This window comes from Acidithiobacillus sp. (genome assembly GCF_027322205.1).
Taxonomy (GTDB): Bacteria; Pseudomonadota; Gammaproteobacteria; order Acidithiobacillales; family Acidithiobacillaceae; genus Acidithiobacillus.
In genome coordinates this window covers 1-44777 of the sequence record NZ_DAHVHY010000010.1, presented here as the reverse complement: position 1 = coordinate 44777, position 44777 = coordinate 1, and the positions used below count along the sequence as shown (strand labels likewise).

Annotated in this window: 53 protein-coding genes; 20 read left to right on the top strand and 33 right to left on the bottom strand. The window is 56.1% G+C overall.

The window, feature by feature from the left end; genetic code table 11:
* Positions 1 to 100: 100 nt before the first annotated feature.
* From M7F93_RS03180 to M7F93_RS03150, 7 genes are all read right to left on the bottom strand, one after another.
* The gene (locus tag M7F93_RS03180; protein WP_298168966.1) at positions 101 to 313 is read right to left on the bottom strand and encodes an SRPBCC family protein; all 213 of its coding nucleotides are present in this window, start codon (positions 311 to 313) and stop codon (positions 101 to 103) included.
* Positions 314 to 364: 51 nt separating this feature from the next.
* Positions 365 to 1108: an SDR family NAD(P)-dependent oxidoreductase gene (locus tag M7F93_RS03175; protein WP_298168963.1), complete on the bottom strand. Its 744-nt coding sequence runs from the start codon at positions 1106 to 1108 to the stop codon at positions 365 to 367.
* 272 nt (positions 1109 to 1380) lie between these two features.
* Complete coding sequence (locus tag M7F93_RS03170; RefSeq protein WP_298168959.1) at positions 1381 to 2586, bottom strand: MFS transporter; 1206 nt, start codon at positions 2584 to 2586, stop codon at positions 1381 to 1383.
* A gap of 9 nt (positions 2587 to 2595) precedes the next feature.
* Positions 2596 to 3177 (bottom strand): YbhB/YbcL family Raf kinase inhibitor-like protein, encoded by a 582-nt coding sequence (locus M7F93_RS03165; protein ID WP_298168956.1) that lies wholly within the window; start codon positions 3175 to 3177, stop codon positions 2596 to 2598.
* 187 nt (positions 3178 to 3364) lie between these two features.
* Positions 3365 to 3580: a hypothetical protein gene (locus tag M7F93_RS03160; RefSeq protein WP_298168969.1), complete on the bottom strand. Its 216-nt coding sequence runs from the start codon at positions 3578 to 3580 to the stop codon at positions 3365 to 3367.
* 86 nt (positions 3581 to 3666) lie between these two features.
* Positions 3667 to 4254 carry a pyridoxamine 5'-phosphate oxidase family protein gene (locus M7F93_RS03155; RefSeq protein WP_298168953.1) on the bottom strand — a complete coding sequence of 196 codons (588 nt, stop codon included), beginning with the start codon at positions 4252 to 4254 and terminating at the stop codon, positions 3667 to 3669.
* Between the two features lie 435 nt (positions 4255 to 4689).
* On the bottom strand, positions 4690 to 5157 hold the full coding sequence (locus tag M7F93_RS03150; RefSeq protein WP_298168950.1) for a nuclear transport factor 2 family protein: 468 nt from the start codon (positions 5155 to 5157) through the stop codon (positions 4690 to 4692).
* A 75-nt stretch (positions 5158 to 5232) separates the two neighbouring features.
* On the opposite strand from M7F93_RS03150, the gene M7F93_RS03145 reads away from it, so the two are divergent.
* Together M7F93_RS03145 and M7F93_RS03140 are read left to right on the top strand one after the other, a co-directional pair.
* Complete coding sequence (locus M7F93_RS03145; protein ID WP_298168947.1) at positions 5233 to 5841, top strand: TetR/AcrR family transcriptional regulator; 609 nt, start codon at positions 5233 to 5235, stop codon at positions 5839 to 5841.
* A gap of 120 nt (positions 5842 to 5961) precedes the next feature.
* Complete coding sequence (locus M7F93_RS03140) at positions 5962 to 6489, top strand: methylated-DNA--[protein]-cysteine S-methyltransferase (protein ID WP_298168944.1); 528 nt, start codon at positions 5962 to 5964, stop codon at positions 6487 to 6489.
* Here M7F93_RS03140 and M7F93_RS03135 read toward each other — a convergent pair.
* A complete protein-coding gene (locus M7F93_RS03135; RefSeq protein WP_298168939.1) occupies positions 6486 to 7955 on the bottom strand; it encodes an AlkA N-terminal domain-containing protein in 1470 nt (489 codons plus the stop codon). The two genes, M7F93_RS03140 and M7F93_RS03135, sit on opposite strands and share 4 nt — an antisense overlap.
* 143 nt (positions 7956 to 8098) lie before the next feature.
* Between M7F93_RS03135 and parS the strand changes: the two genes are divergently transcribed.
* Both parS and M7F93_RS03125 read left to right on the top strand, forming a co-directional pair.
* Positions 8099 to 8539: a type II RES/Xre toxin-antitoxin system antitoxin gene (parS, locus tag M7F93_RS03130; RefSeq protein ID WP_298168936.1), complete on the top strand. Its 441-nt coding sequence runs from the start codon at positions 8099 to 8101 to the stop codon at positions 8537 to 8539.
* Between the two features lie 2 nt (positions 8540 to 8541).
* A complete protein-coding gene (locus M7F93_RS03125) occupies positions 8542 to 9009 on the top strand; it encodes an RES family NAD+ phosphorylase (protein WP_298168933.1) in 468 nt (155 codons plus the stop codon).
* On the opposite strand, the gene M7F93_RS03120 is transcribed toward M7F93_RS03125, so the two are convergent.
* From M7F93_RS03120 to M7F93_RS03105, 4 genes are read right to left on the bottom strand one after another with little or no spacing between them, the layout of a single operon-like run.
* On the bottom strand, positions 9004 to 11385 hold the full coding sequence (locus M7F93_RS03120; RefSeq protein WP_298168930.1) for a sucrose synthase: 2382 nt from the start codon (positions 11383 to 11385) through the stop codon (positions 9004 to 9006). The two genes, M7F93_RS03125 and M7F93_RS03120, sit on opposite strands and share 6 nt — an antisense overlap.
* Complete coding sequence (locus M7F93_RS03115; RefSeq protein ID WP_298168929.1) at positions 11378 to 13522, bottom strand: HAD-IIB family hydrolase; 2145 nt, start codon at positions 13520 to 13522, stop codon at positions 11378 to 11380. The genes M7F93_RS03120 and M7F93_RS03115 overlap by 8 nt, the downstream gene beginning before the upstream one ends.
* Position 13523: 1 nt before the next feature.
* Complete coding sequence (locus M7F93_RS03110; RefSeq protein WP_298168926.1) at positions 13524 to 14426, bottom strand: PfkB family carbohydrate kinase; 903 nt, start codon at positions 14424 to 14426, stop codon at positions 13524 to 13526.
* Positions 14423 to 14992 carry a mechanosensitive ion channel family protein gene (locus M7F93_RS03105; RefSeq protein ID WP_298168923.1) on the bottom strand — a complete coding sequence of 190 codons (570 nt, stop codon included), beginning with the start codon at positions 14990 to 14992 and terminating at the stop codon, positions 14423 to 14425. The genes M7F93_RS03110 and M7F93_RS03105 overlap by 4 nt, the downstream gene beginning before the upstream one ends.
* 291 nt (positions 14993 to 15283) lie before the next feature.
* Between M7F93_RS03105 and M7F93_RS03100 the strand changes: the two genes are divergently transcribed.
* Positions 15284 to 16714, top strand: a complete 1431-nt coding sequence (locus tag M7F93_RS03100; protein WP_298168920.1) for an MFS transporter — start codon at positions 15284 to 15286, stop codon at positions 16712 to 16714.
* Here M7F93_RS03100 and M7F93_RS03095 read toward each other — a convergent pair.
* Positions 16698 to 17087, bottom strand: coding sequence for a group II truncated hemoglobin (locus tag M7F93_RS03095; protein ID WP_298168917.1), 390 nt, complete (start codon positions 17085 to 17087; stop codon positions 16698 to 16700). The genes M7F93_RS03100 and M7F93_RS03095 overlap by 17 nt on opposite strands.
* Positions 17088 to 17278: 191 nt before the next feature.
* Here M7F93_RS03095 and M7F93_RS03090 point away from each other — a divergent pair, with 191 nt between their 5' ends.
* Positions 17279 to 18748: an NAD-dependent succinate-semialdehyde dehydrogenase gene (locus tag M7F93_RS03090; protein ID WP_298168914.1), complete on the top strand. Its 1470-nt coding sequence runs from the start codon at positions 17279 to 17281 to the stop codon at positions 18746 to 18748.
* 95 nt (positions 18749 to 18843) lie between these two features.
* A complete protein-coding gene (modD, locus tag M7F93_RS03085) occupies positions 18844 to 19698 on the top strand; it encodes a ModD protein (protein WP_298168911.1) in 855 nt (284 codons plus the stop codon).
* 52 nt (positions 19699 to 19750) lie between these two features.
* On the opposite strand, the gene M7F93_RS03080 is transcribed toward modD, so the two are convergent.
* The 20 genes from M7F93_RS03080 to M7F93_RS02985 form a co-directional block, all read right to left on the bottom strand.
* Positions 19751 to 20200, bottom strand: coding sequence for an RrF2 family transcriptional regulator (locus M7F93_RS03080; protein WP_298168908.1), 450 nt, complete (start codon positions 20198 to 20200; stop codon positions 19751 to 19753).
* 15 nt (positions 20201 to 20215) lie between these two features.
* Entirely contained in the window at positions 20216 to 21043 is an 828-nt protein-coding gene (locus tag M7F93_RS03075) for an SIR2 family NAD-dependent protein deacylase (RefSeq protein WP_298168905.1), read from the bottom strand.
* A gap of 12 nt (positions 21044 to 21055) precedes the next feature.
* On the bottom strand, positions 21056 to 21280 hold the full coding sequence (locus tag M7F93_RS03070) for a hypothetical protein (protein ID WP_298168902.1): 225 nt from the start codon (positions 21278 to 21280) through the stop codon (positions 21056 to 21058).
* A 10-nt stretch (positions 21281 to 21290) separates the two neighbouring features.
* Positions 21291 to 21596, bottom strand: a complete 306-nt coding sequence (locus M7F93_RS03065; RefSeq protein ID WP_215853351.1) for a 2Fe-2S iron-sulfur cluster-binding protein — start codon at positions 21594 to 21596, stop codon at positions 21291 to 21293.
* Positions 21597 to 21637: 41 nt separating this feature from the next.
* Positions 21638 to 22780: a DegT/DnrJ/EryC1/StrS family aminotransferase gene (locus M7F93_RS03060; RefSeq protein WP_298168900.1), complete on the bottom strand. Its 1143-nt coding sequence runs from the start codon at positions 22778 to 22780 to the stop codon at positions 21638 to 21640.
* A complete protein-coding gene (locus tag M7F93_RS03055; protein ID WP_298168897.1) occupies positions 22777 to 23049 on the bottom strand; it encodes a hypothetical protein in 273 nt (90 codons plus the stop codon). The genes M7F93_RS03060 and M7F93_RS03055 overlap by 4 nt, the downstream gene beginning before the upstream one ends.
* 4 nt (positions 23050 to 23053) lie before the next feature.
* The gene (gene nifT, locus M7F93_RS03050) at positions 23054 to 23263 is read right to left on the bottom strand and encodes a putative nitrogen fixation protein NifT (RefSeq protein ID WP_012536588.1); all 210 of its coding nucleotides are present in this window, start codon (positions 23261 to 23263) and stop codon (positions 23054 to 23056) included.
* Between the two features lie 15 nt (positions 23264 to 23278).
* Positions 23279 to 24460 (bottom strand): cysteine desulfurase family protein, encoded by a 1182-nt coding sequence (locus M7F93_RS03045; protein ID WP_298168891.1) that lies wholly within the window; start codon positions 24458 to 24460, stop codon positions 23279 to 23281.
* Positions 24457 to 24711 carry a nitrogen fixation protein NifZ gene (locus M7F93_RS03040; protein ID WP_298168888.1) on the bottom strand — a complete coding sequence of 85 codons (255 nt, stop codon included), beginning with the start codon at positions 24709 to 24711 and terminating at the stop codon, positions 24457 to 24459. The genes M7F93_RS03045 and M7F93_RS03040 overlap by 4 nt, the downstream gene beginning before the upstream one ends.
* Positions 24708 to 25001, bottom strand: coding sequence for a nitrogen fixation protein NifZ (locus M7F93_RS03035; RefSeq protein WP_298168885.1), 294 nt, complete (start codon positions 24999 to 25001; stop codon positions 24708 to 24710). Before M7F93_RS03035 ends, M7F93_RS03040 begins: the two co-directional genes overlap by 4 nt.
* Complete coding sequence (locus tag M7F93_RS03030) at positions 24998 to 25789, bottom strand: 4Fe4S-binding leucine-rich repeat protein (protein ID WP_298168882.1); 792 nt, start codon at positions 25787 to 25789, stop codon at positions 24998 to 25000. The genes M7F93_RS03035 and M7F93_RS03030 overlap by 4 nt, the downstream gene beginning before the upstream one ends.
* Positions 25782 to 26294, bottom strand: coding sequence for a hypothetical protein (locus tag M7F93_RS03025; RefSeq protein WP_298168879.1), 513 nt, complete (start codon positions 26292 to 26294; stop codon positions 25782 to 25784). The genes M7F93_RS03030 and M7F93_RS03025 overlap by 8 nt, the downstream gene beginning before the upstream one ends.
* The gene (locus M7F93_RS03020; RefSeq protein WP_298168875.1) at positions 26291 to 26521 is read right to left on the bottom strand and encodes a hypothetical protein; all 231 of its coding nucleotides are present in this window, start codon (positions 26519 to 26521) and stop codon (positions 26291 to 26293) included. Before M7F93_RS03020 ends, M7F93_RS03025 begins: the two co-directional genes overlap by 4 nt.
* A gap of 40 nt (positions 26522 to 26561) precedes the next feature.
* Positions 26562 to 26897 carry a HesB/IscA family protein gene (locus tag M7F93_RS03015; RefSeq protein ID WP_215876769.1) on the bottom strand — a complete coding sequence of 112 codons (336 nt, stop codon included), beginning with the start codon at positions 26895 to 26897 and terminating at the stop codon, positions 26562 to 26564.
* A gap of 9 nt (positions 26898 to 26906) precedes the next feature.
* Positions 26907 to 27125, bottom strand: a complete 219-nt coding sequence (locus M7F93_RS03010; RefSeq protein WP_009563004.1) for a 4Fe-4S binding protein — start codon at positions 27123 to 27125, stop codon at positions 26907 to 26909.
* Between the two features lie 50 nt (positions 27126 to 27175).
* Positions 27176 to 28744 (bottom strand): nitrogenase cofactor biosynthesis protein NifB, encoded by a 1569-nt coding sequence (gene nifB / locus M7F93_RS03005; RefSeq protein ID WP_298168850.1) that lies wholly within the window; start codon positions 28742 to 28744, stop codon positions 27176 to 27178.
* A gap of 263 nt (positions 28745 to 29007) precedes the next feature.
* Positions 29008 to 30645: a nif-specific transcriptional activator NifA gene (nifA, locus tag M7F93_RS03000; protein WP_298168847.1), complete on the bottom strand. Its 1638-nt coding sequence runs from the start codon at positions 30643 to 30645 to the stop codon at positions 29008 to 29010.
* Positions 30646 to 30670: 25 nt separating this feature from the next.
* Positions 30671 to 32059: an ADP-ribosyl-[dinitrogen reductase] hydrolase gene (draG, locus tag M7F93_RS02995; protein WP_298168844.1), complete on the bottom strand. Its 1389-nt coding sequence runs from the start codon at positions 32057 to 32059 to the stop codon at positions 30671 to 30673.
* A gap of 9 nt (positions 32060 to 32068) precedes the next feature.
* The gene (locus tag M7F93_RS02990; RefSeq protein ID WP_298168842.1) at positions 32069 to 32896 is read right to left on the bottom strand and encodes an NAD(+)--dinitrogen-reductase ADP-D-ribosyltransferase; all 828 of its coding nucleotides are present in this window, start codon (positions 32894 to 32896) and stop codon (positions 32069 to 32071) included.
* 17 nt (positions 32897 to 32913) lie between these two features.
* Complete coding sequence (locus tag M7F93_RS02985) at positions 32914 to 33300, bottom strand: response regulator (RefSeq protein WP_298168839.1); 387 nt, start codon at positions 33298 to 33300, stop codon at positions 32914 to 32916.
* Positions 33301 to 33760: 460 nt separating this feature from the next.
* On the opposite strand from M7F93_RS02985, the gene nifH reads away from it, so the two are divergent.
* The 13 genes from nifH to nifU form a co-directional block, all read left to right on the top strand.
* On the top strand, positions 33761 to 34651 hold the full coding sequence (gene nifH / locus M7F93_RS02980; RefSeq protein WP_291522654.1) for a nitrogenase iron protein: 891 nt from the start codon (positions 33761 to 33763) through the stop codon (positions 34649 to 34651).
* Positions 34652 to 34714: 63 nt separating this feature from the next.
* Positions 34715 to 36190, top strand: coding sequence for a nitrogenase molybdenum-iron protein alpha chain (nifD, locus tag M7F93_RS02975; RefSeq protein ID WP_298168832.1), 1476 nt, complete (start codon positions 34715 to 34717; stop codon positions 36188 to 36190).
* A gap of 78 nt (positions 36191 to 36268) precedes the next feature.
* Positions 36269 to 37828, top strand: coding sequence for a nitrogenase molybdenum-iron protein subunit beta (gene nifK, locus M7F93_RS02970; RefSeq protein WP_298168829.1), 1560 nt, complete (start codon positions 36269 to 36271; stop codon positions 37826 to 37828).
* A 73-nt stretch (positions 37829 to 37901) separates the two neighbouring features.
* Positions 37902 to 39293 carry a nitrogenase iron-molybdenum cofactor biosynthesis protein NifE gene (nifE, locus tag M7F93_RS02965; RefSeq protein WP_298168826.1) on the top strand — a complete coding sequence of 464 codons (1392 nt, stop codon included), beginning with the start codon at positions 37902 to 37904 and terminating at the stop codon, positions 39291 to 39293.
* Complete coding sequence (gene nifN, locus M7F93_RS02960) at positions 39290 to 40651, top strand: nitrogenase iron-molybdenum cofactor biosynthesis protein NifN (RefSeq protein ID WP_298168823.1); 1362 nt, start codon at positions 39290 to 39292, stop codon at positions 40649 to 40651. Before nifE ends, nifN begins: the two co-directional genes overlap by 4 nt.
* Before the next feature lie 52 nt (positions 40652 to 40703).
* Entirely contained in the window at positions 40704 to 41120 is a 417-nt protein-coding gene (nifX, locus tag M7F93_RS02955; RefSeq protein ID WP_215850269.1) for a nitrogen fixation protein NifX, read from the top strand.
* Positions 41113 to 41580 carry a NifX-associated nitrogen fixation protein gene (locus tag M7F93_RS02950; protein ID WP_298168814.1) on the top strand — a complete coding sequence of 156 codons (468 nt, stop codon included), beginning with the start codon at positions 41113 to 41115 and terminating at the stop codon, positions 41578 to 41580. Before nifX ends, M7F93_RS02950 begins: the two co-directional genes overlap by 8 nt.
* 57 nt (positions 41581 to 41637) lie before the next feature.
* Positions 41638 to 41901 carry a CCE_0567 family metalloprotein gene (locus tag M7F93_RS02945; RefSeq protein WP_291508417.1) on the top strand — a complete coding sequence of 88 codons (264 nt, stop codon included), beginning with the start codon at positions 41638 to 41640 and terminating at the stop codon, positions 41899 to 41901.
* Between the two features lie 4 nt (positions 41902 to 41905).
* The gene (gene fdxB / locus M7F93_RS02940; RefSeq protein ID WP_291508416.1) at positions 41906 to 42214 is read left to right on the top strand and encodes a ferredoxin III, nif-specific; all 309 of its coding nucleotides are present in this window, start codon (positions 41906 to 41908) and stop codon (positions 42212 to 42214) included.
* 23 nt (positions 42215 to 42237) lie between these two features.
* Complete coding sequence (locus M7F93_RS02935; protein WP_298168804.1) at positions 42238 to 42891, top strand: nitrogen fixation protein NifQ; 654 nt, start codon at positions 42238 to 42240, stop codon at positions 42889 to 42891.
* Between the two features lie 66 nt (positions 42892 to 42957).
* Complete coding sequence (locus tag M7F93_RS02930; RefSeq protein ID WP_298168801.1) at positions 42958 to 43551, top strand: hypothetical protein; 594 nt, start codon at positions 42958 to 42960, stop codon at positions 43549 to 43551.
* A 256-nt stretch (positions 43552 to 43807) separates the two neighbouring features.
* Complete coding sequence (locus M7F93_RS02925) at positions 43808 to 44176, top strand: HesB/IscA family protein (protein WP_215876751.1); 369 nt, start codon at positions 43808 to 43810, stop codon at positions 44174 to 44176.
* Positions 44177 to 44180: 4 nt separating this feature from the next.
* Positions 44181 to 44777 (top strand): Fe-S cluster assembly protein NifU (nifU, locus tag M7F93_RS02920; RefSeq protein ID WP_298168798.1); only part of this gene is annotated, 597 nt, incomplete at its 3' end.

The window sequence follows — 44777 nt, the reverse complement described above, 5'->3', positions numbered from 1 at the left end:
CCTGCGGATATCGGCATGCGCATAATCTACGGTGGCGCTTCCCATCAGGAAGTGCGGCGACGGATAGGTATCGAATTTTGCGGGTTTCATAGATTTCCTGTCATTTCTGCGTGGATTCGCGCAACACACGGATATCTGCCATATCCACCAGATTCCATTCCCCACTCGCCTCCGCGCGATTCTTCAATGCCTGGTTCATCGCATTAAAACCCGCTAAGGGATTCCACTGAGGATAGGCGGAGAAATCCATGAGGATCGACCACACACGCTCCGGTGATGCTGCGATGTCGATCTCTGTGACGATCTGATGCATGGCTATCCTTCGTCGTTATGAAAAAAATCCCTCTATATTCGCCACGACGCCTTAAAGCAGGTTCATCCCGCCATCCACAAGAATCACCTCTCCCGTCAGATAGGTCGATTCGGTCAGCATCATGGCCACATCCGCGACATCGCCAGGCCGCGCACTCCGGCGCATGGGGGCTTCACGTATCCACTGCTCACGAATGGCTGCCCAATCTTCGGTCAGCGGCGTATCCACCAGCCCCGGTGCGATAGCGTTCACCCGGATATCGGGTCCCAGGGTTTTGGCGAGCAGGCGCGTGACTTGAATCAATGCGGCCTTGCTGGCGGCGTAAGGTATGGAAGCCCCCTTGGGTCGTACGCCGGCATGGGAGCTGATATTTAACACCGATGCCGGGTGTTCGGCCGTCGACGCCGCCCGCAGATAAGTCTCGCTCAGCGCAATGAATTGCCAGGGCGCCACCACATGGAGTTCGTAGAGACGGTGCCAGAGATTGAGTGTGGCGGCCAATAGATCATCATGCGGAATAACGCTGGACTCACCCGCGTTATTGACCAGCACGTCGAGCCGATCGTAGTGCGCGTACACCTGGTTGATCAGATCCCGGCGCTCACTATCCTCCAGCAAGTCTGCCTGAAAATAGCGGGCACCCGTCAGTGTTGCTGCCGCTTGCAGACCCGCAGTGGAGGAAGCGCGGGAATGCAGGGCCACCCGATATCCCGCCTGCGTCAAACGCTGCGCGATAGCCAGACCAATACCGGAAGTGGCGCCGGTGACGAGCGCGACGCGAGGATGATCGGTCATCGTATGCCTTTATTTCAAATCGTGATTTCAAGCCGGAAAACAGCTTCTAAACGGTCTTTATGATGACTGCGGATACCGCCCAAGCAGTATGCCTCACCCGCCACAGCATCTCAATGGGATAGGCCATCGGATTCATCTACCATATGTGACTCCTCATTCCATCTCGGAATTTGGGTTATGGAACCTGTTCAAAGTTGACAGGATTCCAACCCTTTAACGGGCCGGGATCAAGACATAAGGGGTGATTGATCCGGTGAAAAGGCGCACTTCGGTTAATCCACAGCAGGCTGCGCGGTGACCGTGGCACTCATGCCCGCATACCGCAGCACCACCACCAGCGCCGCTACATAGAGAATCGCCAGGACATACCACATGCCCCGATACCCCCAGATTTCCACAATCATGCCGAACACGGGCATCCAAAGCGCGATTGACAGACCGGTTACGGCGCTCATGATACCCATAGCCCGTCCTTTCTGATGATGACCGACAAGACTCGCTGCCCATTGAAAGGGTAATGCGTTATAGCCAACTATTCCGATCCCAAGAATAAAAGAAAAGCAGAGTATGCCCCACACTACAGGATGATCGGGAAAACAGCCAAAAATTATCATTGTCAGTGCGCCAATCATTAAAATGGCGGCAAAAACGTACTTCAGCGATAAAATACCGTCGACCAAAAACCCCGCTACAATCCGGGCTAAAAATCCGCCGGCCAGGAACAGTCCAAACAGGACACCACCGATCCAAGCCGCGTGAATAGCGAGCGTGTGCAGATAAAAGAGGCCAAAAACCAGGACAGAAAACTGTCCGGCCCCCAGAAGGAAGGCGACCAAGCCAACAGGCCACAATATCCGCAAGGAAGCATGGAAGGTAGCCTCCTTTGAGAGGTTCACTGAAGAGGTTGAAGGTGCTCGCCGTACCGCAATCAGTAAAAGCAGCGTCATCCCACAAATCAATACACCCATTCCGCCCAGAACAGGGAACAATCCCGCAACGATCAGTAACGGAAACACGGTGCCCGCTACGATGCCGCCCAAGGGAATGACACTCTGGCGAATCCCCAATAGTTTCCCTACTTGATGGGCCGGATAGTCGTGTGTGATGGCATAAAGTCCCAGGATCGAAAAAACCGGTAACACCAACCCCAATATCAGCATGGACCCTAGCAGAACGGGGTAGCCAACGATCCACTTCTTCGCGAAACCCAATAACAGTAATGCCGATAATAAGCCAATCCAGGGAAGATGGCGGCCATTGATCCGATCAAGACTCGCCCCCAGGGCCAAACCACCCAGAACGCTTCCGAATGCCTTAACGGAGATCAACGTGCTGACTTGCAACGCGTCTAAATGGTAGGCTGCCGCAAATGCGGGCGCCAGTATCGCCATACCTTGAAGATAAAATGCCGCAAGGAACTGAACAATCAACAGTGCTGCTAGAGATAGCCATTGTGGGGGGGTCAGGTTTAATGGCAAGGTTATTTCCTATTTCTCATACACGCCCACCAGACAGCCTTTCGCTAAGACATGCCCCGTCATGGCCTTTATCATTTCTTTACGCTTGGGTGGCCCAGGAAATCTTGGCAGGAGCTTATCCAAAGCAAACACCTGGAAGTAATAGTGGTGCGGACCATGCCCTGCAATTGGACGCGGCCCAATGTAGGCGGGCTTTCCCAAGGTATTTCTACCTACGCTCAGGCCGTGCCGCGGCCCATTTTCCATGGTGACAGGCATCGTTGGAATATCGCCTTCCTGCAGACCAGTACGGGCTGTCACGTCTGCGATATGGATATCGTATGCGATGCCATGTACGAATGGCATGGGTAACGGCACGTCAGAGTCTTCGATAATGACCACAATACTCTTTGCCTCAACGGGCAGGTTATGCCATTCCAGGGGCGGGGATATGTTTTCTCCAAAATGGGTGTATTTCTCTGGAAGCCAACCATTTTCTTGAAAAGCCACGCTGGAAATAGCCAGGGAGTCCGGCACATTATTCAGGCAGTCATTATTTAGTACCAACCGCTTTGTCCCCGCGCGAATATGCCGCAAAAGCTTTCCAATCATGGTTGCATTCTCTCAACACCTAGTGTACTTGCCAAGTCTACTGATGTGTGGCGCTAACATCACATCGTTATAAACCACCCAACAGTAGCTGATACTACAACATCCTTTTAATCAGTCACCTCTATGGGGATGGGTACTGATAACCGTCCACGCGCCTGCAGTCAGGTTAGAGTGATAGGCACACTTGCTAGTATCGTACTATTGTAGGGTCTGCTTGCCCTATGAACAAGGACAGCAACTGACGATGGCGCGATCCGAAAAGCGCCGTGGATAGGATAATGCTTGGTGCTGATGCGAAGAAAGCGGGGAGTAATGCGCCAAGGAGTGTCACGAAGCAACTGGCGGCTAGTATTGCTGCCGGATTCCACGTATCAAGCGCCCGACGCCATATAAAAGGCGACACGGCGACGCCACTTCCAAGCACGAACCAAGCCGCTGTGCCGAACTTCCAGGACAAGCCTTGAGCCTGTATCCAGGCGTGGCATACGTTCAGTCATCCTGGAAATCGCTGTCACTCGGCGGGACGAGTTTCATCCTGGGTATTCTGGCCTTGCAGTTACCGTATATCTGCTTCGCTGTGACTCTGACATAGCGCTGTGCGAGGGGCCAGATGTCGATATATTTTGTCCCGTTCTCAAGAATCTCCGCATGCCCGTTTAAGCGTACACGTGTTATGGTCTGAAAATCGATAAACAGCATACCCACGTGGGGATTGACAAGGATATTGCCAAAGGAGTTGAACAAATTGTTGCCTCGATAATCTGGAAATATCACGGTGTTGGCATCAAGCACACGCAGTAGAGGTAACTGCTTTCCCGATGCATTAAACTCGCAACCCCGGTAACTGCAATCACACTCGCCCTGAGCGTTTGACGTGGCAAGAAAGAAGAAGGGCAATCCTTCGATGTATCTGGCCAGACCGGCAGAAATGGTTTCATGGAACATGGCATTGAGATTATGCACATTCCAGAAACCCTCCACACCGAAGCGGCTTTGGGCTTCACGTTCGCCTGCATGGAGTAGTTCATCCATAGCCCGATACCAAGGCAGTATCTTTTCTGATCCATCAGTTTTCATGATTATTTTTTCCTTTTTGTCGAATCGGATTGCTCTAAATGAGGCCATCCATAGTGCTGAAGCACTGCTCGGCGTCCATTTGGCCTCGCAGCGTGGCCTCAGATGATTCAGCCCGTAACCATGCTTCCGCCGCTTCACTGGCCAGTGCATGCTCCGTCTCCGTCCAACTGGACGAATCTGGTCCCGCAATCCGGCTCAGGAGAGCCACGGCCTTGAGGCGATCTCAATATCATTTGGCGAATTCATGGCATCCACCTCCGTGCTTATCCGGTTGTCTCCCAAAATAACGCTCCACCCACATACAAAAGCTGTGCACCAGCACCAGAAAATGTCGCTACACCACTCACAACCACGCTCCTTTTGAGGATGCATGATCACCCAAGACACGTTGATGCGAGGGTGGGTTGGAATGTCCCTGATTTACCCTTGAGGCGCCTACAAGCCTAACTCACTCAAACCTGGGTGATCATCGGGTCTTCTGCCCAGCGGCCAGTGATATTGCCGCTCACTCTCTCGGATAGGCAGATCATTGATGCTGGCAAATCGGCGTTGCATCAATCCCATTTCATTGAACTCCCATAACTCATTGCCATAGCTGCGGTACCAGTGACCGGAATCGTCGTGCCACTCATAGGCGAATCGCACGGCCATCCGATGGTCACGAAAACCCCAGAGCTCCTTGATCAGGCGATAGTCCAGTTCCCTGACCCACTTGCGCTCCAGGCAGGCTTTGATCGCCTCCCGCCCCACTGGAAACTCCGTGCGATTACGCCAGACCGTATCTTGGGTATAGGCTTGAACGACCCGTTCAGGATCGCGAGTATTCCAAAGGTCTTCGGCCATCCTTACTTTCAGTAAGGCAGATTCTTCCGAAAAGGGGGGAATCAGCGTATTGCTTTGCATGGTGTGGGTGCTCTCCTATGTTTCGGGATTGCTCAATGTAGACAGCTCTGTCTACTTCGGGCAATTCTAGACAACATGGAACGATCTGTCTACCATGGCGTGATGGATAGACTTTCCAATCCCGCACTCATGAACCAGACCAAGCTACCTGCGCGTGAGCGCATTCTGCTCACAGCGCACACGCTCTTTTATCGCGAGGGGATTCGCAGCACAGGCGTGGATCGCATCATTGCGGAAGCGGGCGTCACCAAGGTGACCTTTTATCGCCACTTCCCGAGTAAAAACGACCTGATTGTGGCTTTTCTGGATTATCGCCATCACATGTGGATGTCCTGGTTTCAGGATGCCCTCCAAAGGCACGGCAACAATCTTCTGGCCATTGCGCCGGTTTTACAGGAATGGTTTGGCGACCCTACCTTTAGGGGATGTGCCTTCATCAACTCGCTGGGGGAGATGGGATCAATGCCCGAGGTCGTGCTAAGGGTGATGCAGCACAAAGCGGAACTGCGCAAGGTGATTGAGGACATGCTGCCGGAAGATCGCGATCGGGAGGACTTGGCGAGCGCCATCGCCATGGCTATAGATGGTGCCGTAGTTCGGGCCGAGTGGGGAGAGCCGGCAAAAGCCGTTGATGGATTTAATCGCTTAGTGGAGGGTGTGTCCTGTCTCAAACCTCAAACATGAAGCACTTTTGCCGCGTGTGGATCGGAGACACGGCGTATTTACTGTCCAAAAGTGGCGCGCATCTGCCTGCGTCTGGGCGTAGCATCATAATTCCAGAATCCATTTTTGAGGGCTTTTCCAATGCTGAATGAACAGCTGCTTCAATGGCATATAGATCGTATCACTACACCGTTGGGGGTCATGCTGCTGGTCACCGACGCGCAAAACATCTTGCGTGCACTGGACTGGGCGGACAGCGAGGCCCGCATGCTGGATCGACTCCGCCTGCTCTACGGCTCCGATGGGGTAACGCTGACCTCGGGGACTGCTCCGCAGCCGGTTCGCAACGGTCTGGAAGCCTACTGGGCGGGTGATCTCAATGCCGTCTCCGCCATTCCCATAGAAACCGCAGGCACTGAGTTTCAGCAGGCGGCCTGGGCCTGGTTGCGCAGCATTCCCGCCGGAGCAACCCGCAGCTATCAGGAACAGGCGAAGGGCATGGACCGGGCATCGGCGGTGCGCGCCGTGGGGCGTGCCAACGGAGCGAATCCCATTGGTATCGTCATTCCCTGCCATCGCGTCATCGGCGCCAACGGCACCTTGACCGGCTACGCTGGCGGAATAGAGCGCAAACGCTGGCTGTTGCGCCATGAAGGCGGCGATTTTTAGGGTTGCGCCCACAAACGCATGGCCGCATAGGCCCGCCAGGGCCGCCATGCTTCGGCGATCATCAGCATTGCTGCGGGGCTGGGGCGCCCGTTCTCTGTTTCCAGCGCACGCAGCAATCCCAAGTCTGAATGGGGGAAGGCATCCGGGTCACGATAGCCACGCATGGCGATGTAGTGCGCCGTCCATGGGCCGATACCCGGCAGTTCACAGAGGTTTTTGATGATGCTGTCGAGGGTATGCGCCGAAAAAGCCAGGCGACCTTCTTGCATGGCCACAGCCAGAGTCTGCAGCGCCTTTTCTCTGGCACGGGTTAGGCCGATAGAGCCCAGATCGGCGGCCATGACGGCGGCGGGTGTCGGGAATATCCTGGAGATTCCCGTGCCGTCTGAAAGTCGCGCCATATCCTCTGTGAGTGATTCCCCAAGGGCGGCAGCAAGCCGACCCGATAGCGTGGTCGCCGCGGCCACACTAATTTGCTGACCCAATATCGCGCGCACGGTGAGTTCGAACAAATCCCATGCGCCTGGGACACGCAATCCCGGCCTCGCCCTGACTCGTGAAGCCATAAGCGGGTCTGTGGAAAGATGTTGGTCGATCCTAATGATCTCCGTATCCAGATCAAACAGGCGGCGCAATCGCGCCACGATGATGCCTACGGGGGGGATTTTCGTTGCGTGTATGGTTGCCAGAAGCTGATCGGCCGCCGGATCAGGATGGACTTCGACAAGGCCCTGTACCCCCTCTAGCTGAAAGGCGCGCCAATACTGCCCGGACTGCACGGCCTCCACCCCAGGGATGGCACGGCCTGCCAGAAATTCCAGCAGCGCCGCCCAGTCATAAGGCGGGGTATAGGGCAGCTTCAAGGTGATGCCCGCAGCCATATTGCTCTTTGAAGCAGTAGCATGGCGCAGTGCACTGGGCGCACACCCACAGTGGCGCTGCATGACCGCATTGAAACGGCGGACGCTGCCAAATCCTGCGGCAAGTGCGACCTCTGTCATGGAGAGTCCGGTCTCTGCAATCAATTTTTTGGCCAGCAGAATGCGCTGTGTCTGCGCCAGGGCCGTCGGCGTGCTACCGAGCACGCGCACAAACAGTCGCCGCAAATGCCGCCCGCTGACACCTAATTGGACAGCCACCGCCTCCAAACTGATGCCGCTCAAGGCGTCGTCATTCATCTGCTGCAAGGCTCGGGAAACCATCAGGGCACTGGCCTCTGCGAAAGGTTCGACCCCGACCAACTCCGGGCGACAACGCAAACAGGGCCGGAAGCCCAACTGCCGGGCTACCGCAGTGCTGGGCACAAAGAGGCAATTTTCCAGCTTGGGGGGCCGTGCGGGACATACCGGACGGCAATAGATGCCCGTGGATAACACCGCCGTGTAGAACTTGCCGTCAAACCGTGCGTCCTTTGCGAGGACAGCGCGGTAGCACACTTCGCGATTCAGGTCCGATGTATTATTCATAGGCTCTTTATAAGCCAGGCGGCTGCAGGTGTCTCGTCACTTTCGGACATCGATGATATTGATGTGCAACCAGTTAGGCTTGGCCCCTTTGCGCAAATTGCTGCTATAATGACGGCATGTGGCCAAGATGGAAGGAAACCGTTATGACGATAGCGCTGATCGAGCCAGGAACGCCCGCATCGCAAGGGGTTCTGCGGTTACTTGGGCTTCTCCCGGAAGAGGACACTGCCCTGCTTGAACTGACGGAAACGGGGGTTCCCCTTGCCCAGTTGGCGTTGCTGACAGAGCTCGGGTTGACGAAGACCGAAATCCAGGCACTGGTCATCCCGGCGCGGACCATGTCCCACCGCAAAGCGGGTACCGGTCGCCTGAATCGGGAGGAGTCCGACCGGTTCCTGCGCGTGTTGCGCTGTCTGCTGCAGGCGGGACAGACTTTCGGCGACCCGGGAAAGGCGCTGCGCTGGTTGCGTAAACCGAAGACCGGGATGGGCGGCCGCACGCCACTAACGGCGCTGGAGACCGAAATGGGCGCCCGTCTGGTCGAAGAATGGTTGGTCCGTATCGAGCAGGGGATGGCCGCCTGACGGTGGTTCTCTGGCGGATCAGTAATCATACGACGCTGGATGGTCTGGGTGGCATGCGTGCTTCCGGACGTTGGTCCAGTCGCGGCCGTCCGGTAATCTATTGCGCACCTAATCCGTCCACGGCACTTCTGGAAACGCTGGTTCATCTCGAAGTCGATACGGAAGACCTCCCGGACGCGTTCCAATGGTTGCGTATTTCCGTGCCGGAAGATATTGCATTAGCCAGCGCGGACATCACTCATCTTCCGCAGGATTGGAGTCAACATCCTCATCTCACACAGGTTTACGGGGACCGCTGGCTTGCCGACGGTGCAGCACCCCTGCTGCGTGTGCCGAGTGTGCTGGTGCCGGAGACCTGGAACGTGCTCCTGAACCCCCGGCATCCGGCGGCGGCGCGTTGCGCTATCGCTGCCACCTATCGTTATCCTTTGGACACGCGTTTGGCGCAGCGGCCCGGCTGTCCCTCATGAATCTCCCAATGGCACCGCATGGGCCAGAGGCCGCCACTGCAAGTGCTGAAACATCTGCAAATAGCGGCGGGCGGCGTGATGATCTGTTTTGAGCATGTAGCGCCAAAACCCGAAAATCCGCGCCAGCGTCATCATCCGCGTGGCATATTTACCCCAGGTGTAATGCGCGCTGACCCGCGCTAATGCGCCATCGGAAATCGCCTCCCAGACACGGCTATCGGCAGCAACGTTTTCCAGGAAGTCGGCCAGCTTCTCCGCCGCCTCCTGCTGGTTGTTGGGGTCGATATGAAAACCGGAAATGCCATCTTCTATAATTTCCAATGGCCCTCCGAAGCGGGTGGCAAATACCGGGAGGCCGGAGCTCATGGCTTCGATCACCGTCAGCCCGAAGGCTTCAAAGAGTGCGGGCTGGACGAAACATCCATGGGTATCGCCAATGACCCGGTAGAGTTCTCCCGCCACATTCTTATCGAGTAAAGTACCTATCCAGCGCATCTGGCCGTCAAGCTGATGCGCATCCATGATGGCGTGCATCTGGTGGATTTGCGCCCGTTCTTCCTCATCCTGAGAGTCCTGTGGATCGACATGGCCACCGATAATAACAAGATTCGCCAGCCTGCGTAGACGCTCCGAGGCACCAAAAATCTCGGCCAGTCCGCTGAGATTTTTAATGTGATCCATGCGCGCCATACTGAAAATGATGGGTTTATCCTGATCCTTTAATAGGCCGCGCCGGTCTGCGGCAGGCTCTTCGCCAAAGAGCAGGACATGAATATCCTCGTGCAAAAAACGTAAACGTTCTTCGCTGGCGGAATACGGAAAATAATAGCGGTCATCGGCACCGGGAGAGATAATATTGAATTTGGTGTCGAAGACATCAATCCCGTTTTCCACCCGATACAATCCGGGGAGGCTGTAATTCTGATGCCCTTCGTACTGGCCCACCTCGCGGTCATTCCCGGCAATTTCCTGATAGGTGCTGGTGACGATAATGTCGGCGGAGTTCATGGCGATGAGATCCGCGGTAAATTGGCAGGCGAAATGGTGACTGGCATCGTGATCACGCCAGTAGAGATCACTGTAAAGGTATTTGCTCTTCTCCAGCGCGTGGGCAATGTTGCACTGGGTGACATTCAGCCGTTCACTGAGCAGGGAGGCTACCAGATTGCCATCGGAATAATTGCCGATAATCAGGTCGGGACGACGGCCAAATTCCGCCAGGGTTTCCCGTTCGAGATCGTCGGCATAGCGCTCCAGCCATGGCCAGACATTGAAGCGGGAGATCCAGTGCGGCAATATTTCGCCATTGGGATAGCGGAAGGGTACGCGGAGAATCTGCACATTGTCGGCGCCATGGATGGGTTCCAGACGCTGGTCGCAGGTGGTGCCATCGGCATTGGGAATCAGGCGGGTGGCAATGAGAATGTGCGGCACGATGTCCACGCCCTGACGCGCCAGCCGCTGCCGCATTTCCTGTTCCAGGGCGCGCGCCTGGTCGAGAATATAGACGACCTGCCCACCCGTATCTGGACGTCCGAGCACCTTGTCCTGCGCGAACCAGCCATGAATAGACACGATCAGTATTTTTGAGATCATGGGGATACGATCGATGAAGGCCTCCAGGCTTTCCGCCGAGGGTGCGTCCAGCAGGTCCATCAGTAGACGCATGGTTTCACGGACCCGTCCGGCGGTGTCCCCCCAGCCGGGGGCAAAACCGCGGCGGCTCATTTCCGCGGCAAACTCCGGCCAGGGTTTGGTCTTGGGCAGCGTCGCCAGATACTGTACAGTCTGGCGCAGCGTCTCAAAATCCGGCGGCTGATCACGCACCATCAGCGACTGCCCGTTCAGCTTGTGCACGGCCAAAAAGTCGAGAATGCTCTGGCGACCGGCCTTGATGTCCCCGAAAAGCTGTCCGGCCAGGCGACGATTCATATACATGAGCCCCTGCCCGATGGTGGCCTCATCGCGCAGACGATAAGGGGCAGCGCGGAAATCTTCAAAATCCACGGTAAGTACCGGCTCCTGATCATTCGCGGGGAGCACTTGCTTTTCTTTGAAGGCGAGATAATCACTCGGTGTCAGAGTCTCCAGATTGAGTTGTTCCCAGTGTAGCCGCAGATAGATCCAGCGGCCGGGGCCGGGACGCCAGGCCAGATAAATCCACGGCTCTGCGAGCACCGCCTCTTGTAGTCTGGAGAAGAATTCCTGCAACACCGCGAGGTCTGCATCGCTGCCGTAATCTGCGGCAAAGTCGCTGATGGCCGTTTGTAAATCGGTATAAAGCAGAAAGGGGCGTTGCAGATTGAACAGATATCGCAATAACCCGGAAACACAATGGGAATTCTGGCTGATACAGCGACGCAGGTCGTCAGACATGAGCATCTCCTGGAAAGTGATAGTACTGGATGCCTTCGAGAATCCCCCAGGCATGGTAAGCACTGGCAAAATAGATGTGTTGTTTACCTCTTAGCCCGTGTAATTCCGGGCTGTGGTTGCCGACCACAACACCGCAAATTTCGCCCCCCATCATATCGGCGTCATTGCCGGAGTCCCCCGCAGTAAGCACCGCATGCAAGGGCAATCCCCAGCGAAAGGCCAGGAAACGGATGGCGTGGCCCTTGGAAGCACGAATGGGCAATATATCCAGATAGCGGGTATGGGAAAGCACGACATGGGCGATAATCTGCTGCTGGTGCAGACGTTTTTGCAGCTCCTTCGCCGTTGGCGGATGTTTGGGATCCACGTAGTAACTGACCTTAAAAGCGCTTTGCGTCATTTTTTCCTGCAGACGCAGACCGGGCACATCGGCCAGTGCCTGCAATACCCCTTCACGCCACCAACGATAGTGCAGATGGGCGGCCCAGTCCTGATCTTCGTGCAGTTTGCTGCCATAGACGATGCGCGTACCGACATCGGTGATACAGATGTCCGGGCGAGGAACCTGGTGTGCTGCCAATATCTCCATGGTCTGTTTCAGATTCCGGCCGGTGGCGACGCCAAAGGCTACCCGGGGGTGCTCCCTGAGCCATTCCATCAGTGCGGCGAGTCCCGCCGAATCACCGATCAGGGTATTGTCGATATCGGATACCAGCAGATGATCCGCCGCCGGTACGGCACGACGCACCCCCTGGCGGGCAGCGAACTCGCGTCGCCGTTGTTTGCGTTGACGCCGGAGAATGTGTTCCATTTCTGCCAGATAACGGCGCGCATGAGCCTCCCAGCTATAGACCCGGCGCACGCCCAGCAATCCAGCGCGACTGGCACGCTGCCAACGGCGGCGATCGAAGAGCATTTGCCGGAGGGCGTTTTGGATCTCCCCGATATTGAGCGGGTCCACCAGAATGCCGTTACGGCAATAGCGGATGATGTCCTGCGGACCACCATGCTGGGTGGCGACAATCGGCAATCCCGATGCCGCCGCCTCCAGCAGCGTCAGACCAAAAGGTTCAGTCAGCGCCGGGTTGACGAAAACACCCTTGTAGATGGCCGCATAGCGGTAATATTCAGGAACATCTTCGGGCTCATGGTGCTTGGGGAGGGCGATCTGCCCATAAAGATCGTAATCGTCCATGGTATGCAGCACGCTCTCAATCACCCTTTTTGCCCCATGGGGGATCTGTTCAAAGCGGTCGCGTTGGCCCATGATCAGAACCAAGTTGGCATGCTCCCGCAAATCAGGGGCAGTGGCGTAAGCTTCGACCAAGCGCTGGAAATTTTTACGCTCATCAGGGCGGGCAATGGCCAGAATGGGGGGCTTGCGCGGCGCCTCCAGAAAGCGGCGCAAGCCGGACAGCAACGGCGAAGACCGCTGTCGGCCCGGCCGCGAAAACCGGTGTAAATCCACGCCCGGCGGCAAGACCATAAAGTGCGCCCGCGCGGCGTTCTCGTACAGACCATACTGCTCGTCCACTTCCTGACGGGTGCTGGCCATAACAACAGACGCTTCACTCAGTACAGCTTCTTCGGCAGCGATGCGCCGCGAAAAATGAAACTGCCGGTCGATACTTTCTGCCTTTCGGCCAGCAGCGATCAGTCTTTCCCTTTTATCTCGCCCGAGGGAATGGCCGGTATGTATGAGCGGGATACCCAGCAAGCGGGACAGTCGCACCCCCACATAACCCGCATCGGCATAGTGGCTGTGGATGACATCGGGAATACAGTCTTCACTGCGAATAAAATGCAGCGCACTGTCTACAAACATATCCAGATAGTCCCAGAGCCGCTCTTTTTGCAGGTATTTATGCGCTGGCCCGGCAGGCAGGCGGATGATCTGCGCGCCAGATCCTAAAGATTCACGCGGTTCTCCATAAATGGGATTCGTGCCAGGATCGCTAAAGCGACGCGTAAGCAGGTTGATCCGGGTGACGCGCGGGTCTCGTGCCAGTGCCTGCATTTCGTCGAGTACATAGCCAACCTGACCGCCGGTATCTGCATCGACCCCGAGTTCCGGTGTACCGCAAATGCGGCCGTGGATACTCAGCATCAGGATGTAAAGACCATCGTGATCTGACAAATCAATTCTCCTTGGCCCAATGCTCCATGATGGTCCGGTAAAACTCTGGCTGATCCGGTAACGCACCGGATAAGGCACAAACGGCCGCCGCCAAATCTCCTGCTCTCAGCAAACACCGCTCCATGGAATCCCCGCAAAAAAACCCCCAGAGCCAGCCTGCGGCAAAGGCGTCACCTGCACCAACCGTATCCTGAATAACCGTTGGGATAGCCTTCGCTTCGTAAAAGTCTGTCCCATCTCCGTATGCGGCACCCGCCGCACCGCGGGTCAGCAAAACGGCCTGCGCACAAAAATGTCGGGCAACCGTCTGCATCGCCTCCTGCAAGGAGGGAGTTGGAGGTAGTCCGTAAGTACGAATGATCTGCCTCAACTCCTCAACGTTGCATTTGAGTATAGACGAATCCTGTATGACTTCCGTGAGCATTTCTGAATCCCACCACGGATCCCGCAGGTTGATGTCCACGAAGCGCCAATGGGAACGGGCACACAGTTGCCGCCAGGTGGCCCGCGATGGTCCGTCTTCCCGCACCGCGAGGCTGCCGTGATAGAGCCAGGGAATGCTGCCGGTGCCCCCGGAGGGCGGACATATGGCATCGTAAGCCTGATGCGGCAAGATCTCGAAGTGATGCGCCTGGCCGGCATCCGCTACCACCTGCACCCGGCCGGTAGGCAGCAACTCATCCTCCGGCACGGCGCTCGTCGACATCCCCCAGTCCTGCATGCGCTGCAAAATGCGTTGTCCCGCGGCATCCCGCCCTACCCGGCTGACAAAGACGGACGCCACGCCTAAGGCATGGAGGTGTTGCGCGACATTGAAGGGCGCGCCACCAAGACACTGCGTGGTACCAAAATCATCCACCAGGCACTCGCCAAAAATCACTCCGGGAACGACCTCTGTTTTCATAACGTGGTCTTTCCCTGCATTATGGTTTTTTCAGCTTCCGGCAAGCGACGAATAATGCGCTGAAAAAAGAGATTATTGGGAATAACCACAATCGTTCCATCCTCCTGGCGCAACTCAGTAAACATAAGATTTTCCTCTACGACCTCGCCGGTCAGTGATTCCGGGAATATCTCAATACGCTGCCCCAGTTGTAATGGCTGCCAGAACCAGATAAAAAAGCGTGCCGTAATGTTGCTGACCATCGCCCATACGGCCAGCATGCCGACGCCGATTACCGCCAGCAAACTGACAAACGTAGTCCAAATAGCGGTAACATCCACACCCCATACCCGCAGTACCACTACCCAGATAAGAAGCCAGAGAAACCAGGTGGTCATCCGCTGCAACACCACTCCATAGCCCCTGACTAAGGCTCGCCGTTTACCGAGATATTCCATAAGGCGACGGGTGACATGGCCATACCAGCGTAAAACCAGATAACCTCCCACCACAATGAGTACGGTATATGTCAACCGATGTAACAACCACTCCGGGTCTATTGTCAACCCATGAAACACGATGCTCATACATCACTCCCTTTATTATGTTGCTTATTTATCTTTGCCGGATTTTGTCTCGCAACGCATAGCTAATGGATAGGCGTACCGTTTTGAGTGCCTTGCTGTTTACCATAACGTAGCAAACACAGACGAGCAAACCCGCACCCACCGAGCGTCTTGCCGATCGCAATCGCTGATCACGAAATACCAGTGCCTATTCTGCCGTCAGGGAACCAATAGAGGAAAGGCCTATCAGATGACTATATGCGTTGCACGATATCGTAAATGGCCGTCCAGTGATTGACACCAGGAGAAATCATGGCAGACACCCGGAATCCCAGCTCCCCCATGGGCAATGCGGCTATTGCCGTTCGCATTCAATTGGCGCGAGCCCGCTTAGATCGCTTGCGTGCCATTCTGAAGGAACCCAGCCGCTGGGTATCCATCTGGTTTTTGGCCTACGCACTGTTGGGCGCTGTCTCGTCCGGGCTGCTGCCTATTCTCTTGCCACTGATGATCGTCGCCCTCACCCATCATCTCAGTTGGGTCGCCTACGTCATGGGCGGCTTCAACCTCGGATTGCTGACCTCACCCCTGTGGGGAACCCTGGCCGACCGCAAGCAACTGCATCGCCCCATTTTTTTCGGTGGCTTTCTGGTGCTGTCGCTGGCACTGGCAGTCATGCCTTTTCTGCCGGGCATCTTCACCTGGAGCGGCCTCTCTCTGCTCGCTGGCGCGGGAACCTCAGCCGTGGCCACTATGGCCAGCCTGTTCATTGTCGAGTTTGACCCGCAAAATGAGTGGGAACCCAGACTGGGCTGGCTGCAGACTTTCAACGGCGGCGGGCAGGTCGGCGGGCTCTTGCTGGCGGGCATCTTCGCCAGCAATTTCAAAGCGGGCCTGATCTGTGCGGCCCTGGCGGCGATTCCCGCTATCTGGCTCGGTGCCAAAGGCTTGCCCCCCGCCGCCAAACATTACGGTTGGGCGGCGGAAATCGGCGACCACATGCGGCGCGATCTGGACTGGCGCTTCCTCGCCAATTTCGGGCGCCCGGAACTGCTGGGGGGTGGCCTGCTACGCTTTTCGCATCACCTTTCCCTGCGCGGTGCGCACCGATTGGGCGACGTCATGCATACCCGCTTTGGTCGCTTTCTCCTTTCCTGGTTTGCCGTAGCCTTTGGGATCGCCGCGTTCTTCGCCTACTTTCCTGTGGCCATGCAGAAAGCCTACAGCGTGGCTCCGGCACTGACCTCCAGCGTCTACGCCATGACCGCCGCCATCGCCTTGGTACTGTATTCGGTGGGCGGGCAGTTGTCCGGACGTTTTGGCGCCGGAAGGGTATATCGCTGGTCTTTGATGCTCCGCTTTTTGGGATTTGGGCTACTACTTCTGGTGTTTTTCCTGCCCATACCCAAAACGCTGACCGCCCTGGCTGGTTTTGTCCTGATTATCATCGCTTGGCCACTGCAGAGTATCTCCGGGACTACCCTGACAGCACGGTTAACGCCCGTCAGCCAGGGCGCGGCAATGGGTCTTTTTAATGCCAGCGGCGCCGTGGCCACAGTCGTCGGCACCTTTCTGGGTGGTCCACTGGTACAGTTCATCGGCTATCCGTCCCTGTCGGCCATGGCCCTGGTCGGGATTCTGATCGGCTGGCTGATGGGGCATGGATTACAGGCCCCAGATGCCGCGCCGGCCCGCCCCGATGATTTATCAGCGCAAAAGCACAGTCCTAGCGATTCCGCATGAAATCAGCCGTGCGCTGAAAGGCACCCTGCAGGTGGGCATAAAGTTCAGGCTCTATCTCTACGTCGTGCATGGCCCGAAGCATGCAGGCCATCCACTGATCCCGCGCCTGATCATCCACCGGGAAAGAGCCATGCCGCGCCCGTAAGCGGGGATGCCCGAAACGCTGCACATACAGGTCAGGCCCGCCCAACCAGCCGGACAGAAACAGAAAGAGCTTCTCTTTGGACTCGGAAAGGTCTTTCGGGTGGATATCCCGCAGCGGGGTTTGCCACTGCGCCTCGCTATCCATCAAATCATAAAAATGGTTGACCAGCTTGCGCACGGTGTCCTCGCCACCGAGGCGGGCGTAGGGTGTACTTTCGGGTTCAGGCATCAATGGTCTTGCTCCAGATAAGCCTATAGAGGCCACTATATTTATGACGCATGCTGCGCAGGCATGGTCTTTTTGCACTTTATTGCCGCCTGCGCTACAGTTAGCGAGGACGTACCATCCCGCAAGAGTATCTTCTTTGGACGTCATTCAGCAACGTTTCGGCTTCCGTCCGTAGCACACAGGAAGAATCCATGCCCCTTGGACCGACAACAGCATTCATCAATGGATGCTGGACAGACCTCAGCATGCGCTTTATGGTACAGAGCCCGGTCAATCAACAGATACTCGCCGAAGTGTCCGATTGCGGAACTCGGGAGGCCGAAGCAGCGGTGCAAGCGGCAACGGTCGCTTTTGCAATCTGGCGCCAAACCACCGTCTATCAGCGCGCGGCCATCCTCAGCCGTTGGGCGGAACTCATCCAGGTTCACGCAGAAAACCTCGCCCGTCTCATCACCTGGGAGATGGGTAAACCCATACGCCAGAGTCGTGCCGAAATCAAAACCGCGGTCGCCTTGGCGCGCTGGTATGCCGAAGAATGCAAGCGCATCACCGGAGAAAGTATCTCCTCCCAGTTTCCAGACAAGCGCTTACAGATCTGGAAAGTGCCGGTTGGTCCGGTATTCGCCATTACGCCGTGGAACAGTCCGGTCTCTATGGTCGTTCGCAAGATAGCTCCGGCGCTGGCAGCCGGCTGTACAGTCATCCTCAAGCCCGATGAGCAAACTCCGCTATCCGCATTGAAACTTGCCGAACTCTGGTCCGAGGCGGAAGGACCTGCAGGCACTCTGCAGGTTCTCCCCAGCTCTGATCCTGCACCCCTGGCGGAACGACTGATGGCTGACCCGCGCATAGCCAAGTTGAGCTTTACCGGTTCCACGGCGGTCGGGCAGAAGCTTTATGCGCAGGGATCGCCGACCATCAAACGGCTTTCTCTGGAACTGGGCGGACACGCTCCAGTGCTTATTTTTGCCGATGCGGACATCCCTGCGGCGGTGGCCATGACCATCCATGCCAAATTCCGCTATGCTGGCCAGTCCTGTGTCGCCGCCAACCGCTTGTATGTGGATGATGCGATCCTGCCGGAGTTTACCGCACGCTACCTCGACGCGGTAAGTCACCTCAAGATCGGAGACCCCTTTGCAGAGGACACTGACATCGGGCCGCTGGTTTCCGCAGCTGCTGTCCAGAAGTTCAAAGCGCAAGTGCAGGATGCCCTGGACCGGGGTGCAAGACTGCTGTGCGGAGGGGATGCACAAGGCCTGTGGTGCTCCCCGACCCTCCTCGCCGACCTCGATCCGCAGAGCCGTATATTCCACGAAGAAAGCTTCAGCCCCCTGCTGCCCATACAGGGGTTTCGCAGCGAAGCGGAAGCTATCGCCCGCGCCAATGATACCCCCTATGGCTTGGCCGCTTATCTCTGGACTCGCGATCTCGGACGCGCATACCGCGTCGCGGAGGCGCTGCAATGCGGCATCGTCGGCGTCAATGACGGGTCTCCAGCCACCCCGCAAGCGCCTTTCGGCGGCAACAGGCTTTCTGGACTGGGCGTCGAGGGCGGCAAATGGGGGTTGGAGGAATATTTGCAGTTGCGCTATGTCTCTTTCCAATTGCCGCCCGCGCCAGCGACCGGAGATCTGGAATCCGCTCTTTCTTATCTTTAGTTGTTCCGGGATATACTCACCTGCCAACATCATGTAACGAAAGATGTTGGCATTGAAACCAGTCTGCGTAATCGTTCGCTGTTAGGGGCTATAGCATGTATTTCTCTCCACAGGAAATTGCTGCACTCATCCAGGAGGATCAGCCTTTCCTGGACCTCACCACCCACATGCTGGGTATTGGCGACAAGGCAGCGGTCATGCGTTTTCGCTGTCGTCAGGACATCACTGTCGCCGGTACCGAACTTGCCGCGCAGATAGTGGACGCCTGCGGCCTTACCGTGAGCGAAAGTCAGCCGTCGGGCGCATTGGTCGCAACAGGAACCACCCTGCTGGCTGCGGAAGGTTCCGCAAGTGCTGCCCATTCTGCCTGGAAAGTGGCGCAAAACGTGCTGGAGTACGCCTGCGGCATCGCGACCTATGCCGGACAACTGGTGCAACAGACGCATCAGATCAGTCCCAGGACGGCTGTTGTCGTCACCCGCAAGAATCTTCCGGGGATGCGCCGTTTTGCGGCCATGGCTGCTCTCGCAGGGGGAGTCATGCCGCACCGGCTGGGTCTCTCGGAAAGTGTTCTGGTATTTGACCAGCACCTGGCTTTTTTAGGTGGTTTATCGCCTTTCTTGCAACAGTTGGCGCAATACCGGAGACAGGTCCCCTCCAGCAAGATCGTGGTGGAAGTGCAAAAGACGGATCACACCCTGACGGACGCACTGGCACTGGCTCAGGCCGGGGTCGCTGGCATCCAGTTTGACAAATTGCCCCCCGGGCTCTTGGCAGAAATTGCCGCGCAGCTGCGCGTCGTAGCACCTGAAGTTACGTTGTTTGCAGCGGGCGGAATCACCCTTGCGAATATTCAGTCCTATGCGGCAACCGGTATGGACACCCTCGTGACCAGCGCCGTTTATCACGCCACACCGGCAGATATCGGTGTGGAGATTCGCCCCGTATAAGACCGTGACTCCTGTGCGTCAGGGGATTTTGATCAGCATGGGGTGCACCCCCTTATCCCGCCTTGCGCAGCAGCCGTAAATCATAGCGGCCATCGCGCACAGCCTCCGCCATATAGCCTATGGTTTGCTCGCTGAGCAATTCCAGCACCTTATTTTTTATGGGTGACCAGGCATGGTGAGCGGGGCATGCGGTCTCATCGGCGCACCTGGCGAGACCCAAAACGCAACCTTCGCCAAAAGGTTCTCCCTCGATACGCTTCACCATCTCCAGAAGTCCTGATTCCCGGATTCCCGGCGCCAGCAAAAAGCCACCGCCGCGCCCCTTGAACGACTGAAGTATGCCCTTCCCTGCCAATTCCTTGAGAATTTTCAATAGGTAGGGAGAGGGCACGTCATAGAGGTAAGCGGCCACATCCTGACTGCGAACACAGGCATCTTCAGGCTGAGATGCCACGTATACTAAAGCCTGAAGCGCGTAGTCACAGGTTTTGCTCCACAACATGGCCTTGCCCCCTGCTTATCCCGCCTTGGCTACGGCGGCCTCGCCTAACAAGACGCCAGAGGGCATCTGGAGCACCTGAATCCCCTGCTCGCGAACAAAACGCGCTTCGTTCCGGGTCAGCGGTGCCTCTATCAGCGCCCAATGACGATCCGATGAACGCTTCATGATCTGGCGGGCGAAATTGCGCTGCAACTGGTCATTGAAACGGCATCCGACAAAAAGAAAATGGCGCCCCGTGCGGATTTGTTGGACGATCTCCGGGATAGGCGTCTGAATGTCAATTTCCGTCAGCACTTCGACAAAATCCGTATCGGAAACGAGATAATTATTAGCCGGACTTTGTGAGCCCCAAGGCTCATACAGTATCGTGTCCCATTGGGCGGCCACGGCGGCGTCAACTGGTTGACCGACGGCATCCATATATCCCGTCCAGTGGCCGAAATGCTCGGTCTGGCTGAGTCCCTGGATACGTCCCCAGCGTGTAGGTTGTTCAGCCAACGCCTTGGCCATACCGTTGTCGTACCAGAGGTGGACGATCAACGGGAGTTTCCGGGCGGCCAGGTCGCGCTGCAAAGGATGGATCGGCGGATCCTCGGCAAAGGTCTTGTCCATCATGCCCACGAGGGTCTTGCGATGCTTGAAGTTCTCGATATACTGCGCGGCCCCGGTGAGGTTGCGCCGGACCTTGTGAGGCACCGTCACCTGGCTGCTGAGCACTTCCGCCAATGCCGACAACCCGCTGGGCAGGGTGGCTCCGGCCTCCGGCAACAGGCCGGGACCGAGATACGGAATGATGCGCCCTTCCGCAAGGCCGCTGAAGATTTCCGAAAGATCCTTGTCCATAGTCATGCTTCCTTATGTAGCGAGGGATAGAACCGCAGCCTTGATCTGTTCGATGACCGCCGGTTCGAGGCGAAAAACACCCCTTCCGCCGGAGAGCGATTCATAACCATTGGACGAGTGTCTGCTCAGCGCATTGAACCAGTCCTGAGGACTGGTCCCGCTGGGACACTCGCCAATTTCCCGCACACTGCCATCGTTGGCAAAACGTGCATGAATGATGACGAGCGACTGTTCCATCACATCCTCCTTATAAGCCCGAAGAAAATCCCAAAAGCTCGATGACGACATCTTCTTCACCGATCATGGCCTGACAGGCCAGACGGGATTTGCTGCCGACGCCAACGATGGTATCCAGTCGCTCATTTTCCAGACGCTGGATTTTCGACACGCTCTTCCGCCCTTCCTGGACGAAAATATGGCAGCTATCGCATTCGCCTTTGCCTTCGCACTTCAGAACCATAGGCTCACCAGCGGCGATCACTGCGGCAGCGAGACTGGCCCCCACGGGCATCTCGACGGTTTTACCACTGGGTTTGATGGTGATAATGGGCATTCAATCTTCTCCTCTATTAAAATGAACATAAAAACAACACACTAATAAATGGCGGCACCAGCACCCACATTGACGGATGCATCCTTCAATGTTTCGATGATAAAGGCGATTTCCTCTTCTCCCAGACGCGGGTGAAAAGGCAGGATCAGGGTGCGGTCGGACACCCGCACGGCGGTCGGACAGTGGCCGCCGCCGCGCTCGCGATAATAGGATTGCGTATGCATGGGCAGGCAGTAAGAGGCTGCCTCGATACCCTGGGCGCGGAGATCGGTGACGATGGCATCCCGACTGCTGCGGCTGAACCGGGTACCAAGGTGTACTTCGTACACAAACCAGTGCACCGCGCTGGCATCCGGCCCGTGGTAGGGATCCTTGATCCCTTCAAAGGACTTCATGTGCTCGAAGTAAAGCGCTTCCACCTGCTGCCGGCGTTGCAAAATACCGTCCAGACGGGCGAGCTGGACCAGCCCGATGGTGGCCTGAATATCGCTCATTTCTGCTTGCAGGGGGGGACGGGTAGGCGCCACCACCGAGCCCCGCTCACTGATGCCCCGCGCGCGGTATTGGCGCAGACGGCTGACGGTTTCGGTATCGTCCGTGACGATCATGGCACCTTCACCGCAGACCAGGGCAGAGGGCTGGGCAAAGGCAAAAATAGCGCTGTCCCCAAAGGTGCCGACCAGTTTGTCCTGATAACGGGAGCCGATGGCCTCCGTCGAGTCTTCCAGCAGAATCAGGCCGTTTTCGTTGGCCATCGTGCGCAGATCCTGCCAGAAGGCGGGATGCCCCTTGGTATTGCCGGCGAGAATCGCCCGGGTTTTCTCCGTGATCAGGGTCTCAGTCCCTTTGGGGGAGATCGTGCCGGAGTAGTAGTCGATATCCGCGAACACCGGCTGCACCCCATACCACGCCAGGGCATGCCCAATCTGCCACCAGCTATAGGGCGAGAGGATGACTTCATCGCCCGCCCTGAGTTCGTAGGCGCGCAGACAGAGCATCAGGGCGAGCGTCGGGCTGGCAACGGCGACAGCGTATCGCCGCCCGTGGTAGGCCGCGAAAGCTGCCTCGAAAGCCTCCACTTGTTCACCCGCACTAATGCGAGGGGACCGCAAAACGGCCTCTACGGCCTCCAGTTCACTGGGGCTGATGTCCGGATCCGATAGTAGTATCTCGGGTGTGCTCATGACACTCTCCCATGCATAGCCAGCAACAGACCCGTTGCCGCTAGGGAATCTGCCGTGACCTTCCAGCAGTGGTCGCGGGTATCGAGCAGATGCAGGTCAAAATATTCGCCGGTACGGAAAGGCTCATCGCTGACATCGCCGGCGGGACATTGGGTAATGGGCAGCCCGGGGAAGCGGGTACGCAAAACAGGAAGGATGCCTTCACCGGACTGGCAGGCATTCCGGCCCAGATCAAAAAGTACCGCGAGATCTTCGTCAGTGAGTTCCATCCTCTCAGCCCTCCAGGCGACGCGCTTCTACGGTAATAGGCAGGCGGGTATCACCGGGCATCTCCGGTAGTTCCAGGCGCCAGCCGTTAGCCAGCGTCACCACTCCGCCCCAGAGCTCCGGCTTCTGACACTCGGTAATGGGTTCTTCGAGGTCCTTCTTGGGCACATACGCCGTCAGCTCACCAGCGGCATTTTTACGAATCATCACCTTCATGGGGTATTCCTTATTTTACTGTGCACAAGAAATCGGGGCACTGGCCGTCATCGGCGGCATGTCCATCATGCCCAGCAGGATGCCTGGTAATACGCGGAGCAGCCGCTCCACATCCTCCGACCGGTTCAGGCGTCCAAAGGAGAAACGCAGTGAGGACAGCACCGCCGTTTTAGAAAAGCCCATAGCCGTGAGCACATGGGAAGGTTCCTGCCCGCCAGCAGCACAGGCGGCACCGGCTGCAGCCGTAATGCCCTCCTGTTCCAGGCGATAGAGCAATTCTTCACCGTCGAGAGCGACAAATCCGACATTGCTGGTATTGGGTAAACGCTCGGCTTCCTGTCCGTGGATACGCGCACACGGCATGAAAGCCAACAGACCTTGTTCAAAATGATCGCGCAATTCCTGCAGGTAGCGAGCCTCGTGTTCGATATTGGTGAGCAGGCGAGCAGCCGCCGCAAAGCCAATAATACCTGGAACATTCTCAGTACCGCCCCGGCGTCCCCGTTCCTGATGACCATGAAATAGTGGTGGTAAGGCGATGCCTTTGCGGACAAAGAGCGCCCCCACCCCCTTGGGTCCATGAATCTTGTGTGCAGAGCAGGACAGGAAATCCACACCGGATGCGGCGGCATTCACCGGCAGCTTGCCGATGGCCTGGGTCGCATCCGTATGGAAAAAAGCCCCCGCGTCATGCGCCATGGCAGCCGCTTCAACAACGGGAAAGAGCACACCCGTTTCATTGTTTGCCCACATGAGGGAAACCAGGGCGGTATCCGGACGCAAGGCGGCACGCAGGTCTTCCAGATCCAGCCGTCCCTCTTCATCCACCGGTAGGTAACTCACCTCTATCCCGAGGCGTTCCAGATGCTGACACATGAGCAATACCGAAGGATGCTCCACCTGGCTGGTAATCAGGTGGCGTTTGCCTTTGGTCAGGGAAAGCGCGCCCAGGATCGCCGTATGATTGCTCTCCGTCGCGCCACTGGTAAAAATCAACTCCGCGGGTGAGGCGCCCAACAATTGGGCCACCGCGACCCGTGCCTCACCCAAAACTTTCTTGACGCTTGCACCCGCTTCGGAGGCGCTGGAAGGATTGGCATATTCCGTGGATAAATAGGGCAACATGGTGTCCAGTGCCGCCGGTGCCAAGGCCGTTGTCGCATTGTTATCGAGATAAATGCTGCGCGTTATATTCATGATTTTGGCTCTCCGATGGGCAGTATTTCCTCTTCCAGGCAACCCACCACCATGCCGTTGGCGAACTCCACGAGGTAGAGGGGCGTGTTGCTCTCCTCATGATGTCCTACCCGCACGATTTCTCCCGGACTGTCCTTGGCCACCAGCAAGGCCCCTTCGGCCTCCCCCGGATAAGTCCCGTCATTAAAAATGTCATCGCCAGCCAATACCCTGAGGCCCCAATCAAATCGTGGAGGACGCAGATCCATCATGAGATTTTCTCCTCCTGACTCGGATTGTATTCGATCAGTTCCAGTTCACGGCCCTTCATGCCGACCAGATGACCACGTTCATAAAAATCCACGCCATAAATATAAAATTGTTGCAAATAGGTGCCGATACTGATGATAAAACCGACATCGCCTTTGGTGACAATCACCTCGCCAATTTCGGCGCCGGTGAATGTCCCGTCATTTTTCACATGCTTGCGGGAACGGACTTTATCTCCATAATTGAACTCGGGTTCCGCGCCCAACTCCACCGTTGCGCTGTCTCTGCTCATTCCGGCCATATCCCACCCTCCCCTGGCAATCGTTGTCTGGAAAGTGTATCGCCTTTCCCCAGGCGTTCCGCAGCGCAACGACGCACCTCATGATCCGCATCCGCCAACAGGCTGATTACCGCTTCCCGGCTCCCGCGCGCCGCCACCTCGTAGCGGATGCGCCAATCCGCATCCTCCACCAGGGTGGAAAGGATCGACACCGGTACGCGTTCAATGGCATCCAGACGGACCCCGGGGTCATCGTCCCGCAGCATTTTGACCAGAGCATCCACGCCGATGCGTTTGGCCACAACCCGCCGGACCTCCACATCGGAATCATGCATCATGAGCGGCAACAGGCCTTTGGGCAGACGCCGCACCACCTCCAGGCGTACGTAATAATCCGCATCGTGCATCATGGCCGACAGGTTACGGTCATCCAGCCGCGCGGCAACCCGGATACGCACTTCCCGATGCGGATCGTGGATCATCCGCAGCAGATAGCGTTGCGGGAGTCTTTGCGCTACCGCCCAGCGCACGGTTTCGTCGGGATCGTTCATCAGTGCGGGCAGATGAAAAATATCCGCATAACGTGCGGCGCAAGCCCGCACCTCAAAGTAGCCGTGTTGCAGATAATCCTTGGCGATCTGCGGATTCCAGCGGAAAAAGCGATCCACCCTTTTGGCGTAACGATCATGCATACAGGCATGCAACGGTTCGCACTTCACCTCTGGAATCCCGCGCTCAGGGCATGCTTCACAGGAGACGGCAGCGCCCTGCCAGTCAATGGCCACGTCCGGATCACTCATCGTCGTCCTCCTCTTTTTTTTGCAGGACTTCCAGCAGCACCCGCGCCTGTATTTTGTCCGTCGGGTCCAGTTCGATGAGTTTGTCCATGATTTTGCTGCCCGTAGCCAGATGACCCAGACGCAAATGCAGGTAACCATAGGCTTTCAGCACGAACATATAAAAGCGTGCCCGCGGAGCATCAAAACTGCCAAAGTCTGCCTGCCGCTCCATTACCTTGCGCCAGTCCGGATCAATACCCAATTCCGCGGCGCTGCGCTGCAGACAGATGCGGGCCGTAGCCAGCGCCTCGTTCAGTCGGCCTTTATAGAAATAAAATTTGTATAAACCCAGGTAAACGACCATGTGTTCGGGCGCGATGGCGATGGCATCCATCAGATGATCCTCGGCGCGCACATCGTCCGCATAAGAGCGCGCCGCGAGATGCAGATGGCGTTCTGCCGCCTCCGGTAGGAGGCCTTCATAGTAACGGCGGTTCAACCATTCGTCGTCCCAGATATTGCTCATGCTGCACCCCTACACTTCACGGGGTTGAACAGAGCCGCTTCGCACTCCTCACAGCAGACATAACTGCTGTAAGCGCGTGCGAGATGACGTTGCTCCCTGGCTGGTATGCGGGTAAATATCTCCGCACCGCGGAAATCGATATCGTCGAGATGCGGGGGGAGTGCTGCCGTATTCGCTGCGCAACGATGGATAGTCGTATTCGTATGATGAACGATCCAGGTTTCCATGTTTTCCTCCCTCCAATCTTGACGTTTCCGGGGCCCGGCTTTATTCCTTGGGTGTAAATGAAGTTCCGCAACCACAACTGGCCGCCGCATTGGGATTGGTAAAGACCAGCCCGGTATTCATCAGGCTGTCCTCGCAATCGACGACGACGCCGTTGAGAAAAGGGACACTCTTCTGTTCCAGCAGTACCGGAATGCCATTACTGGTGATGGCCACATCGCCGGGCTCCGCCGCGTCGACAATGCGAAAATCGTAAGAGAGGCCGGAGCATCCGCCTGGCTTTACCGCAAGGCGGAAAGCACTGGCAGCATTTCCACCACCAAAGGTGATCATCCGCTGGATAAAGCGTTCCGCTTTAGGCGTAAAGGTGAGTTCCATGACCGGCTCCTAAGCGACGTAACGGGGATAGTTGTTATCAATGATGCAGGTGTCATCCACCGGACATACCGCCACACACTGCGGTTCATCGAAATAGTTTATGCATTCCGTACACTTGGCCGGATCGATCACAAAGGTGCCATTCTTTTCGGAAATGGCCATATTCGGGCATTCCGGTTCACAGGCCGAACAACTGGTGCATTGGGAACTAACGATTTTAAAAGCCATGATGTTTCTCCTTTTCACAAAAATGGGGGAGGATATCTCCCCCGATAACCTTAGGCAGCTACATACGCCCCCTGCCGAATCTCCGCATCTCCACGCTGGCCATGGACAATGGCCCCGCTACGGATGTTATCGAGATAATCCCGATAGTAGGCAATGACTGACTGCTCGATATATTCAAAAGCGTAGCGATCCACCGCATCGATTCCGGCCGCCTCCAGCGAGGCTTTCGGACAGCCACCGATCTTGGCCACAAAAACTGCCGTACAATCGTTGATCGCACGGATGACGGTGCTTTCCAGGGCTTCCTCTTCGCCATAACCGCCCTGGCAATAGAGGTCCACGCGACGGTGGCCGACAAACTTCGCCCCGGACGCACTCGCCTCATAAATCTGAAACTCGGTGGCATGACCGAAGTGCTCATTGACCCGCCCGCTGCCTTTCGTCGCCACCGCGATGAGAATTTTGACATCGGATTGCTCGCCGGCCAGGGTTTCCAATTCCGCCCGCTTGGCGTCCGCCGTCGCCTGACGTTCCTGCTCCACCAGCGACTGATAGGCCTTGCGCGATTCGAGGTCGTATTCCACATCCATCGCCATTACGGCTTCGGTCGTGAACTCCGCCGAACGGTCTTCGCCCAGCAGACCCACCGCGTCCGCCCGGCATTGCCGACAGTGGCGCATCATGTTCATTTCGCCTTCGCAACTGTCCTGCAGGGATTTGAGTTCCTGCGCGGTCGGGCCACGCTGGCCGTTCAAACCAAAAACCGTGCCATGTTCAGGCGCAGAAATCAGGGGCATGATGTTGTGGAGGAAGGCCCCGCGGCTCTTGACTGCCCGGTTGACTTCCACCAGATGGTGATCATTGATGCCGGGGATCATGACCGAATTCACCTTACAGAGGATGCCGCGCTCGGTCAGCATTTCCAGTCCCTGCATTTGCCGATCGGTGAGTATCTGCGCCGCTTCACGCCCCTTGTAACGCTTGTTTTTATAGTAAATCCAAGGATAGATCTGGGCGCCTACATCCGCATCCACCATATTGATGGTGATGGTGACGTGATCCACATTGAAACCGGCAATGGTATCCACATGGTCAGGGAGTGCCAGGCCATTGGTGGACAGGCAGAGCTTTATATCCGGTGCTGTTTTCGAGATCAGTTCAAAGGTCTTGAAAGTTTTCTCGGGGTTGGCCAGAGGATCCCCCGGACCGGCAACGCCCAACACAGTCATTTGCGGAATGGTGGAGGCCACGGCCAGCACCTTTTTGGCCGCTTGCTCCGGCGTCAATTTTTCACTGACGACACCCGGCCGACTTTCGTTGGCGCAGTCATATTTGCGGTTACAGTAATTGCACTGGATATTGCAGGCGGGCGCCACCGCAACGTGCATACGGGCGTAATGATGATGCGCTTCTTCGCTATAACAGGGGTGATTCTTGACCTTTTCCCATATCTCCGGTGCCAGATCTCCCTGCCCTGCTCCGGTGCCACAACTGGCCTTGCCGGAACCGCCGCTCGTACCACAACCTTGGTGTTCTGCCTTTTGCTGCATGATCTCATCCAGATCCACCCCATTATTGGGTGTGGCAATACTGGAAAGAGAAATTATTTGGGATGCCATGGGCGTAATCCTCCATACGGATCTTCAGTGAACGATGGAAAACCGCGCGCCTCATGGATGTATCGGCTTGCTCCTAAGAAGCTGACGCTTACATTACCTTTAGCAAAAGTGATGCCAGCATATGCTGCCTTTGTTTTTCAATATATTAGATTAAACCATCCGGTGCTTTGTCGGTAACATTACGTGCATTTTCAGCACTGCGGCGAAAATTGTCGAAAATCGGACAAACGAGGAGGGGTGAAAATAGTACGGCAGGCGCGAATTTAGAGTTTTTTAACTTCTACACCGTGTTTATTGAGGGCATAACCAAGTTTGCGGGTAGTCGTCCCCAACAAACGAGCGGCTTTGGCTTGTACCCAGCCACAGCGGTCCATGGCCTGGATCAGGCGATCCCGTTCCGACAAAGGTGGGGAACCCTCCACATCGCTTGCCGCCACTGCATCCACCACTTGCTCCGCAGATTCGGGCATTACGGGGAGCGGTATACTGCTATTGCCTGACATCTTCATGGTGACGATGGGATGGCTTCCTTCCAACGGTCGCAGGGCCATGGAGAGACACTGATTGCGCTGACAGGGCACGTCGAGATTGCGGATGATATCACCGCGCATCATGGTGGCGGTGCGTTCGACGCAGTTTTCCAGTTCCCGCACGTTACCCGGCCAATAGCAGGACACCATGGTTTGCAAAGCCTCCGGAGTGAGGGTCAGTTTGCGCTGATTCTCGGCGTTGTAACGGGCGAGGAAATGTTCGATCAAGGCGGGGATATCCTCACGACGTTCCCGCAGCGGGGGCAGGAAAATACTGACGACATTGATCCGGTAGTAGAGATCGGCGCGGAACTCGCCCTTGCTCACCGCCTCTTCGAGATTGCGATTGGTGGCAGTGATAATACGCACATTGACGCGCCGGGTCTGGCTACCGCCCACCCGCTCGAATTCGCGCTCCTGTAATACCCGTAAGAGCTTGGCCTGAAAAGCCGGAGAGATATCGCCGATCTCGTCGAGAAACAGGGTGCCACCGTCTGCCAGTTCAAAACGCCCCTTGCGCTCCTGGGTGGCGCCGGTAAACGCACCGCGCTCATGTCCGAAAAGCTCTGATTCGAGAATACTTTCGGGAAGCGCCGCGCAATTGAGCGAAACAAAGGCTTTGTCGCGACGGGGGCTGAGATAGTGAATGGCGCGGGCGATGACCTCCTTGCCGGTGCCCGACTCACCGCGCAGCAACACGGTCGCCTTGCCTGGCGCCGCTTGGTGCACGTCAGAAAACACCGCCTGCATGGCCCGGCTGTTGCCGATAACATTTTTGATGCTGTAGCGTTTCTGTAATTCCTTCTGTAGACGATGCTTTTCCTGCAAAAGACGGTTTCGTTCCGCCGAGATACCCTGATGCAGATTAACGGTCTGTCCTACCAGATTGGCAATCATCTGCAACAAGCGGACATCAGAGCGGAAACTCACGCCCTTGTGTCGCTCACTGCGATAGATGGCGAGCACGCCGATACACTCATACCCCACCTTGATCGGCACCCCTACAAAGGCATGCAAGCGCTGACTGATCTCCGGTTCAAAGGCGCGGTGCAGAAAAGCCGGTTCCTGAGAGACATCAGGAATCACTATCGGCATGCCGGCACGCATAATCTTGCCTATCATCCCCTCCCCTAACCGATAACGCCCCCGTTCTATTTCCGCAACAGACAAACCTGTGGCAGCGATTACCCCCACTATTTCCTCGTTCATGCGCAACACAATCATGGACGGTGAGATATGCAGATGACTTTCCAGCGTCTTCAGAACATCGTTCAGGGTGTGTTCAAGATCCATGGAGGAACTGAGCACCTTACTCACCTCGTAGATGGTCGTCAGCTCCTGAAAATGGTTGGGGGTTACGTGATCTTTCATGATAAGGCACTCTTCTCTACAGCGCTCAGGAGGCGTTGGCGTGGGATGAGGCGGCTGGGGTTTTGGTGAGCCTGTGGGTCTGCCTGACACTTGGGCAAGGCACAGAACGCCGACAATGGTCGGCACCAACGCCAGCGACTTCAGCATACACGTCAAGAGATACGGACGTCCACAGGCGTAATTGATCCTCAGAAAAACCGGCGGTTTTGGCGCCCGCCGCTGCCATGAGCGGGCGCCGAATGAGGAGTGGGTCGGACAGCATCGCGGCGAGTGCCCCGGCTTCCGTAAACGCCTCCGGAACGATCTCTCCCGACTTTACCCGCGGCGAGGCCGGGTTGAACCACTCGGCGACTGGTCGATCCGCAAAATAGGGGCGCAGGGTTGCCGCCGTCCAGGCGGTCTTCAATAAGTCATGTACCTCCAGCACACAGCCTGCGGCCGTCAACAGTGCTTTCTGCCGCGCATTATTGGCACAGCCTGGTTTTTCGTAGAATAAGACACGCAACGGTATGCTGGCTGGCAACTGCTCATGATCCGCCCGCTCACCCCAGGTCAGAAGCTGATCCACCTGCGCCGCGATTTCTTTCTGAACCGCGGAGTCCAGACGCTTCAGCCAGGCATTGGGAAGCCCGTAGATCCCGTACAGGCCTCCTGCCAGCATTCCCGCGATGGCGCCCGTGGTGTCCGCATCCCCACCCTGATTTACCACCGTCATCAGGCAGTCTTTAAAATTATCGGTATGAAGCAGCGCATACAGGACGGCACGCACCGTATCCACAATATAGGGCGTAGGTGCCTGGGGAATTTCTTTGAAATCGAATTCCGGGTACCGTGCAACCAGTGCATCCGCCAGGCGCCGCACGGCTGAAACGCCGTCACCGCGCAGCGCGCAGCGCAACATCTCCCCCAGCGTCAGGGTGGCGATATCCGACAGCGGGTGATGGTGGGTCAGATGCGCCTGTTCCGCACTGATCTGCCGGAAGGCCGCGGGGGCGTCCAGGGTGGCCAGCACCACGGGGAGATTGCGTACGCACGCACCATTGCCGGCATCCCATTCCGCCGGTTCGGCGGCGGTACTGCCGTTGAGCATAAAGCGCCGGATTCCCCGGCGGCAGGTATTGCCCACATCCACGGGATGGCCGCGCAACCACTGCACCATCCCCTCGCCAAAGCGGGTAATGGACCATTGTTCATCGGCAAGGATGCTCCGCCCCAACACCAGACACATCTGGGTATCGTCGGTCACCTGTCCGGGCTGCAAATGCAGCCAACCGCCACCGATCATATTGCGGTGGACGCCATATTCCTCCCGAATTTCCGTGGGACTCATGAACTCCACCGTCGCGCCCAGGGCATCCCCGACCGCCAATCCCAGGTAGGCACCTAATGCTCTCTCCCGCAAGTCATAGCCCATTTCTCGTCCTCAGTAATAGTGCATGTGTGCCGCGTATTCACCGCCGATCACCAGATACTCACTCTCCGCTTGGAGGGCGCGACATGGCAGCAGGCCCTTGAAGAAGAGCAGTTTTACCAAAGGTACTTCCACCTCCATTATGCAATCGCCGAATGCGCCAGCCACATCTCTGTCGTCGCTGAAGGACACCAGATTGTTCAGCCGGATCACCCCCTGCCGCGCTCCGGCCTTCCAGAGAATAGGATGTTCGGCAAAATCATTGGTTCCCCGGAACAAGCGCAGATGCCGTTGTCCGGATGCCAGAAAACGTCGCGCCGACCATTGTGCGAATTCAAACAAAAGGTCAAGCTGCAACCAGATCGCATTGTTATCAAATCGCCCTGACATTTTGTCGGTCATATACTGAATCCAAGCGGCATCACCCACACGGCCGATCACTTGCCGGTGAAAGTTCGGCGCGATCCCGAACCGGCTCTCCACCCAGCCCTTCATGACCGCACCTTCCGGCGAATTGCTGTCATATCCCCAACCTTTGAGCAGGCGTAAATAGCTGGCCCTGAAGCGTCGGCCCTTCGTCCGGTCATGTCCGCCAGCAAAAATCTCTTCCATGTACGCCTGGAAGACCTGTCCCGCCTCGCCCTGTTCCCGCACCAGAGACAATCCCTGGAAAAGCGCAGGGTGCCCATCGCGCACCCCGGCGATATGTAGCGGCATCGGGAACGCATGAAATTCAGCGCTGATCAACAGCCCGGACGGAATCCCGGTCAGATTGCTACCGGGATTGGCGACCGGTGAACGGGCGGGGCGCTGCTCCTCTGGTGGGTTCGCGGCTGACAAAAGCGTCCTTGCGGCGACTAATTCTGCAACACGGCAGCCACCTTGGCGCGGATATCTTCGAGCCGCAGGGGCTTATGGAGGAACACGAATCCTTTACTGATTACGGGCTGGCTCAGGGCGGAACGCGCTTCCCCCACCACGAGCATCAGTCGTGCCTTGGGAAATTGTTCGCTCACCATCTCCACGGTCAACCTGCCGTCGTCCAGCAGCGCCTCGCCGAGAATGATCAGGTCAGGCGGCCAATCCTGAGCCTTGGCGACAGCGGCCTGGAGACTGGCGATTTCGTGGGTTTCATATTCATCATGAAGCATGAATTGCACTGCCATGCGCCCGATTTCATCCGTATCCAGCACAAAAATGCGCCGATTACCCACCGCGAGATTACAATCCACACCGATCTGCATATCGTCCTCCCAAAACTGAGCAAGCCTTCCTGCTTGAATGGGTAATCAAAGCAGGTTTTATGCCATACATTTCCAGCCCCGCGTTTATATCCCGAATAGCTTCCAGCCGGAAAGCGAAAAAATCTTTCCGTCGACCAGACAAGGTACTAAGTCATTCAAACAAAACCGTGTTTGTTGGGCCTTAACCAGGTTGCCTCCATGACCCAATAGCAGCGCGGTGAGTTGCATAACTCGGTCAATGCTGTGGGGTTCCTGACATAGAAAGCGCATTTTGTAGGTTTTCAAACAGCCTGCAAGGCTCTGCCAGAAAGGTACGATTTTATATATAAAACAGTTCATTATATGGTTACGTACAGGTCTGGCACGCCCCTTGCAACAGCGAGGACGGAAAGCGACTCTTCCCCGTTTTTGGGGGCTTCCACCTGGCAAGTTAGTCATTTTTGAAACAGGAGACATGGCAATGAGTGACAAACTAAGGCAAATCGCCTTTTATGGTAAGGGAGGCATTGGCAAGTCCACCACCTCCCAGAATACCCTGGCAGCCCTTACGGAAATGGGCCAAAAGATTCTCATCGTTGGCTGCGATCCCAAAGCTGACTCCACCCGTTTGATTCTCCACTCCAAAGCGCAGGACACCGTACTGAGCCTCGCGGCTGAAGCGGGCAGCGTGGAGGATCTGGAAATCGAAGACGTTATGAAGGTCGGGTATCGCGACATTCGCTGCGTGGAATCCGGTGGACCGGAGCCGGGCGTGGGTTGCGCCGGGCGTGGCGTTATCACATCCATCAACTTCCTGGAGGAAAATGGTGCCTATGACGGCGTCGATTACGTCTCCTACGACGTGTTGGGCGACGTGGTGTGTGGCGGATTCGCGATGCCTATTCGTGAAAACAAGGCGCAGGAAATCTACATCGTCATGTCTGGCGAAATGATGGCCATGTATGCCGCCAACAACATCTCCAAGGGTATTCTCAAGTACGCCAATTCGGGCGGCGTGCGTCTGGGGGGGCTGGTGTGTAACGAACGCCAGACCGACAAGGAACTGGAATTGGCGGAAGCCCTGGCTGGCAAGCTGGGTACCAAGCTCATTCACTTCGTGCCCCGCGACAACATCGTGCAGCATGCGGAACTGCGGCGGATGACGGTGCTGGAATACGCACCGGAATCCAAGCAGGCCGAGGAGTACCGTCAGTTGGCACAGAAAATCCATGCCAACGGCGGTAACGGCACGATTCCGACCCCGATCACCATGGACGAGCTGGAAGATATGCTCATGGAGTTCGGCATCATGAGTGCAGTAGACGAGAGCGTGATCGGCAAATCAGCCGCCGAACTGGCTGCTGCGGTCTGATGGATAGAGGGCATCTGCTATCAGGCGGCTGCCCTCTCTTTTTCTCGCTAAAGGAGAGATGTGATGAGCATTACCGCTGAAGAAACCCGGGAGCAGATTGTCGCCGAAACCAAGACGCGCAATCGTGCCCTGATTGATGAAGTTCTCAAGGTCTATCCGGAAAAAACTGCCAAAAGACGCGCCAAACACCTGAACGTCTATGAGGAAGGTAAATCGGATTGCGGCGTCAAATCCAATATCAAGTCGGTGCCCGGCGTGATGACCATTCGTGGTTGTGCCTATGCGGGTTCCAAGGGCGTCGTCTGGGGCCCGATCAAGGACATGATTCATATTTCCCATGGACCCGTCGGTTGCGGCCAGTATTCCTGGGCCTCACGCCGTAACTATTATATTGGCACCACGGGTGTGGATACCTTTGTCACGATGCAGTTCACCTCCGATTTTCAGGAAAAAGACATCGTTTTCGGTGGCGACAAGAAACTCGAAAAGATCATGGATGAAATCGAGGATCTCTTCCCGCTGAACCACGGTATTACCGTGCAATCGGAATGCCCCATCGGCCTGATCGGAGACGACATCGAAGCGGTATCCAAGAAGAAGTCGAAGGAATACGGTGGTAAAACCATTGTTCCGGTGCGTTGTGAGGGCTTCCGGGGGGTATCCCAATCGCTCGGCCACCATATCGCCAACGACAGCATCCGTGACTATGTCTTCGAGAAGCAAGGCGCAGAACCCAAGGCTTTTGAAAAGACCCCTTATGATGTTGCCATTATTGGTGACTATAACATCGGCGGCGATGCCTGGAGTTCACGCATCCTGCTGGAAGAAATGGGTCTGCGGGTGATTGCCCAGTGGTCCGGTGATGGTTCTCTGGCTGAATTGGAGAATACCCCCATGGCCAAATTGAATGTCCTGCACTGTTATCGCTCCATGAACTATATCTCCCGCTACATGGAAGAAAAGCATGGCGTGCCGTGGGTCGAGTACAACTTCTTCGGACCTTCCAAAATTGCCGAGTCCTTGCGGACGATCGCCAGTTATTTTGATGATCACATCAAGGAAGGCGCCGAGCGGGTCATTGAGAAATACAACCGCCTCACCGAGGAAGTGATCGCCAAATACCGGCCTCGTCTGGAAGGCAGAACGGTCATGCTTTTTGTCGGCGGCTTGCGTCCTCGCCATGTCATCGGCGCCTATGAAGATCTCGGTATGAATGTGGTGGGAACCGGCTATGAATTCGGCCACAACGACGACTATCAGCGTACCACCCATTATGTGAAAGACGGCACGCTGATTTATGACGACGTGACCGGTTACGAGTTTGAAAAGATGGTGGAAACCATCCAGCCTGATCTCGTGGGTTCCGGCATCAAGGAAAAGTATGTCTTCCAGAAAATGGGCGTACCTTTCCGGCAGATGCACTCCTGGGACTATTCCGGTCCTTATCACGGCTATGACGGCTTCGCCATCTTCGCCCGGGATATGGATATGGCCATCAACAACCCGGTGTGGAGTTTGACCAAAACGCCCTGGGAGTAAGCACCGTGGGGGCGGCAGGTGCCGCCCGCTTATCGGCGGATAACGGACCGCCCCAACGATCGAATGAGGAATAACGCCATGAGTCAGAACGCTGAAAAGGTGCTTGATCACTTCAACCTGTTCCGTGAACCGGAATACCAGGAGATGCTCAAGAACAAGAAGGAACAATTTGAGAATCCCGAGCCTGCCGACAAGCTCGTGCAGGTCCGTGAGTGGACAAAGACGTGGGAATATCGGGAAAAGAATTTTGCCCGTGAGGCCTTGACGGTAAATCCGGCCAAGGCCTGCCAGCCTCTGGGTGCCGTGTTTGCGGCGGTGGGCTTTGAGAGCACCATGCCTTTTGTGCATGGATCACAGGGTTGCGTCGCTTATTATCGCAGTCATCTGAGCCGGCATTTTAAGGAGCCCACTTCCTGTGTGTCTTCTTCCATGACCGAAGATGCCGCGGTATTCGGCGGCCTTAACAACATGATTGACGGCCTCGCCAATACCTACGCCATGTACAAACCCAAGATGATTGCCGTTTCCACCACCTGTATGGCGGAAGTGATCGGTGACGACCTGAACGCCTTCATCAAAACCTCCAAGGAAAAGGGCAGCGTACCAGAAGAATATGATGTGCCTTTCGCCCATACTCCGGCCTTCGTCGGCAGCCATATCACCGGCTATGACAATGCTCTGAAGGGTGTACTGGCGCATTTTTGGGACGGCAAGGCGGGTACCGTACCCGCACTCGTGCGCGAACCCAACGAGAAGATCAACTTCATTGGCGGCTTTGACGGTTATACCGTCGGCAACACCCGGGAAGTGAAGCGCATCCTGGACCTCATGAACCTGGAATATACGATCCTGGCCGACACCAGCGATGTTTTTGATACGCCGAGCGACGGGAAATTCCGCATGTATGACGGCGGCACCACTCTGGAAGATACGGCCGCTTCCCTGAATGCCAAAGCGACTTTCTCCATGCAGGAATATTGCACCGAAAAGACCCTGCCTTTCATCGCCGAGCATGGTCAGGAAGTTGTCGCCCTGAATTGCCCCATCGGCGTGTCTGGCACCGATAAATTCATTATGGAATTGTCCCGTGTCAGCGGCAAAGCGATTCCCGATGAACTGAAAAAGGAACGCGGGCGTCTGGTGGATGCCATTGCCGATTCCACGGCGCACATTCATGGCAAAAAGTTCGCCATCTACGGTGATCCGGACCAGTGCCTCGGTCTGGCGGCCTTCCTGATGGAACTGGGCGGCGAACCCACCCATGTGCTGGCTACCAATGGGTCCAAGCATTGGGCGGCGAAAGTACAGGCATTGTTCGACAGCTCACCCTTCGGCAAGGATTGTCATGTCTATGCCGGCAAGGATCTCTGGCATATGCGCAGCCTGCTGTTCACCGAGCCGGTGGATTTCCTCTTCGGCAATACTTACGGGAAATATCTCGAACGCGATACGGGCACGCCCCTTATCCGTTACGGCTTCCCGATATTCGATCGCCATCATCATCACCGTTATCCCATTTGGGGCTATCAGGGCGGCCTGAATATGCTGGTTCGCATATTGGACAAGATTTTTGATGAGATCGACAACAACAGTAATGTGCCGAGTCAGAGCGATTACAGTTTCGACATTATTCGGTAATCCCTCCGGTCAGGCCGGCCATCCGGCGGCGCCAAGGCGCCGCCATCCATTCTGACTTAGCAGGGGGTGCTTTATGTTGCAGAACAAAATCCAGGACGTTTTTAATGAGCCGGGATGCAGCAAGAACCAGAGCAAGTCCGACAAAGAGCGTAAAAAGGGCTGCACCAAGGCGCTGCAGCCGGGCGGTGCGGCCGGTGGTTGCGCTTTCGATGGTGCGAAAATCGCCCTGCAACCCATTACCGACGTCGCCCACCTGGTCCACGGTCCCATCGCCTGTGAGGGCAACTCCTGGGATAACCGCGGTTCAAAATCGTCTGGTTCACAACTGTATCGCACCAGCTTTACCACCGACATCAATGAGCTGGATGTAGTCTACGGCGGCGAAAAACACCTCTTCAAGTCCATCAAAGAGGTAATCGATAAATACGATCCGCCGGCGGTGTTTGTCTATCAGACCTGCGTGCCGGCGATGATCGGGGACGATATCGAGGCCGTCTGTAAAGCGGCGAGCCAAAAATTTGCAAAGCCCGTCATTCCCGTCAATTCCCCCGGTTTTGTCGGCGCCAAGAATCTCGGCAACAAGCTGGCGGGAGAGGCCCTGCTGGATTATGTGATCGGCACGGAAGAGCCCGAATATAGTACGCCCTATGACATCAATATCATTGGCGAATACAATCTTTCCGGTGAACTCTGGCAGGTCAAACCGCTCCTCGATCATTTGGGGATCCGGGTAACCTGCTGCATCAGTGGTGACGCCAAATATCACGACGTGGCGCAATCCCATCGCGCCAGGGCCAATATGATGGTCTGCTCTAAATCCATGATCAATATCGCACGCAAAATGGAAGAGCGTTATCAGATTCCGTTCTTTGAAGGGTCCTTTTATGGCATCTCCGATACCACGGAATCTCTGCGGGAGATCACCCGCCTGCTGATCCAGCAGGGTGCCCCGGCAGAACTCCACGACCGCACCGAAGCGCTGATCGCCCGGGAAGAGGCCAGGGCCTGGCAACGTATCGCTGAATATACCCATCGCCTGCGCGGCAAACGGGTGCTGCTCTTTACGGGGGGCGTTAAATCCTGGTCGGTGGTGTCTGCATTGCAGGAAGGCGGGATGGAGGTGGTGGGGACCAGCGTCAAGAAATCCACCAAGGAAGACAAAGAAAAAATAAAGGAAATCATGGGTCAGGACGCGCATATGATTGATGACCTGACGCCGCGGGAAATGTACAAGATGTTTCAGGAGGCGCGTGCGGATGTGTTGCTGTCGGGCGGACGCTCACAATTTGCCGCCCTCAAAAACAAAATGCCCTGGGTGGACATCAACCAGGAGCGTCATCACGCCTATAACGGTTACGAAGGGATGGTCAATCTGGTGAAACAGATCGATTTGGCCCTCTACAATCCCATGTGGACCTTATTGCGCAAACCCGCGCCCTGGGATATGCGGGAGGCACGGACATGAGCACCGTCATTCAGAGCCGCAAAGCATGCACGGTCAACCCCCTCAAAATGAGCCAGCCCATCGGTGGCGCCCTGGCCTTCATGGGCATCGCCGACTGCATGCCCATGCTGCATGGTTCCCAGGGCTGTACCGCCTTTGGTCTGGTGCTCTTTCAGCGGCATTTCAATGAGGGCATTCCCATGCAGACCACCGCCATGAGTGAGGTGGCGACGGTCATGGGCGGGCTGGATAATATCGGTATCGCTATTCTCAGTATTCAGCAGCGCACCAAACCAGCCATCATCGGCATCTGTTCCACCGGCGTCACCGAGACCAAAGGCGATGATGTGGATGGTTATCTCAAAAACTTTCGCGCTACCCATCCCGAACTGGACCAGTTAGCCCTGGTTTACGTCTCTACCCCGGACTTCAAGGATGCTTTTCAGGACGGCTGGGCAAAGGCCGTGGAGAGCATGGTGAAAGGGTTGGCTGAACCCAGCAGCGCGCGCCGGGAGGGTTCCGTCAACTTCCTCGTGGGGTCCCACCTCACCGCCGCGGACATCGAAGAACTCCGGGAAATCAGTGAATCCTTCGGGCTGGAAGCGACCATCCTGCCCGATATTTCCGGGTCTATGGACGGCCACATTCCGGACGACTTCACGCCCAACACCCTGGGCGGCACATCAGTGGATGCCATCCGGCGCATGGGTGAGGCGGAACTGACTATTGCCCTGGGCGAACAAATGCGTCCTGCGGCAGAAGCCCTGATGACCAAGACCGGCCAGCCTTATGTGCTTTTCGATCGCATTACCGGCATCGAAGCGACGGATCAGTTATTGGACTGCCTGAGCCAGTTGAGCGGACAACCGGTACCTGGCAAATATCGTCGCCAACGCAGCCAGTTGATCGACGCCATGCTCGACAGTCATTTTTTCTTCGGCGGCAAAAAAATCGCCATCGGCGCCGAGCCTGACCTGCTCTGGAATATCGGATCGTGGTTCAACGAAATGGGGGCGATCATCACGGCTGCAGTGACCACCACCCACTCGCCGTTACTCGAACAGATGCCTTGTGAAGAAGTGCTCATCGGTGATCTGGAAGACCTGGAGGCGCGGAGTGCGGGCTGTGACCTGCTCATCACCCACTCCCATGGACGGCAGGCGGCGGCGCGGCTGGATATCGCTTTCCTGCGCATGGGACTGCCTATTTTTGACCAGCTCGGCGCCTCTCATCGTCTGTCCCTCGGCTATCGCGGTGCCCGCGATCTGACCTTCGAGATCGGTAACCTGTTAATGGCACAGGAAGAGGAAAATCGTCCGGATAGTTGGCCATTACCCATGGAGGATCACGATGCACATGCGCCGTTTGCGTTTGGTTAAGGATGCGGAACGCAGTAGTCACTTTTTATCTGGTCAAAGCCCAGGAGGCACCATGAAAGTCGCATTTTCAACTCAGGATATGCAGAGAGTCGATGCCCATTTTGGTTGGGCAAAAAACATCGCCATTTATGAGCTCAGTGCAGAAGGTCACCATTTTCTGGAGGCCGTGCAATTTGACGGTGAACTTGCCGAGGATGGCAACGAAGACAAGCTGGCCCCCAAGCTGGAAGCCATCAAAGATTGCGCCATTTTATATGTGGCGGCTATTGGCGGCTCCGGTGCGGCGCGGGTGGTGGCCATGAAAATTCATCCCATCAAGGTGAATGAACCGGAACCCATCAATGAAATACTCGACAAGCTGCAGGTCGTATTACAGGGAACTCCACCCCCCTGGCTCCGCAAGGTCATGAACAAGGGTGCAGAAAAAGCGTTTAATTTTGATGACGAAGAGGAGTTAAGTCATGCCTGAGAATACTGCAGTGGCGGTGGTTTTGCCGGAAGAGTCCCTGTTTTTTCGCGAATTGGTCAAGCAGTGGCGGGCACAGGATAGCTATGGTGCCTGGGAAAAAAAGTCCGATACCGAACTGCTGGCACCCTATGTGCTGGATAAGGAACAGCGCCGGGCGATACCCATCATTGGTGACCCTGATCCCGAAATACTATGGCGGGTGGAACTTTTTTATAACGCCGTGGGGCTGGCTACGGAGCGTGCTTCCGGAGTCATGGTGTCGCCCATGATGAAAATGAGTCATGAAGGCTTTGGCCGCATGGTGCTGATTGCCGGACGGCTGATCGTGGTCAACAAACAGTTGCGCGATGTGCATCGTTTTGGCTTCCCCAGCATGGAAAAACTGGCCGAAGAAGGTGACAAACTGGTGGCAGGTGCCCTGGAAATGATCGAGAAATTTCCGGAGGTGGCCCGCTTTTGACCCTTGAACCAGCGTAGCTCACGCTTATGGTTCATCAGCGCATAGGAGTATGACGCCATGTCTGTATTAATGGAGATGTTACCGGTAGTAGAGGAACAGACCAATCACTGGGAGTTGATTGTGGACGAAAAAGACGCGTTGAAAACAGAAATCAAACGGCTCAATGCCCAGGCCACCCAGGCCAAAATGGATCTTCACGATCTGGCCGAAGATTTGCCCGTCGGCTGGGAGAATATTCTGGAACTGGCGAATCGTACCTACGCCGCCTACCGCGATCTGACGGCAGCCAGGGCGCGGCTCGCGTCCTTCCCCGGGGGATGACGGCATGCACGACATAACCGGCATCACCAAGGGCGGGCTCGGCTGGACACCCCAGTTTGTCGAACATATCAATGAAGAAAAGTGCATCGGCTGCGGGCGCTGTTTCCGCGCCTGTGGTCGGGATGTGCTGAACCTTATTGGTATCACTGAAGACGGGGAACTGGTGGCGGCGGACGATGACGAGGCGGAACGCAAATTCATGACGATTGCGCATCCGGAAAAATGCATTGGCTGCGAGGCCTGCTCCCGGGTTTGCCCCAAGGACTGCTATACCCACGCATCCATGTCCCTAGCGGTCAGCGTCTCAGCATAGCGATTCACAGAGGGAGTGCCTCAATGAAGACTGCCATATATGACATTCTGATGTCCGGCCGCAACCCGGATGAGGCATTCTCTGATGCACGTTTTTTTGCGCTGTGTATCAGCCATCGCGCCATGGCACCCAAGGGCAACATCAGCATGGCGCTTGGCCTGGAGATCAGGCAACTGAGCCATCTGTTTTCTCGTTATTTCCCGCGGATAGAGGCATCGCGCTCAACCGCACAATGCACGAAGGTCTATCTCCATAACGCTGCAGGCGGTACTTTTCTGTGTCAATGTCTGGGGAAAGAAAACAAAGGATCCATGCGAAATGAGGAAACCGGCGATCTGGTTAAGCTCTTGCTGGATCACCGTGCCAGCGTTAATCAGGCCACTGAGTGGGTAGCGGCCATTCTCGCTGCGGGTTGCCTGGGCGATGATCACTTGTGGCAGGACCTGGGCCTGACGAATCGTGAGGACCTCAGTGACATTATTAAACACCATTTTCCGGGACTGTATTTCAAAAATACCGGCAATATGAAATGGAAGAAGTTCTTTTATAAGCAGTTGTGTGACCAGGCTGAAGTCCGCCTCTGCCAGGCACCCAGTTGCAATGTTTGTAATGATTATGCCCAGTGCTTCGGCCCGGAAGATGCCAGTGGTTGGAACCTGCTGGCTGCCCAGGGCTAAAAACCTATAAGCATCCGCAACCCGATCAGGATGCAATATTTTACCTCTACCTATACGGAGTCATTTATGTCCATTAGCATCGAACAAAGCGCATTTGCAGGGCTCGACACTCAGAAAAGACTGCTGAACCAGGTATTCAAGGGAGAACTGAATGCGCAGGGACGCTTCGGTTTTCGCGGCGAACTGGCTATCAAATTTGCCACCGCCGTGGCCGATGAAGCACGTCCACCGGAACTCCTCGCGCAACAAGTCATCAGTTCGGCAGAGCCGGGCGCCAAAAAGATTTCTTTTTTATCCTGCTATCTTCTGTCTTTTGGTTATCTGGATGCACTGGTAACGGCACTGGCCGAATATCTGGAACCCTCCGGTAAGTATTTTATTTACTGCAACAATATCGACTTCAGCAAGCGTTACCATCTAGAGTACAAGGGTATTCCATTTTATATCCTGCCGCTGGATGAAGCGACGGTCTACAATGAACTGCTGGACTTGTTCGGACTGGAACGCAACGACCTCAAAAAGCTCGACACGGCGGGCAAGATCAATCGTATCGCCGAGAGCGCCTTGCAATACAGTAGCGTATTCCCCGAGATCAGCTATGCAGACTGCCTGGCGGGCATGGGTCCGGTACGTGATCCCGGCGAAAACCGCCCTGTATAAACGCTTTGCCATTGTTTTAGTGAAAACCCGGATACCCAGCGGTCTCCGGGTTTTTGACATTCCAGCCCTGCCCCGTGATGTTCGTTTTCTTGCAAAACTATCCTGGGAGATGTAGAGAAACCAACAAAATGCCCTAATGACACCTCAACATCCGTTGTTAATCATCATAATAACAATAAGTTGATAACAAATCCCAAAGCTGGCCCAAGTCTTGCAGTAAAGCATACAGGAACCCCTGTCGCGTAAGGAGTATGTCATGCTGATATTGACGGAAAAAGCCATTGATGTCGTAAAGAATCTGCTTGCCGAGAATCCTGAAGCGAGCGGATTACGGGTTGCGGTGACCGGAGGCGGTTGTTCCGGTTATCAATATGGAATGGGATTGGAGGCCGAAGCAGGCGCCGAGGACACCGTGGTGGCGATAGAGGGTGTGCCGGTTTATGTGGACAACGCCAGCGCCACGCTGCTTAGCGGGGTCGTCATTGACTATGTGGACGAACTCAGCGGCAGCGGCTTCCGTTTCGAAAACCCCAATGCTACGGGGACCTGCGGTTGCGGGTCATCATTCACCACGGGAGACGAAGCCTCCGCTTCCTCAGCCTCCTCCTGCGGACATCGGAGCTGACGCCATGTGGGATTATACCGATAAAGTCAAAGATTTATTTTTCAACCCCAAGAATACCGGGGTCCTGGAAGAAGCCAACGCGGTCGGCGAGGTCGGCTCCATCAGTTGCGGCGATGCCCTGCGCCTGATGCTCAAGGTAGACCCGGATACGGATGTCATTCTGGATGCCCGCTTCCAAACTTTTGGCTGCGGCTCCGCCATCGCCTCGTCATCGGCGTTGACTGAACTGATCAAGGGCAAGACGCTGGATGAAGCGCTCAAAATCACCAATCAGGACATCGCTGAGTTTTTGGGCGGGCTTCCTCCGGAGAAAATGCATTGTTCCGTTATGGGTGCTGAGGCCCTGCACGCCGCTATCGCCAATTACCGCGGCGAAGAATGGGCAGATGATCACGAAGAAGGCGCGCTGGTATGTAAATGCTTCGCCATTGACTCGGCGCTCATTGAGAAGGTGGCCAGGGAAAACCATTTGTCGACGGTCGAAGAGATCACTTTCTATACCAAGGCGGGCGGCGGTTGCCAGAGCTGCCATGAGCAGATCGAAGATATCCTCGCGGCAGTAAACGGCAGCGCGCCGCTACCGGTGGTGGCGGTGAAACCC

Coding starts and splice junctions, on each gene's coding strand:
- M7F93_RS03180 (WP_298168966.1), bottom strand. CDS start 313: ATGCATCAGATCGTCACAGAGATCGACATCGCAGCATCACCGGAGCGT.
- M7F93_RS03175 (WP_298168963.1), bottom strand. CDS start 1,108: ATGACCGATCATCCTCGCGTCGCGCTCGTCACCGGCGCCACTTCCGGT.
- M7F93_RS03165 (WP_298168956.1), bottom strand. CDS start 3,177: ATGATTGGAAAGCTTTTGCGGCATATTCGCGCGGGGACAAAGCGGTTG.
- M7F93_RS03155 (WP_298168953.1), bottom strand. CDS start 4,254: ATGAAAACTGATGGATCAGAAAAGATACTGCCTTGGTATCGGGCTATG.
- M7F93_RS03150 (WP_298168950.1), bottom strand. CDS start 5,157: ATGCAAAGCAATACGCTGATTCCCCCCTTTTCGGAAGAATCTGCCTTA.
- M7F93_RS03145 (WP_298168947.1), top strand. CDS start 5,233: ATGGAACGATCTGTCTACCATGGCGTGATGGATAGACTTTCCAATCCC.
- M7F93_RS03140 (WP_298168944.1), top strand. CDS start 5,962: ATGCTGAATGAACAGCTGCTTCAATGGCATATAGATCGTATCACTACA.
- M7F93_RS03135 (WP_298168939.1), bottom strand. CDS start 7,955: ATGAATAATACATCGGACCTGAATCGCGAAGTGTGCTACCGCGCTGTC.
- parS (WP_298168936.1), top strand. CDS start 8,099: ATGACGATAGCGCTGATCGAGCCAGGAACGCCCGCATCGCAAGGGGTT.
- M7F93_RS03120 (WP_298168930.1), bottom strand. CDS start 11,385: ATGTCTGACGACCTGCGTCGCTGTATCAGCCAGAATTCCCATTGTGTT.
- M7F93_RS03110 (WP_298168926.1), bottom strand. CDS start 14,426: ATGAAAACAGAGGTCGTTCCCGGAGTGATTTTTGGCGAGTGCCTGGTG.
- M7F93_RS03105 (WP_298168923.1), bottom strand. CDS start 14,992: ATGAGCATCGTGTTTCATGGGTTGACAATAGACCCGGAGTGGTTGTTA.
- M7F93_RS03100 (WP_298168920.1), top strand. CDS start 15,284: ATGGCAGACACCCGGAATCCCAGCTCCCCCATGGGCAATGCGGCTATT.
- M7F93_RS03095 (WP_298168917.1), bottom strand. CDS start 17,087: ATGCCTGAACCCGAAAGTACACCCTACGCCCGCCTCGGTGGCGAGGAC.
- M7F93_RS03090 (WP_298168914.1), top strand. CDS start 17,279: ATGCCCCTTGGACCGACAACAGCATTCATCAATGGATGCTGGACAGAC.
- modD (WP_298168911.1), top strand. CDS start 18,844: ATGTATTTCTCTCCACAGGAAATTGCTGCACTCATCCAGGAGGATCAG.
- M7F93_RS03080 (WP_298168908.1), bottom strand. CDS start 20,200: ATGTTGTGGAGCAAAACCTGTGACTACGCGCTTCAGGCTTTAGTATAC.
- M7F93_RS03075 (WP_298168905.1), bottom strand. CDS start 21,043: ATGGACAAGGATCTTTCGGAAATCTTCAGCGGCCTTGCGGAAGGGCGC.
- M7F93_RS03070 (WP_298168902.1), bottom strand. CDS start 21,280: ATGGAACAGTCGCTCGTCATCATTCATGCACGTTTTGCCAACGATGGC.
- M7F93_RS03065 (WP_215853351.1), bottom strand. CDS start 21,596: ATGCCCATTATCACCATCAAACCCAGTGGTAAAACCGTCGAGATGCCC.
- M7F93_RS03060 (WP_298168900.1), bottom strand. CDS start 22,780: ATGAGCACACCCGAGATACTACTATCGGATCCGGACATCAGCCCCAGT.
- M7F93_RS03055 (WP_298168897.1), bottom strand. CDS start 23,049: ATGGAACTCACTGACGAAGATCTCGCGGTACTTTTTGATCTGGGCCGG.
- nifT (WP_012536588.1), bottom strand. CDS start 23,263: ATGAAGGTGATGATTCGTAAAAATGCCGCTGGTGAGCTGACGGCGTAT.
- M7F93_RS03045 (WP_298168891.1), bottom strand. CDS start 24,460: ATGAATATAACGCGCAGCATTTATCTCGATAACAATGCGACAACGGCC.
- M7F93_RS03040 (WP_298168888.1), bottom strand. CDS start 24,711: ATGATGGATCTGCGTCCTCCACGATTTGATTGGGGCCTCAGGGTATTG.
- M7F93_RS03035 (WP_298168885.1), bottom strand. CDS start 25,001: ATGAGCAGAGACAGCGCAACGGTGGAGTTGGGCGCGGAACCCGAGTTC.
- M7F93_RS03030 (WP_298168882.1), bottom strand. CDS start 25,789: ATGAGTGATCCGGACGTGGCCATTGACTGGCAGGGCGCTGCCGTCTCC.
- M7F93_RS03025 (WP_298168879.1), bottom strand. CDS start 26,294: ATGAGCAATATCTGGGACGACGAATGGTTGAACCGCCGTTACTATGAA.
- M7F93_RS03020 (WP_298168875.1), bottom strand. CDS start 26,521: ATGGAAACCTGGATCGTTCATCATACGAATACGACTATCCATCGTTGC.
- M7F93_RS03015 (WP_215876769.1), bottom strand. CDS start 26,897: ATGGAACTCACCTTTACGCCTAAAGCGGAACGCTTTATCCAGCGGATG.
- M7F93_RS03010 (WP_009563004.1), bottom strand. CDS start 27,125: ATGGCTTTTAAAATCGTTAGTTCCCAATGCACCAGTTGTTCGGCCTGT.
- nifB (WP_298168850.1), bottom strand. CDS start 28,744: ATGGCATCCCAAATAATTTCTCTTTCCAGTATTGCCACACCCAATAAT.
- nifA (WP_298168847.1), bottom strand. CDS start 30,645: ATGAAAGATCACGTAACCCCCAACCATTTTCAGGAGCTGACGACCATC.
- draG (WP_298168844.1), bottom strand. CDS start 32,059: ATGGGCTATGACTTGCGGGAGAGAGCATTAGGTGCCTACCTGGGATTG.
- M7F93_RS02985 (WP_298168839.1), bottom strand. CDS start 33,300: ATGCAGATCGGTGTGGATTGTAATCTCGCGGTGGGTAATCGGCGCATT.
- nifH (WP_291522654.1), top strand. CDS start 33,761: ATGAGTGACAAACTAAGGCAAATCGCCTTTTATGGTAAGGGAGGCATT.
- nifD (WP_298168832.1), top strand. CDS start 34,715: ATGAGCATTACCGCTGAAGAAACCCGGGAGCAGATTGTCGCCGAAACC.
- nifK (WP_298168829.1), top strand. CDS start 36,269: ATGAGTCAGAACGCTGAAAAGGTGCTTGATCACTTCAACCTGTTCCGT.
- nifE (WP_298168826.1), top strand. CDS start 37,902: ATGTTGCAGAACAAAATCCAGGACGTTTTTAATGAGCCGGGATGCAGC.
- nifN (WP_298168823.1), top strand. CDS start 39,290: ATGAGCACCGTCATTCAGAGCCGCAAAGCATGCACGGTCAACCCCCTC.
- nifX (WP_215850269.1), top strand. CDS start 40,704: ATGAAAGTCGCATTTTCAACTCAGGATATGCAGAGAGTCGATGCCCAT.
- M7F93_RS02950 (WP_298168814.1), top strand. CDS start 41,113: ATGCCTGAGAATACTGCAGTGGCGGTGGTTTTGCCGGAAGAGTCCCTG.
- M7F93_RS02945 (WP_291508417.1), top strand. CDS start 41,638: ATGTCTGTATTAATGGAGATGTTACCGGTAGTAGAGGAACAGACCAAT.
- fdxB (WP_291508416.1), top strand. CDS start 41,906: ATGCACGACATAACCGGCATCACCAAGGGCGGGCTCGGCTGGACACCC.
- M7F93_RS02935 (WP_298168804.1), top strand. CDS start 42,238: ATGAAGACTGCCATATATGACATTCTGATGTCCGGCCGCAACCCGGAT.
- M7F93_RS02930 (WP_298168801.1), top strand. CDS start 42,958: ATGTCCATTAGCATCGAACAAAGCGCATTTGCAGGGCTCGACACTCAG.
- M7F93_RS02925 (WP_215876751.1), top strand. CDS start 43,808: ATGCTGATATTGACGGAAAAAGCCATTGATGTCGTAAAGAATCTGCTT.